The sequence below is a fragment of the Mycobacterium sp. IDUB_1 genome, from assembly GCF_055419625.1.
In genome coordinates, this window is the sequence record NZ_JBVAYA010000002.1 from 57,672 (window position 1) to 114,253 (window position 56,582).

Consider the following 56,582-nt stretch of genomic DNA (forward strand, 5'->3'; position numbering starts at 1 on the left):
TTCCAGACCCGGGGTCAACCGGTTCAATGTGTCCGCAACCGTCGCGAGCTGCTCGAGTGGGCCGTTGCGGGCGGTGAGGGTGTCCACGACGCCGCCTTCGGCGAACAGACGTTCGGCCACCCCGTCCTCGGCGAGCAGTCTGTCCACCAGCCCGTCCTCGGCGAGCAGTTGATCGACCAGTCCGCCGGGCTCGATGGCACGCATCAGCCCGCTGTTGTCCTCGGTCAGCCGCTCCAACGCGCCACCGGGGGCCGTCAGCCTGTCGATGACGCCGCCGGGCTGCAACAGGCGGTCCAGGGCCCCGCCCGGCGCCAGCGCCCGGCCCAGCGGCTGGTCCTCGTCCATCAGGCGTGCGAGCCGGTTGGCCCGCTCCACGGCATCCTGGACGCCGATCATCGCCGCGAAGGAGGTCGGCGGCTGGCGGACACCACTTCCGGGCTCACCGAGCGCCTTGCGCGCGATGCCGAGGCCACCGCTGGCCATCCCGAGCCCGGCATCGGCCACGGCCAGACCCACCCGTGCCGGCGTCAATGCGAGATCGCTGAGGGATCTGCCGAGGTTCATGCGCTCAGTGTAGGAACAGCGCAAGAATGAACTCACAGGAACCACACAGCGAGCGTGCAGCACTTTTCCAATCCAGGGGTTGAAACTGAGGACCATGGCCATGCCAGTGCAGGAAAGCGTCCCCGAAGCTCGGATCCTCGTGGTCGATGACGAGACCAACATCGTCGAGCTGCTGTCAGTGAGCTTGAAGTTCCAGGGCTTCGAGGTGCACACGGCATCCAACGGTCCGGCCGCCCTCGACCTCGCACGCGAGATGCGCCCCGACGCCATCATCCTGGACGTGATGATGCCCGGTATGGACGGGTTCGGGCTGCTGCGCAGGCTGCGCGCCGATGGGATCGAGGCCCCGGCGCTGTTCCTGACCGCACGCGACTCCTTGCAGGACAAGATCGCCGGACTCACCCTCGGCGGCGACGACTACGTGACCAAGCCGTTCAGCCTCGAAGAGGTGGTGGCCCGGTTGCGGGTGATCCTGCGCCGTGCGGGTGGCGGCGTGCAGGAGCCGCGCACCTCACGGCTCAAGTTCGCCGACATCGAGCTCGACGAGGACACCCACGAAGTGTGGAAAGCCGGCGAGCCGGTGTCGCTCTCGCCCACGGAATTCACCCTGCTGCGGTACTTCATCATCAACGCCGGCACCGTGCTGTCGAAGCCGAAGATCCTCGACCACGTCTGGCGCTACGACTTCGGTGGCGACGTCAACGTCGTCGAGTCCTACGTGTCCTATCTCCGCCGCAAGATCGACACCGGGGACAAGCGTCTGCTGCACACCCTGAGGGGTGTGGGGTATGTACTTCGCGAACCCCGGTGACAATGGGGATGTGCCCCACATCAGACGCGGGATTCCGCTTCGGGTAGGACTGGTCGCAGCGACGTTGCTGCTGGTCGGCTGTGGTTTGCTTGCCTCGGGTATCGCGGTGACGACGATCATGCACCACACGCTGATCAACCGCGTCGACGACACGTTGCGCGACGCCTCCCGGGGCTGGGCCCAGGTGCCCAGACAGTCACCCGCCGATCCGGAGGACCAGGGCCCTAACACCGGCAGGCCGCCGTCGGACTACTACGTGCGGGTCATCGAACCCGGCGGCAGCGCCTGGGTCGCAGTCAACGACAGCGATGCCGAACCCGCCTTGCCCGCTGACAACGACGTCGGACCCGATCCGGTCACGGTCGGAAGCAAAGCTGACTCTCCGGTCGAATGGCGCGCGATGACGGTGCCCGGAGCCGACGGTGAGCTCACCACCGTCGCGATCGACCTGTCCGACGTGAAGTCCACGACCCGGGCCCTGGTCGCCGCGCAGATGGGCATCGGCGTCGCGGTGCTGATCGTGCTCGGCATCGCCGGGTACGCCGTCGTGCACCGAAGCCTGCGTCCCCTCGCCGAGGTCGAGCAGACCGCCGCCGCCATCGCCGCGGGCCAGCTGGACCGCCGCGTTCCCGAGCGCGACCCCCGCACCGAGGTCGGGCGGCTCTCCCTGGCGCTCAACGGCATGCTCGCCCAGATCCAACGGGCATTGGCGTCCTCGGAGTCGTCGGCGGACCAGGCCCGCGAATCCGAGGAACGCATGCGCCGGTTCATCACCGACGCCAGCCACGAACTGCGGACCCCGCTGACGACGATCCGTGGCTTCGCCGAGCTGTATCGCCAGGGCGCGGCCCGTGACGTCGAGATGCTGATGGGCCGCATCGAAAGTGAATCGCGGCGGATGGGCCTGCTGGTCGAAGACCTGCTGCTGCTGGCCCGACTCGACGCGCAGAGGCCGTTGGAGCAGCGCCGGGTCGACCTCCTCGCCCTGGCCAGCGACGCCGTGCACGACGCGCAGTCGATCGCGCCGCGCCGGCCGATCCGCATGGAAGTGTTCGACGGCCCGGGGACCCCCGAGGTTCTCGGCGACGAGGCGCGACTGCGTCAGGTGCTGTCCAATCTGGTCGCCAACGCCCTGCAGCACACTCCCGAAACGGCCGCGGTGACCGTGCGGGTCGGCACCGAGGGGGACTCCGCGGTCCTCGAGGTGCGCGACCAGGGCCCGGGGATGAGCGTCGAGGACGCCCAGCGGGTGTTCGAACGCTTCTATCGCGCCGACTCGTCGCGGGCTCGCGCCAGCGGCGGCACGGGCCTCGGGTTGTCGATCGTCGATTCGCTGGTCTATGCCCACGGCGGCACAGTAGGGGTGACCACCGCGCCGGGGCAGGGCTGCGCGTTCCGAGTGAGCCTGCCGCGGATCGCGGAGGCTGCCGAGGTCACCGAGGGCACGGTGCCCGCCTCGGTGGACGTCCCGATCAGCTGAGTTCGGCCAGCGCCGCCTTGATGCGGCGCTGCGCCTCGTCGAGCGACTCCGGCGACGGATCGTTGTCCACGTTCGCGAAGCCGAAGTCCGCGAGGTCACGTGCGGGGAAGACGTGCACGTGCAGATGCGGCACCTCGAGACCGGCGATGATGACGCCGGAGCGCTCGGTGTCGAACGCTGTGCACACCGCCTTGCCGATCAGCTGGCAGACTTCCATCACGCGGGCGAACACGGGCGCGTCGATGTCCTGCCAATTGTCGATCTCCGCGCGCGGTACCACCAGCGTGTGTCCCTGCGTCATCGGCTGAATCGTCAGGAACGCCACCACCTCGTCGTCTTCGTAGACGAATCGGCCCGGCAGCTCGCCGTTGATGATCTTGGTGAAGACGGTCGCCATGGCACCGAGCATTCCATAGCCTGGCCAGATGCTGGGTTTGATGCAGGACCGACCATTGCTGATCTCGTCGCTGATCGACTACGCCGCGGCGTTCCACGGGGACGCGGAGATCGTGTCGCATGTGCCCGAGGGCCCCAAGGGCACTGTGCGCCGCTCCTCGTGGCGCGAAGTCGGCGAGGTGTCCAAGCAGGTGGCCAACGCGCTGACCGAGTGGGGCATCGACGCCGGGGACCGGGTTGCCACGCTCGCCTGGAACAGCGACCGCCATCTCGCGCTGTACTTCGGTGTCTCGGGTTCCGGCGCGGTGATGCACACCGTCAACCCGCGGCTGTTCCGTGAGCAGATCGTCTACATCATCAACCATGCCGAGGATCGAATCCTGTTCTTCGACACCACGTTCGCGTCGCTGGTCGCCGACATCGCACCCGAGCTGACCACCGTGACCGCATACGTAGCGATGACCGACCGGGACCACATGCCCGAGGTGCCCGGATTGCCCGACGGTGCGCTGCTGTGCTGGCAGGACGTCATCGGGCGCCAGTCCACGCATCACCACTGGCCGGAGTTCGACGAGCGTAGCGCGTCGTCGCTGTGCTACACCTCCGGTACCACCGGCAATCCGAAAGGTGTTCTCTACTCCCACCGTTCGACGATGCTGCACACCCTGATGGCCGCGGCGCGCGACGCCAACGACGTGCACAGCGGGTCGGTGATCCTGCTCGTGGTGCCGATGTTCCACGCCAACGCGTGGGGTACCCCCTACACCGCGGCGATGGTGGGTGCCAAGCTGGTGTTGCCCGGCCCCCACCTCGACGGTGAATCGGTGTACCAGTTGATGAAAGCCGAAGGGGTGAACCAATCCCAGGGCGTTCCGACGGTGTGGATGATGCTGTTCTCCTACCTCGACGCCCACCCCGAGATCGACCCGCACGAACTCGGGCTGCGTATCGCGGGCACGGGCGGCGCGGCGTTGCCGCTGTCGATGATCGAGCGGTTCGACAGGGACTTCGGTGCGCAGGCCATGCAGGGCTGGGGCATGACCGAGACCTCCCCGTTGTGCGTCATCGGCCGGCTGCTGCCCAAGCACGAAGGGCTCCCGCAGGCCGAGAAGAACCAGATCCTGTTGAAACAGGGGCGCGGGATCTGCGGTGTCGAGTTGAAGATCGTCGACGACGATGGCAACCGATTGCCCTGGGACGGTACGGCTTTCGGTGAAGTGTGGCTGCGCGGTCCGTGGATCGCCAGCGGCTACTACCGGGGCGAGGGCGGGGAGAAGCTCGATGCCGAGGGGTTCTTCCCGACCGGCGACGTGGCGACCATCGACCCCGACGGCTATCTGCAGCTGGTCGACCGCGCCAAGGACGTGATCAAGTCCGGCGGCGAGTGGGTCAGCTCGATCGACCTGGAGAACGCCGCGCTCGGCCACCCGGCGGTCGCGGAGGCCGCGGTGATCGGGGTTCCGCACCCGAAATGGCAGGAGCGGCCACTGCTGGTGGCCGTGCTGCGCGAGGGCCACAGCGCAACCCGGGAAGACATCCTCGACTACCTTGCCGACGAGGTCGCCAAGTGGTGGCTGCCCGACGATGTGGTGTTCGTCGACGAGCTGCCCCACACCGCGACGGGCAAGATCCTCAAACTCGAGCTGCGAAAGCAGTATCGCGACCACGAGCTGCCCGGCGTCAGCTCCTGACCTGCTCCGAGACTTTCCGGGCGATCTCCGCTATCGCCCACGGCGGCGCGTCGTGGTGGTCGCGGTACGCCACGATCTGCGGCGTGGGCCGGCCGAAGCGACCGACGAAACCGCCTGCGGCGATGAAGATCTGGCCCGTGATGTCGGCGGCCAGGTCGCTCACCAGGTAGGCGTAGGTGGGGGCGGCGTACTCCGGCGGCGCAGCATCCAGTGCTCCGGCCATGCTGATGTCGTCGAGCAGCCCACGCCTGTTGAGCTCGGTGATGTGCGCCTCGTAGTCGGGGCCGCTGGAGAGCCGGGTCTTGGCTCCCGGGCACACCACATTGGCGCGCACCCCGTGTTCGGCGAGCTCGGCGGCGATGGCCAGCGTCAGGCCGTTCACCGCCCCCTTGCCGGCCGGATAGCCGGTGCCCCCGTAGTCGCCGAGGAACGCGAACGATCCCGTGGTGACGATCGCCCCGGAGCGCTGCGCGACCATCAGCGGTGCGGCGGCCCGGCACGTGTGGAAGACCGTGCCGAGGTGGGCGTCCATCAGATCCCGGAACTGCGAGGCGGTCACGGACAGGATCGACGATCCGGCCGGCTCCGCCGTGCCGGCGCAGTTGACCAGGATGTCGATGCGGCCGAATTCCCGTACGCACTCGCCGATCAACGCGTTCGCGGTCGCGGGATCCGCGGGCGAGCCTGCGAAACCGACGGCGCCGGGAATGCTGCGTGCGGCCTCGTCGACGGCATCAGGATCCCGGCCGTTGACGACAACACCGGCGCCGAGTTCGGACAGAAGCGCAGCGACGGCTCGCCCGATCCCGCGCGTGCCGCCGACGACGACGGCAGCGCGGCCGGACAACTCAGCGCTGATGCGTGGTTCCCGCTTCGGTGAATGTCATCGCGTCCATGTTCCAGTAGCCGCGCAGGTTGGTGATCAGACCGGCGTCGTCGACCCGGTAGGTGAACGCGCCTCGGACCGTCGCGACGAACCCGTTGGGAAACGTGGTCTCCAGCACCAGGATGTACGCGATCTCGCGGGGACTGCTGGACGGGAACGTCTCCTCGCAGGTGACGCGGAGCCGGTTGGGCCCGATGTTCGCGTCGAAGAACGCGGCCACCGCCTCCTTGCCGCGCACCCCGGTGCCGTCGGGGTTGGTGACGGCCTCCCCGATCGGGTCCTCGATCACGATGTCGTCGGACATCAGGGCCAGCCACCCGTCGCGGTCACCGCTTTGCACGCAGCGCCACGACGCCTGCGACGCGGCGACCACCGGTGCCAGCGCTGTCTCGGTCATGGTGGCCTACCGGTCGGCGTCGGTGTAGCGGATCACGCCGCGGATGTTCCTGCCCTCGAGCATGTCCCGATAGCCGTCGTTGATCTGCTCGAGCTTGTACTGGCGGGTCACCATGTCGTCGAGGTTCAGCCGCCCGGCCTTGTACATCGACAGCAGCTGCGGGATGTCGAAGTGCGGGTTACCGCCGCCGAAGATGGTGCCCTGCAGGTTCTTCTGCAGCAGGGTGAGCATGGACAGGTTCAGCGTGACGTCGGAGCTGGCCATGTTGGCGACCGCGGTGACGACGCAGGTGCCGCCCTTGGCGGTGATGTTGAGGTAGTTGTCGATCTCTTCGCCCTTGAGCTCACCGGTGGTGATGATCGTCTTCGACGCCATCCGGCCCTGCGTGGTCTCGGCGACGCCCATCATCGCGGCGCCGATGTCCGGGTAGGCGTGCGTGGCGCCGAACTTGAGCGCCTGGTCGCGCTTCCACTCGACGGGGTCGATCGCGAAGATGTTGCGGGCGCCCGCGTTCAGCGCGCCCTGCAGGGCGCCCATGCCGACACCGCCGATACCGGCGATCACGACGTCGTCGCCGGGGCGCACGTTCGCGCTGCGCACGGCAGAGCCGTACCCGGTGGTGACACCGCAGCCCACGAGGCAGGCCACCTCGAACGGGATCGACGGGTCGATCTTCACCACCGAGCTCTTGTGGACAACCATGTACGGGCTGAACGTGCCCAGCAGCGTCATCGGGATGACGGGCGTGCCGTCCTTGACCGCATGGATGCGGTGGGTGTTGTCCGAGACCGCGGTGCCCTGCAGCAGCATCGCCCCCAGGTCGCAGAGGTTGCGCATGCCCGCCTGACAGGAGGGGCAGGAGCCGCAGGAGGGGATGAAGGACAGCACCACGTGGTCGCCCGGCTCGAGGCCCTCGACGCCCGGCCCGACCTCGGTGACGATGCCGGCGCCCTCGTGTCCGCCGAGCACCGGGAAGCCCGCCATCGGGATGTCACCGGTGACCAGGTGATGGTCCGAGTGGCACATGCCCGAGGCTTCCATCTGGATCTTGACCTCGTCCTTGACGGGGTCGCCGATCTCGATCTCCTCGATCGACCAGGGCTGGTTGAACTCCCAGATCAGAGCGCCTTTGGTCTTCATATCTCCTGCTTTCGACGAGTGCTCGTGCAATCCAGACTAGAGGCTCTAGTTAGCCACATCACACCGCCCCCAAGCAACTGCTTGGTGGTGTGCTCACCAGATCGGGACAGGTGCCTCGCCGATCGGGTAATACCCGGGGAGTTTCTCTCCGGCGAGGGAGCGCTCGATGCGTTTCTGCATCGTGGGCGTGAGGTCGCCGGACTCGATCAGCTTCATGAAGGCCTTCTGCACGTGCCCGAAGTCGAAGAAGTCCCGCTGCCACTCGATCAGCAGCTGATCGTTGAGCCGGAACCAGCTGCCGCCGATGCCGTAGATCTCGTCACTCGAGCCATCGCTCTTGTGGGCGATCTGCTTCCAGAACCCGACGATCTCGTTCTGCTTGTCGTCGATGAGCACCTTCTGGTACTCGTACACCCAGTTCTCCAGGCCTTCCATCTCCAGACCCAGTGCCACGTCCCGGATTTCGTCCTTGTTGACGCACATGACGTCTTCCTTGGGGCCGATGTTCCAGCCGTATGTGGCGTCGGTGGTGTAGAACTCGGCCAGCGGCTTCCAGTCGCCGGCGGCCTCGGCGGCGCGGTTGGCGTCCAGCCAGCGCTGCACCCAGTCTTCCAGTTGTTCGCGGGACGCCATCGTCACTCCTCTAGGTCGGTAATGGAAAGGGCTCGGGTAGGGCACATCTCGACGGCCAGCTCCACGGCATCGCGCAGCTCGTCGGGGGGGTGGGCATCGAGGACCTCGACCACGCCGCGTTTGGGGACCCGGAACACATCCGGTGCCTCCAGCTCGCACATCGCGTGCCCCTGGCACAGGTCTTCGTCGAGTTCTATCCGGTAGCAACCCACGGGTTCAGGCCTTCTCGACTCGCCTGCGATAGCGCACCGTCGCCGGGCGGGCCAATTGCACCACCATTTTCGAATGGTCGTTGCGGTAACTCTCGGGTGGCTGCGCCATCTCGAACTCGTACTCGCGCAACAGGACCGAGAAGATCGCCTTGATCTGCATCTGGGCGAAGGCGGCGCCGACACAGCGATGCTTGCCGGCCCCGAACGGGATCCACGTCCACCGATTGATCAGGTCTTCCTGGCGCGGCTTGTCGTACCGGTCGGGATCGAAGTCGTCGGGGTTCGGGAAGTCCTCGGCGATGCGGTTCGAGATGGCGGGGGAGGCGGCGACCATCTGTCCCTTGTGGATCGGATGGCCGGCCACCTCGAACTCGTCCTGAGCCACCCGCATCAGGATGATCAGCGGAGGATGCAGCCGCAGTGTCTCCTTGAGCGCGTTGTCGATCTTCGGAATCTGGCGCAGCGCATGGAAACTCACCTCCTGGCCATCGGCGTAGAGGTCGTCGAGCTCCTGCTGCACCTGCGCGTAGTACTCGGGGTGACGCAGCAGCTCGATCAGGGTCCAACTCGAGGTGCCCGAGCTGGTGTGGTGGCCGGCGAACATCAGCGAGATGAACATGCCGGTCACCTCGTTGGCCGAGAACCGGGGATTGCCTTCCTCGTCCTTGATCGAGACCAGCACGTCGAGCAGGTCGCGGTCGCTCTTGTCGGTCGGTGGGTTGGCGATGCGTCCGGTCATGACCTCCTGCACCAGATCGACCAGGCTGGCCCGCGCCTCGTCGCGGATGCGGAAACTCTCGATCGGCAGATACGGGTCGACGTAGCAGAGCGGATCGGTGCCGCGCTCCAGAAGGTGGTAGTAGTTCGCGAACCGCGAGTCGAGCTGGTTGCGGAACTTGAGACCGATCAGGCACGCCGTCGAGGTGTAGATGGTCAGCTCAGCGAAGAAGTCGAGCAGGTCGATCTCGCCGTCGTCGCCCCAGTTCTCGATCATCCGGCGGACTTCGTTCTCGATCGTCGCGGCGTGGCCCTTCATCTGCTCGCCACGTAACGCGGTGTTGTGCAACATCTCCGCCCGCCGTTCCGGGTCGGCGTCGAACACGACGCCCTCACCGAAGATCGGGGTCATGAACGGGTAGGCCTCGGCCTGGTTCAGCTCGCTGTCGCTGGACCGGAAGAAGAACTCGTTGGCCTCGGCGCCGGAGAGCATGACGACCTGCTTGCCGGCGAGCTGGAACCAGCCGACGTCACCGCACTCGTCGCGCAGCCGCTGCATCAGGCCGATCGGATCGGTACGGAACTCCTCGAGGTGGCCGTGCTCCTCTTCGCCCCCCGAGACGCGGGGGACCGCCGTGGTCGTGGTCATGCGAGGTTCTCCTCGTTGAGCGTGAGCCGCTGGCGGTCCTTCGCCTGGGCCAGCGGCGCTTCCGGCTGCAGCTCCATGTTCGCGATGAAACCGCCGCGCGGTGTCTCGGCGACGAACGTGATGGCGCGTGCGAGATCAGCGGCGCGCAGGAAGTAGTCGTGGCGGGCCTGCCCCCACTTGGCCCAGTCCTCCAGTGCCGGCCCGATCAGCTCGGCCGGCAGGCTCCAGCCCATCGACGTCTTCGTCGGTCCCGGATGCACGATGGACGCGCGCACCCCGGTGCCCTCGAGCTCCATCTGGTAGTTCGTCACCATCGCGACCAACGCTGCCTTGGCCGCGCCGTAGGCTCCCATGTGCGGCCGTTGCCGCAGCGCGACATCGGATCCCACGAAGATGAGATCACCGCGTTGGCGCTCCAGCATGCCCGGCAGCACCGCGGCGGCCACCCGGTTGGCGCCGATCAGGTGAATCTGCACCTGCGACTCGAACTGCTCGGTGCTGATCGAGTCGAGCTTGCCGAAGTAGGTGTCACCCGCACCGGCCACCAACACCTCGATGTCGCCGAGCTCGGACGTCGTCTGCTCGACACAGGCCTTCACCGAATCGGGATCGGTGACATCGAGATGGACCGCGATCGCTTCACCACCGTCGGCGCGGATCTGGCCGACGATCTCCTCGAGCTTTTCCACCCGGCGGGCACCGAGCGCCACGGGGAAGCCGCGCGAGGCCAGGTCGACGGCCGTGGCGGCGCCGATACCGGAGGACGCGCCGGCGACGAGCGCCGGTCTGCGGGCGGGCAGAGGTTCGAAACGGGGCATCAGCGCACTTTCACGTCGATGGGCAGGTGGGCGAACCCGCGAACGTTGCTCGAGTGGACGCGGACGGCGTTGTCCTCGTCCACCTCGAAGCCGCGGATTCTGGCGAACAGCTCGGTCAAGGCGACACGGGCCTCCATGCGTGCCAGGTGGGCACCCAGGCAGAAGTGCGCACCGCTGCCGAAACTCATGAGCTTGGAACCGATTTCGCGGCCGATGACGAAATCGTCGGGCCTGTCGAACACGCGCTCGTCGCGGTGTGCCGAGCCGGGCAGGAGCAGCACGATGTCACCGTCGGGAATCACGGTGTCGTGGAGCGTGAGCTCGCCGTCGACGGTGCGGGCCAGGATCTGGCTGGAGGTGTCGAACCGCAGTGTCTCTTCGACCCACAGGGCCACCCTGCTCAGGTCGGCGTAGACGGGCTCCAACTGATCGGGATTGCGATGCCCCCAGAACGCCGCATTGGCAAGCAGTTTGGTGGTGGTCTCGTTGCCGGCGATGACCATCAGGAACATGAACCCGAGGATCTCGTCGTCGGTGAGGCGATCCCCGTCGATCTCGGCTTCCAGGAGTGCCGAGGTCAGATCGTTGGTGAGTTCCCGGCGCCGCTGGGCGACCATGTCCTGGTAGTAGACGATCAGATTCAGCGATGCCTCGATCGCCGCCGGCGGCACATCCGTCACGCCCTCGTCGCGGTGCATGACCCCGTCGGCCCACGCCCGCACCTGCGCGCGGTCGGCCTCGGGGACACCCATCAATTCGGAGATCACGTCCATCGGCAGCTTGCCGGCGAACTCGTCGACGTAGTCGACCGTCTCACCAGCGGCGGCCTTTTCGAGCATCGTGTCCAGGTGGCGCACCGCGATCTCGGTGACGCGGGGTTCGAGTTCACGAATCCGGCGCGGCGTGAAGCCTTTCGAGACCAGCGTGCGCAGCCGCAGATGGGCGGGATCGTCCATGGCGAGGAACGACATGGTCTTCGACGCATGCGGACCGCGTGACGCCGGATCCAACGAGACGCCGAACTTGTTGGACAGCGATGTGCTGTTGCGGAATCCGGTCAGCACGTCCTGGTGGCGTGACAGCGCCCAGAACCCCAGCTCGTCGTTGCGGTAGAGCGGCGCCTCGTCGCGCAGGCGACGGTAGTAGGGGTACGGGTCCTCGTGGAACGCGTAGTCGTAGGGGTCGAGCAGGATCTCGCTGGTCGTCATGACTCGTCTCCGACGATGAGGCCCACCACGTAACTCAGGCGATCGGCAATCTGGTGATAGGTGAAGGCGCCGCTGCCGGCGTTGACCAGCGCGCCGAAGAACGTCATCTCCAGTGCGGCCAGCGTGCGGGGGTCTGCATCGGGGCCGACGGCGGAGCGGATGCGGCGGTGGATCTCGGCGCCGATACGGTCCCGGACCGCGCGGACCGCGGGATCGCCGCCCGACAGCAGGGCGGTGGTGCAGGCGGCCGCCACCTCGGGCTCGTCGGCGACGGTCAACGCCATGGCGCGCAACGTCTTCTCGACCCGGACCGCGGTCCGGTCGTTGACGTCGGTGAAGGACTCCACCTGGCGGACCAGGTCGAGATAGATCTCCGCGATCAGATGGTTCTTCGACGAGAAGTACGTGTACGCCGTGGCCGGGGCCACCTTCGCGCGTGCAGCTACTGCCCGCACGGTCAGCTCCGCGTACGAGGACTCCCGCAGCATGACCAGCCCGGCGTCGAGCACCTTGCGGAAGGTCTCCTCCTGTCGCCGGTTGCGGCGGGGAGTCCGGTCCGCGGTCGTAATTGCGGTGACGGCATCGCTGGACACATGTCCAACGTATCGGAATCCTGTCCGCACAGGCAAGTGATCGATGAAATTACCTGATAGAAGCCAGAATCGACGCGGACAGCCAGCGCGTCCTTGCCTGCTGCCGAGCGCAACGCTATGGTGCGTCGGAGGGCTTTGTCAGACAGCTGTCCAGAAAGCAGACAGGGAGTGCGGATGGGTATCTCGGCCGACCGTGAGAGCAGGCTGCTGATCGATGGTGCACTCGTCGCCGGCGGTGCCGGCGTCTTCCCGACGGTCAATCCCGCCACCGAAGAGGTTCTCGGCGTGGCCGCCGACGCCACGGCCGATGACATGGGAGCCGCGATCGCTGCTGCCCGGCGTGCGTTCGACGAGACCGGCTGGTCGACAGACACCGACCTGCGTGTGCGGTGCCTGCGTCAATTGCAGCAGGCCATGCGCGAGCACATCGACGAGTTGCGCGAGCTGACGATCACCGAAGTCGGTGCCCCCCGCATGCTCACCGCCGCGGCCCAGCTCGAGGGTCCCGTGGAGGACCTCAGCTTCTGCGCCGACACCGCCGAGTCCTACTCCTGGACAACGGATCTCGGTATCGCGGCACCCATGGGCATCAAGACCAGGCGCACCGTCGCGCGCGAGGCCGTCGGCGTCGTCGGCGCGGTCACGCCGTGGAACTTCCCGCACCAGATCAACCTGGCCAAGGTCGGCCCGGCGCTGGCCGCGGGAAACACGTTGGTGCTCAAGCCCGCTCCCGACACCCCCTGGGCCGCCGCGATCCTCGGTGAACTGATCACCGAGCACACCGACTTCCCGGCGGGAGTCATCAACATCGTCACCTCCAGCGACCACGGCGTCGGCGCGCTGCTGTCCCGTGACCCCCGCGTGGACATGGTGTCGTTCACCGGCTCCACCGCGACCGGGCGCGCGGTGATGTCCGACAGCGCCGCGACGCTGAAGAAGGTGTTCCTTGAGCTCGGCGGCAAGTCGGCATTCCTGGTCCTCGACGACGCCGACCTGGCCGGCGCGTGCTCGATGGCGGCGTTCACCGCGTCCATGCACGCCGGCCAGGGCTGCGCGATCACCACCCGGCTCGTGGTCCCGCGCGACCGGTACGACGAGGCGGTCGAGGCCGCGGCGGCCACCATGGGTGGACTCAAGCCCGGCGACCCGAACAAGTCCAGCACCATCTGTGGTCCGGTGATCTCCGAACGCCAACGCGACCGGGTGCAGGGCTATCTGGACGCGGCGATCGCCGAGGGCGGCCGATTCGCCTGCGGCGGTGGACGTCCCGCGGACCGCGACGTCGGCTACTTCATCGAGCCGACGGTGATCGCCGGATTGGACAACACTGCGACGGTGGCGCGCGAGGAGATCTTCGGCCCGGTGCTCACCGTCATCGCTCACGACGGTGACGACGACGCCGTGCGCATCGCCAACGACTCGCCCTACGGGCTCTCCGGCACGGTCTTCTCCGGAGACGAGGACCGTGCCGCCGCCATCGCCGCGCGGATGCGCGTGGGCACCGTCAACGTCAACGGCGGGGTCTGGTACTCGGCCGACATGCCGTTCGGCGGCTACAAGCAGTCCGGTATCGGCCGGGAGATGGGGCTCGCCGGTTTCGAGGAGTACCTCGAGACCAAGGCGATCGCCACCGCGGTCTGAGCAGCGAATCGAAGAGAAAGCGGAGGGCATGCGCATGGGTCTTTACGGAGATCAGTTCCAGGACAAGGTCGCGATCGTCACGGGTGCCGGCGGCGGCATCGGCCAGGCATATGCCGAGGCGCTGGCCCGCGAAGGAGCGGCGGTCGTGGTCGCAGACATCAACACCGAGGGCGCACAGAAGGTCGCCGACGGCATCGCCGGAGAGGGTGGCAACGCGCTGGCGGTGCGCGTCGACGTATCCGATCCGGAATCGGCGAAAGAGATGGCGGCACAGACGCTGTCGCACTTCGGCGGCATCGACTACCTGGTCAACAACGCCGCGATCTTCGGCGGCATGAAGCTGGACTTCCTGGTCACCGTCGACCCGGAGTACTACCGCAAGTTCATGAGCGTGAACCTCGACGGCGCGCTGTGGTGCACCCGAGCGGTGTACCGCAAGATGGCCAAGCGCGGCGGTGGTGCGATCGTCAACCAGTCATCGACTGCCGCATGGCTGTACGCGAACTTCTACGGGCTGGCGAAGGTGGGCGTCAACGGTCTGACCCAACAGCTGTCCCGCGAGCTGGGTGGGCAGAACATCCGCATCAACGCGATCGCGCCCGGCCCGATCGACACCGAGGCCAACCGCACCACCACGCCGCAGGAGATGGTCGCCGACATCGTCAAGAACATCCCGCTGTCGAGGATGGGCCAGCCCGACGACCTCGTCGGCATGTGTCTGTTCTTGCTGTCGGATCAGGCGAAGTGGATCACCGGACAGATCTTCAACGTCGACGGCGGACAGATCATCCGCTCATGACCGAACCTTCGCTGGGCTACATCGGCCTGGGCAATCAGGGTGCGCCCATGGCTCAGCGGCTGGTCGGCTGGCCCGGCGGGCTCACCGTGTACGACGTGCGGGCCGAGGCGATGGCACCCTTCGCCGAGAGGGGCGCCACCACCGCCGACGACATCGCGGGTGTGGCGCAGGCCGACGTCATCAGCGTCACGGTCCTGACCGACGCGCAGGTCCGTCACGTCGTCGCTGAGCTCGCCGATCACGCGCGCCCCGGGACCGTCATCGCGATCCACTCGACGATCGAACCCGACACCGCTCCCGAGCTGGCGGAGAAACTGCGCGACAGGCAGATTCGTATCGTCGACGCACCGGTCAGCGGCGGTGCCGCGGCTGCGGCCAGCGGCGAACTGGCGGTGATGGTGGGCGCCGACGACACCTCCTACGAGATCGTCAAGCCCGTCTTCAAGCGGTGGGCGTCGATGGTGGTCCGCGCAGGTGAACCCGGCGCGGGCACGCGGATGAAGGTGGCCCGCAACATGCTGACGTTCGTCGGGTTCGCGGCCGCATTCGAAGCGCAGAGGCTCGCCGAGGCGGCCGGAATCGATCTGCAGAAGCTGGGCCGGGTGGTCCGGCACAGTGACGCGCAGAGCGGGGGCCCGGGCGCGATCATGGTCCGCGACGATCTCGGCCCGCTGCCCGCCGACCACTGGCTCCACGACATGTTCGTCCACACCCGCGGGCTCGCCGACAAGGACCTGCGGCTGGCGCTCAAGATGGGCGATGCTGTCGGCGTGGACCTCCCGATGGCACAGATCGCCCTGCGTGACATGGCGGCCGGTTTGGGCCTGCCGCAACCGAATCCGACAGCACAGGAGTGACCGACATGGATGAGCTGCGCCGCAGGGGCCTGGACAAGATGAACGAGGTCTACGGCTGGGAGATGCCCGACATGCCGGGCGACTACTTCGCCCTGACCGCGGACCACCTGTTCGGCACGATCTGGACGCGGCCGGGTCTGTCGATGCGCGACAAGCGCATCATGACGCTGACGGTGGTGACCGCGCTCGGGATCACCGATCTCGCCGAGATCCAGGCCAACGCGGCGTTGGCCAACGAGGAGCTCACTGAAGACGAGCTCAAGGAGATGGCGATCTTCTTGACGCACTATCTGGGTTTTCCGCTCGGCTCCAAGTTCGACGGCGTGGTGACCAAGGTCGCCAAGCAGCGCCGCAAGGCCGCCCAGGCAGGTCAGGCCGACGACAAGAAGGCGAACATGGAGGCAGCGGTACAGATGCATTCCGGGAGCACTCCGCATGAGTAGTAGGTTCGCCGACCTGTCCCGCGAGCAGCTCGCCGTCCTGGTGCCCGAGTTGCTGCTCATCGGGCAGATGATCGACCGCTCCGGAATGGCCTGGTGTATCAGCAATTTCGGACGCGAGGCGATGCTCGAGATCGCCATCGAGGAGTGGATGGGCGCGAGCCCGATCTACACCCGCCGGATGCAGAAGGCGCTGCACTACGAGGGCACCGACGTCGTCACCATCTTCAAGGGTCTGCAGCTCGACATCGGTGCGCCGCCACAGTTCATGGACTTCCGCTACACGGTGCACGATCGCTGGCACGGTGAGTTCCACCTCGACCACTGCGGGGCGCTGCTCGACGTGGAGCCGATGGGGGAGGACTACGTGCGCGGCATGTGCCACGACATCGAGGACCCCACGTTCGACGCGACCGCGGTGGCCACGAACCGCAGGGCGCAGATCCGTCCTATCCACCGGCCGCCACGGACCCCCGCCGATCGTCACCCGCACTGCGCGTGGACGGTGAACATCGACGACTCCCACCCCGAGGTCGCCGACCATCCGGTGCTCGAGGTCATCGCGCGCACCCGGGCGGCGCGCACCGAACTCGACCCCATCGACCCCGCCGACGAGGGAAGCGGGGATTACGCCGGAGACCTGTTGTCGGACTTCGACTTCCGCGCGTTCTCCCACTCGGCGCTGGTGCGCATCGCCGACGAGGTGTGTCTACAGATGCACCTGCTCAACCTGTCGTTCGTGATCGCGGTGGGCGCCCGGGCCGGCGCCGATCAGGCGCTGGCCACCGAGATCTGTACCAAGCAGCTCACCGGGGTCGCGGGTCTGGCGGCCGAGCGCGTCCACCGTGCGCTGGCCCTGCCCGACGGCATCGACGGCGCGGTCGCGATGCTGCGGCTGCACCCGCTGCTGAATCCCGCCGCCTACGTGGAGGCCGACTTCGGTCCGGACACGGTGCACGTGCAGCGGTCAGCGGCGCATGAGGACGGCGCCTGGGTGGCACTGGTGCATCCCGACGAGCGTCGCCCCCTGCAGGCCGCGGTCGCCGCCGTCGATCCGCACCTCGACGTGGAGGTGTCGGGCACCCGCACGGATTGGACCGCGCAGGTGGTCCGCCGCGACACCCCCGCCCGCGAGCTGGGCGAGGTGGCGGTCGTCAAGATCAGTGGGGGAGCTTCTTTCGAGTTCCAGCCGAGGCGGTCGCTGCCGCTGACTGTGGTGTAGCGCGCAGCGCTCCGCCCACCCACCGCCGCATGTAGGCGCGCAGCGCCGCGTCGCGACGAGGGGGACGGCCCGGGTCGATCACGAAGGACTGGATCACCCTCAGCAGGTGTTCGGCGAGCTCGTCGAGATCGTCATCGCCGTAACCGCGTGCCGCCCAGTCGACGTCGAGCCGGCCGATCATGTGGCGGCCGAACTGCAGCGCTACGTCGGAGGTCACCGACTCGGCGTGCGTCGTGCCGCCCGGCACCAGTAGCAGCCCGATGTACTTCTCGTCGGGCAACCACTCCAGGGCGGTGGCGACGGCCTCGGTGACGGCGTCGGCCGGATCGGTGATGCCGGCGACATGCACCGCCAGCCGCTGCAGGAATCCGTCGACGGTGCGGACTGCTGCCGCGACCAGCAGCGCCTCGGTGCTGGGGAAGTACCGATACACCGTCTGCCGGGTCACCCCGACCGAGCGGGCGACGTCGGAGATGGAGAAGTCGGCGCCGTGATCCTCGATGGCCTTGCCCGCCGCGGCCAGGATCCGACCCATGGCCTCCTCGTCGGAGGCCGGTTTGGCTCCTGACCAACCGTGGGTGCGCACGAACGCACCTTAACCACCGTCAGCGATACGCGACCCGCATCTCCTTGACCCCGTTGATCCACCCTGACCGCAGGCGTTGCGGTTCGGCCAGTTTGGTGATGTCGGGAATCTGCTCGGCGACCTGGTCGAAGATCAGCTTGATCTCCATGCGGGCCAGGTTGGCGCCGATGCAGTAGTGGGCGCCGTTGCCGCCGAAGGCCAGGTGCGGATTGGGGTCGCGGAGGATGTCGAAGTCGAAGGGCCGGTCGAAGACCTCCTCGTCGAAATTCGCGGAGCTGTAGAACAGTCCGACCCGTTGCCCCTCGCGGATCAGCGTGCCGCCGAGCTCGACATCGGAGGTCGCCGTGCGCTGGAAGCAGTGCACGGGGGTGGCCCAGCGGATGATCTCGTCGACCGCGGTCTGCGGGCGGTCCCGCACGAAGAGGTCCCACTGGTCCGGGTTCTCCAGGAACGCGTTCATCCCGTGCGTCATCGCATTGCGGGTGGTCTCGTTGCCCGCCACCGCAAGCAGGATGACGAAGAACGCGAACTCGACGTCCGACATCGCTTCACCGTCGAGGTCGGCCTGCACCAGCCGGGTGACGATGTCGTCGGCGGGGCAGCGACGGCGCTCCTCGGCCATCGCGTACGCGTAACCCATCAGTTCGGCGTTGGCGGCAACGTGGTCGGCCTGGAAATCCGGATCGTCGGTGTTCATGATCGCGTTGGTCCAGTCGAACAGCTTCTCGCGGTCGGCTTCCGGTACGCCGATGAGGTCGGCTATCGCCTGCAGCGGCAGCGACATCGCGATGTCACCGACGAAGTCGCCGCTGCCCTTCTCGGCGGCCGCCGCGACGATCTCGCGGGCGGCCCCGGCCAGCTTCTCCTCCAGCGACGCGATGGCCCGCGGGGTGAACAGCCGCGACACGATCTTGCGCAACCGGGTGTGCTCGGGTGCGTCGTGGTTGATCAGCAGCGCCTTGGTCAGCTCCAGCTGATCACCGGTCACCCCGTCGGGCAGCCGCATGACCGCGCCCTTGCGGTTGGTCGACCACAGGTCGCCGTCGCGTGAGATCGCCTTGATGTCGGCGTGCCGCGTGATCACCCAGTAGCCGCCGTCGTCGAACACCGACTCCTGCTGGGCGTTCCACCACACCGGCGCGGTCGCGCGCAGCTCGGCGAACTCGCGCACCGGCAGGCCGCGGACCAGCACGTCCGGGTCGGTGAAGTCGTATCCGGTCGGTAGGAACGGGCAGCTCGTCATGGCAGACCTCCGGGTGTGACGTACGGCACTTTCACCCGACCATACACCTATGCGGCCATCTGTATGATCAGCCGTGTGTCGGCGGCTGGGCCGGGCGATTAGGGTGTTGACCTGTGCACGTCCTGGTGATCGGTTCCGGAGCCCGTGAACACGCGCTGCTGCTTGCACTGCGCCGAGACCCCGGGGTGGAGGCGCTGTCGGTCGCGCCCGGCAATGCCGGCACCGCCGCGGTCGCCGATCAGTACGACGTCGACGTGACCTCGGCCGACGAGGTCGTCGCGCTCGCCCGCCGGGTGGGAGCGGACCTGGTGGTCATCGGTCCGGAGGTGCCGCTCGTCCTCGGTGTGGCCGACGCCGTACGCGCCGCCGGTATCGCCTGCTTCGGCCCCACCCGGGACGCGGCGCGCATCGAGGGCTCCAAGGCGTTCGCCAAAGATGTGATGACCGCGGCCGGGGTGCGCACCGCGACCAGTGAGATCGTCGACAACCCCGGCCATCTCGACGCCGCGCTGGACCGCTTCGGTCCGCCCGCAGGCGAACACGCCTGGGTGGTCAAGGACGACGGGCTCGCGGCAGGCAAGGGCGTTGTCGTCACCGGCGATCGCGACACGGCCCGCGCGCACGCGGCCAGCCTGCTCGAGGCGGGCCACCCGGTGCTGCTCGAATCGTTCCTCGACGGCCCCGAGGTGTCATTGTTCTGCCTCGTCGACGGCGACACCGTGGTGCCGCTGCTGCCTGCGCAGGACTCGAAGCGGGTCGGCGACGGGGACACCGGGCCCAACACGGGAGGGATGGGTGCCTACACCCCGCTGCCGTGGCTGCCCGCCGACATGACCAGGCGCATCGTCGACGAGGTCGTCACACCCGTTGCCGCGGAACTGGTTCGGCGCGGCAGTGCGTTCTCCGGACTGCTGTACGCCGGTCTGGCGATCACGTCGCAGGGCCCGGCCGTCGTCGAATTCAACTGTCGCTTCGGCGATCCCGAGACCCAGGCCGTGCTCGCCCTGCTCGACTCCCCGCTGTCAGCGCTGCTGATGGCGGTGGCCACGGGCCAGCTGGCCGATACGCCGGAGCCGCGCTGGCGTGACGGCGCCGCGGTCACCGTCGTCATCGCGGCCGAGAACTACCCCGGCAGGCCCCGGGTCGGTGACGTCATCACCGGCGCCGACGCGGACGGCGTGCTGCACGCCGGCACCGCGCGCCGCGACGACGGTGCGGTGGTGTCGTCCGGCGGACGCGTGCTCTCCGTGGTGGGCACCGGTACCGACCTGGCGGCCGCGCGCGCGTCGGCCTACGCGATCATCGACTCGATCCGCTTGCCGGGCAGCCACTTCCGCACCGACATCGGGCTTGCTGCAGCCCAGGGGGAGATCGCCCTCTAGGCCGTCAGCAGCGGTGCCATCCAGGTCAGCTCGGAGCTGAGCTGCGACGACCAGAACTCGGCGTTGTGGCCACCGGGGGAGAATCCGCCGGCGGGCGGGTTGGGCAACTGGCTGATGAACTGCCGGGTCGCCGATGCGAACGGATCGTCGTTGCCGATGTCGATGCGCAACGGGATGCCGGTGAGCCCTGGCAGCCCCCATACGCTGTTGGCCTCGTAGTCGGCCGCACCGTCGAACGCGCCCGGGGCCGCTGCCCCGGCAGATGTCCACAGCGCCGGGCTGACCGCACAGATCGCCGCGGTGCGCGGTGCGCCGAGGCGCGCGCCCAGCAGCAGGGCGCCGTAGCCGCCCATCGACCACCCGAGGAAACCGACCCGGGAGGTGTCGAGGCCCTGCCCGGCGAGCAGCGGCAGGAATTCGTCGAGCACCATCGCACCCGGATCGTCCCCGGAGGCGCGGCGATGCCAGTAGCCGTTGCCGCCGTCGACGGCGGCCAACGCGAACGGCGGCACACCCGCGGCCACCGCGTCGGCGAGGAACTGTTCGGCGCCCATCGACATGACCGTCGCGGCACTGCTGTCCTTGCCGTGAAGCAGGATCACCGCGCGCAGCGGAGCGGTCTGGCCGGGCGGACGGACGATGATCCAGTTCGTCGGCGCGCCGCCCCGGGCGGCGGAGGCGAACGTACCGGAGGCATAGGTCGGAGCCGCGGCGGGCGGCGCGGCTGACACCACGGCCCGGGTCAACGCGGACACTGCGGTCGCTCCTGCTGCGGTCACGAGTCCGGCTCGGCACCCGAGCCCGAGCATCGCCCGCCGGCTGATCGTCGGCATGCGCGACATCATGCCATCGGTGCCTGAGTGAATTGCCGAAAGCCCGATGCCGTACCCCCGTGACTGGCACGATGCTAGGCGTGACGGCAGCAGTCACTCCCAAGGGAGAACGTCGGCGGTATGCGCTGGTCAGCGCCGCTGCCGACCTGCTGTGCGAGGGCGGCTTCGACGCGGTGCGGCATCGTGCGGTCGCGCGTCGGGCCGGGCTGCCGCTGGCCTCGACGACGTACTACTTTTCTTCGCTGGATGACCTGATCGCCCACGCTGTCGAATACGTCGGCGTGCTGGAGACCCAGGACCTCGAGAACAGGGTGGCGGACCTCTCGCGACGCCGGCGAGGCCCGGAATCGACGGCCGACATCCTCGTCGATCTCCTCGTCGGTGACAGCCGGGAACAGGTGAGCGAGCAGCTGATCTCACGCTACGAGCGGCTGATCGCCTGCGCGCGCCAGCCCAACCTGCGCGACATCCAGCGCAGGATCCTCAAACACCGCACCGATGCGGTGGTCGCGGTCGTCGAACGGTGCGGACGCTCGGTGCACCCGGAGTTGCTGACAGCGCTGGTGTGCGCCGTCGACGGGGCGGTGGTGGCCGCGCTCGTCGCGGACGGCGAGGGACCACGCGCCACGGCCCGCGCCACGTTGATCGACGTGATCGACGTGCTGGCTCCCTACGCGTAGCCTCTGCGCCGCGGGGCGCCGTGACCGAAGATGGGTGGATCGAGCGAGAGACAGGGGAGGCGCATGGCGGAGGCGATGACCGGTCAGGAGACTCAACAGCCTGAGTTGAAGCGGGTGATGGGGCCGGGCCTGCTGCTGCTGTTCGTGGTCGGGGACATCCTCGGCACCGGCGTGTACGCACTCGTCGGAGACGTCGCCGCCGAAGTCGGTGGTGCAGCATGGCTTCCGTTCCTCGTCGCGTTCGGCGTCGCGACGATCACCGCGTTCAGCTACCTCGAGTTGGTGACGAAGTATCCGCAAGCTGCCGGCGCGGCGCTCTATGCGCACAAGGCCTTCGGCATCCACTTCGTGACCTTCCTGGTCGCCTTCGTCGTCATGTGTTCCGGAATCACCTCGGCCTCAACGGCTTCCAGGGCATTCGCCGCGAACTTCTTCACCGGGATCGACGTCGATCCCTCCAAACTCGGCGTGGCCCTGCTGGCTCTGGGCTTCATGGCCGCCTTGGCCGCCATCAACTTTCGCGGGGTGGGGGAGAGCGTCAAGCTCAACGTCGTCCTGACGATCGTCGAGATCACCGGCCTGGTGGTCGTGATCCTCGTCGGCCTGTGGGCGTTCACCAACAGTGCCGACGTCGACTTCTCCCGCATCGTCGCGTTCGAGACCGCCGAGGACAAGAACACGTTCCTGGCGGTGACCGCCGCGACGTCGCTGGCCTTCTTCGCGATGGTCGGTTTCGAGGACTCGGTCAACATGGCCGAGGAGACCAAGGACCCGGTGAAGACGTTCCCGAAGATCCTGCTGTCGGGGCTGTCGATCGCCGGGGTCGTCTACATCCTCGTGTCGATCGTCGCAGTGGCGCTGGTGCCGATCGGCGAGCTGGAGGCCAGTGACACCCCGCTGGTCGAGGTCGTCAAGGCCGGTGCACCCGGGTTGCCGATCGACTCGATCCTGCCGTTCATGACGATGTTCGCGGTCTCGAACACCGCACTGATCAACATGCTGATGGCGAGCCGGCTGATCTACGGCATGGCCCGTCAGCATGTGCTGCCTCCGGTGCTGGGAACCGTGCATCCCACGCGCCGTTCGCCGTGGGTGGCGATCCTGTTCACCACGGTGATCGCGTTCGGCCTGATCCTCTACGTGAGCGCCTTCGCCAGCAGCAACGCGATCTCGGTGCTCGGCGGGACCACGAGCCTGCTCCTGCTCGCGGTGTTCGCGGTGGTCAACGTGGCGGTGCTGGTGCTGCGGCGTGACGTGCGCGAGGCGGGCGGGCATTTCAAGACCCCGACGATCCTGCCGGTCATCGGCTTCCTCGTCTCGCTGTATCTGGTGACGCCGCTGTCCGGCCGCCCCGTCCAGCAGTACGTCGTGGCCGGCGCGCTCGTCGCGCTCGGTGTGGTGCTGTTCTTCGTCACCCAGCTGATCAACCGCCAGCTCGGCATTCGCGATGCCCGCATCGGCGATCCGACGCATCTGGGAGCCGGGCCGGACGACTGAGTCAGACCGCCGCGGGGTGGGGCCTGCGGGCGGCGGCGCGGTCGAGCAGATGTTGATCGGCGGGCGCCAGCGCTAGATGTGCCGAGAGGTACACGTCGACGACGGCGCCGAACCGGCGCATCACCGCGCCGGGGGTGATGCCGAACCGGCTGCGGCAGCCCGCATCGGACAGTGGCCGGTCGGCGGGTTGATCCATCACGAAGGTGAGGATCTCGCGGTCGTACCAATCCAGGTGCATCTGTTTCACCTCAACACTCGACGTAGTTCACGGGCACGTTGACGGCCAGGCCTCCGGTGGAGGTCTCTTTGTACTTGGCGTGCATGTCGGCCCCGGTGGTGCGCATCGTCTCGATGACCTGATCGAGCGTCACGTGATGCGAGCCGTCACCGCGCAGCGCCATCCTGGCGGCGTTGATGGCCTTGCCCGCCGAGATCGCATTGCGCTCGATGCACGGGATCTGCACCAGGCCCCCGATGGGATCGCACGTGAGGCCCAGGCTGTGCTCCATCGCGATCTCCGCGGCGTTCTCCACCTGTTCCGTTGTGCCGCCGAGGATCTCGGCCAGCCCGGCGGCTGCCATCGATGCTGCCGAGCCGACCTCGCCCTGGCAGCCGACCTCGGCTCCGGAGATCGAGGCGCGCTCCTTGTACAGCGAGCCGATGGCCCCTGCTGCCAGCAGGAAGCGCACAGCGGTGCCGTCGGGATCCTGCCTGCCGCGCTCGGTGTAGTGCACCGCGTAGTGCAGCACGGCGGGCACGATGCCGGCGGCGCCATTGGTGGGTGCGGTGACGATCCGCCCTCCGGACGCGTTCTCTTCGTTGACGGCCAGAGCCACGAGATTGACCCAGTCCTGGGCGAATTCGGGTAACCGGTCGGGGTCTTCGGCGGTGAGACGGTCGTACCAGTCTTTGGCGCGTCGGCGGACGCGCAGAGTCCCGGGCAGATAGCCGGCACGGCTGACGCCGCGCTTCTCGCACTCGACCATGACGTCGCGGATGTGCAGCAACCTGCGCCGGATCTCGTCCTGTGGACGCGTATCGGTCTCCACGGCCAGCATGAGATCGCTGATGCTGCACTCGTGCCGCCGGCAGAGTTCGAGGAGTTGCTTTGCCGACCCGAACGCCAGCGACCGGGGGTCGGCGGTCCGGGGTGCCGCGTCGAGGGTCTCGGCCTCGGTGACGACGAAGCCGCCGCCGACGGAGAAGTAGGTCTGGCGATGCAGCTCCCGGCCCTGCGCGTCGAGCGCGGTGAGCGTCATTCCGTTGGGATGGAACGGAAGGATCGTCAGCGGGCGCAGCGTGAGGTCCTGCTCGGTCAGCCGGATGGGGCGAGATCCGCCCAGCGAGATCATGCCGGTCGCGCGCATCTCCTCGACGCGACGTTCCATCTCCTCGGAACGAATCTCGTCCGGCCGATGGCCTTCGAGACCGAGGAGGACCGCGGTGAACGTGCCGTGCCCGGCGCCGGTGGCCGCGAGCGACCCGTACAGATCGCCTCGTACGTCGGCGACCGTGTCGATGGCCCCCATGGTCTGCAGATCCTCGACGAAGAGGGCGGCGGCCCGCATCGGGCCGACCGTGTGCGAACTCGAGGGTCCGATGCCGACGGAAAAGAGGTCGAACACGCTGATCGTCATGCTCGCTCTCCGTCCGTCTGATCGCATACTGATATATGAGTTCCGGCGTCAACCGTAGGTCAGCCTGGTCAGCGCGTCAAGGGCGCGCTCAAGGTGGGCTTTTGCCCTTGACCCGAAGCGTTCGGTGGCATACCTTGCTGTGAAGCTGAGGTGTTAGATAATTCCTCTGAAATGTCAGAAAGCTGGTGCGCGATGACGCAGCTCATCGATCCCCTCCTGCAGCCCTTCACGCTGAAGAACACGACGCTGCGTAATCGTGTCGTGAGCACGTCGCATGAGCCGTCCTACACCGAAGACGGCATGCCGAAGCGCCGCTACCGCCTATACCACGAGGAGAAGGCCAAGGGCGGGATCGGTCTGACGATGATGGGCGGATCCGCTGTCGTGGCGCCCGACAGCCCGGCCGCCTTCGGCAACCTGCATCTCTACAAGGACGAGATCGTGCCATGGCTGAGCGAGCTGGCCTACGGCGTGCACGAGAACGGCGCCGCCGTCATGTGCCAGATCACCCACCTCGGCCGCCGTACCAGCAATTACGACGGTGACTGGCTCCCCGTCATCGCTCCCTCGGCGATCCGCGAACCCGCGCACCGCGCCTTCCCGAAGGTCGCCGAGGAATGGGACCTCGACCGCATCGTCAAGGCCTACGCCGACGCGACGGCTCGGTGCCGCGAAGCCGGTCTCGACGGCATCGAGATCGAGGCGTACACACACCTTTTCGACTCCTTCTGGTCCCCCCTGACCAACCGACGCGACGACGAGTACGGGATGGGCAGCATCGAGAACCGGCTGCGGTTCCCGCTCAAGGTGATTCGCGCCGTACGGGAGGCCGCCGGTCCCGACTTCGCGGTCGGCATCCGGATGTCGCTCGACGAGGACATCGACGGCGGACTGCAGTACTCCGAGGGAGTCGAGATCGCCAAGCTCCTGGTGGCCGAGGGCATCGACTTCATCAGCGTGATCAAGGGATACATGGCCAGCGATGAGGCGTTGTCCCGGGTCATTCCGCCGATGGGCACCCCGGTCGCTCCGCACCTCGAGTTCGCCGGCCAGGTGAAGGCGGCCCTGCAGATCCCGGTCATGCACGCCGCCCGCATCAACGATGTCGCGACGGCCCGGCACGCGATCCGCGACGGCTTGATCGACCTCGTCGGCATGACCCGCGCCCACATCGCCGATCCGCACATCGTCGCGAAAATTCGTGCCGGAGAGGAAGATCGCATCCGGCCCTGTGTCGGAGCGAGCTACTGCCTCGACGAGATCTACCAGGCGCGCGACGCGAAATGCGTGCACAACGCCTCCACCGGGCGCGAGGACCGGATGCCGCACCACGTCCCCGCGGCCACGGGCGCCCCGCGCAGGGCGGTCGTCATTGGCGGCGGCCCGGCCGGTCTGGAGGCGGCCCGGGTACTCGGCGAGCGGGGACACAAGGTCGTCGTGTTCGAGGCGGCCGACGCTCCGGGTGGACAGATCCGGCTCGCCGCCTCGGCGCCCCGCCGACGTGACCTGATCAGCATCGTCGACTGGCGGCTCGCCGAGTGCAAGCTGCTCGACGTCGACATCCGCACCAACGCCTACGCCGAGGCCGACGACGTGCTGGCCGAGGAACCCGACATCGTGGTGGTGGCCACCGGTGGCCTGCCCAACACCGAATTCCTCAGTGAGGGATCGTCTCTGGTGACCGATGCCTGGGACGTCCTGTGCGGGGCCGTACGCCCCCGTGGCAGCGTGCTGTTCTACGACGACAACGGCGGTCACCCCGGGATGGATGCCGCCGAGATGGTCGCGCGCAGCGGCGTCGAGGTCGAATTCGTCACGCCGGAGCGCACATTGGCACCCGATGTGGGCGGGGTGAACTACCCCGGTTACTTCAAGGCGTTCGCCGAGCACGACGTGCGGGTGACGCTCAACGAGCGTGTCACCGGGTTGCGGCGCAAGGGCGGCCGCCTCGAAGTGGACCTCTACAACGAATACGCGCACGCCACGCGGCAGCGCGTCGTGGATCAGGTCGTCGTCGAGCACGGAACCCTGCCGCAGGACGACCTGTATTTCGAACTGATCCCCGGTTCCACGAACGCCGGCGAAGTCGACCAGCAGGCACTGCTCGATCTGCGCCCGCAGCACGTCATCCGCAACCCGCAGGGCCGCTATCAGCTGTTCCGGATCGGCGACGCAGTGGCCAGCCGCAACATCCACGCCGCGGTGTACGACGCCTTCCGGCTCTGCATCGCTCTGTAAACCCCCAGCCGATCATTTGTGAGGAGTTCCCCTATGCCGCAGCAGGTCCGAGGAGTCATCGCCCGCGCCAAAGGCGCCCCCGTCGAGGTCGTCGACATCACGATCCCGGACCCCGGACCCGGCGAGGTCGTCGTGCGGGTGCAGGCCTGCGGGGTCTGCCACACCGACCTGACCTACCGCGAAGGCGGCATCAACGACGAGTTCCCGTTCCTGCTCGGCCATGAAGCTGCCGGAGTGGTGGAGCAGATCGGTGCCGGCGTGAGCTCAGTCGCCGTCGGCGACTTCGTCGTCCTCAACTGGCGGGCCGTGTGCGGCCAGTGCCGCGCGTGCAAGCGCGGCCGTCCGCAGTACTGCTTCGACACCTTCAACGCCACCCAGAAGATGACGCTGACCGACGGCACCGAGCTGACCCCCGCCTTGGGTATCGGCGCGTTCGCCGAGAAGACACTCGTGCATGCCGGACAGTGCACGAAGGTCGACGCCGACGCCGATCCCGCCGTCGTCGGGCTGCTCGGGTGCGGCGTCATGGCCGGCCTCGGTGCCGCAGTCAACACGGGCAACGTCTCACGCGGCGACTCGGTCGCCGTCATCGGCTGCGGCGGAGTGGGCGACGCGGCGATCATGGGGGCGCGGCTGGCCGGTGCCCGCACGATCATCGCGATCGACCGCGACGCCCGCAAGCTCGAGTGGGCGCGCGAACTCGGCGCCACGCACGCCGTCGACGCGACTGCGGTCGACATAGTGACCGCGGTGCAGGAGCTGACCGGTGGCTTCGGCGCCGACGTCGTCATCGACGCCGTCGGGCGTCCCGAGACGTGGCGTCAGGCGTTCTACGCTCGCGACCTCGCCGGCACCGTCGTGCTGGTCGGGGTACCCACACCGGACATGACTCTCGAGATGCCGCTCGTCGACTTCTTCTCCCGCGGTGGATCGTTGAAGTCGTCGTGGTACGGCGACTGCCTGCCCGAGCGTGATTTCCCCACGCTGGTCGACCTCTACCAGCAGGGCCGGCTGCCGCTGGAACGCTTCGTCTCCGAGCGGATCAAACTGGACGAGGTCGAAGACGCGTTCCACACCATGCACAAGGGAGAGGTGCTGCGCTCGGTGGTGGTCCTGTGAGCGGCGGACTGCGTATCGACCGCGTCGTCACCTCCGGAACGTTCAGCCTCGACGGAGGCACCTGGGAAGTCGACAACAACGTGTGGGTGGTCGGTGACGACGACGAGGTCGTCGTCGTCGACGCCGCACACACCGCACCGCAGATCATCGACGCGGTCGACGGCCGCCACGTCGTCGCCGTCGTCGTCACCCACGGCCACGACGACCACGTGACCGTCGCGCCCACCCTGGGCGCCGAGCTCGACGCCCCGGTCCTGCTGCACCCCGGCGACGACGTGCTGTGGACGATGTCGCACCCCGAGGCGACCTACGCCTCGATCTCCGGCGACCAACGGATTCGGTTGGCGGGCAGCGACATCCAGGTCATCCACACCCCCGGCCACTCTCCCGGCTCCGTGTGCCTGTACCTCCCGGAAGCCGGTGCTCTCTTCTCCGGGGACACCCTGTTCCAGGGCGGCCCGGGCGCCACCGGCCGGTCCTACAGTGACTTCGCAACCATCATCGACTCCATCCGTGACTCGCTGCTGACGCTGCCCGAGGACACCCGTGTGCACACCGGTCACGGCGACCACACCACGATCGGTGCGGAGGCGCCGCACCTTGCCGAGTGGATCGCGCGCGGTCACTGAGTACGGTCAAAGACATGGCCGACGGCATCGACGAAGACATCGACGAGAAAGACGTCGTCGTGACCGGTGAGAAGACCTACGCCGCGGGAGTTCCCGCCGTCCTGGTCTCATTGCGGCGCGGTATCGAGCAGATGGGCGCCGTCCGGACCGTACGCACCCTGGTCGCGCTGAACCAGCGGAACGGCTTCGACTGCCCTGGATGCGCGTGGCCGGAGACGCCCGGACACCGCAAGCACGCCGAGTTCTGCGAGAACGGCGCCAAAGCGGTCGCCGAGGAAGCCACCAAACGCCGGGTCGGCCCGGACTTCTTCGCCGCACACTCCGTCGCAGAGCTGTCCGAGCACACCGACTACTGGCTGGGCCAGCAGGGCCGCCTCACGCACCCGATGGTGCTGCGGCCCGGCGCCACGCACTACGAACCGATCGACTGGGACGCCGCGTTCACCCTGATCGCCGACGAACTGCGCGCGCTCGATTCACCCGACCAGGCGGCGTTCTACACGTCGGGCCGCACCTCGAACGAGGCGGCGTTCGTCTACCAGCTGATGATCCGCAGCTTCGGCACCAACAACATGCCGGACTGCTCGAACATGTGCCACGAATCGTCGGGCACCGCGCTGCAGGAGAGCATCGGAATCGGCAAGGGGTCGGTGTCCGTGCCCGACCTCGAGAACGCCGACCTGATCCTGATCGCCGGTCAGAATCCCGGCACCAACCACCCGCGCATGCTCTCGGTGCTGGAGAAGGCAAAAGCCAACGGCGCGAGGGTGATTGCGATCAATCCGCTCCCGGAAGCCGGACTTCTGCGGTTCAAAGACCCGCAGAAAGTGCACGGGGTGATGGGCGACGGCGTCGTGATCGCCGACGACTTCCTGCAGATCCGCATCGGCGGCGACCAGGCGCTGTTCCAGGGATTGGCGCGACTCCTGCTGGAGGCCGAGGACCGCGCTCCGGGCACGGTGCTCGATGCCGCGTTCATCGCTGACCACTGCGCCGGCTTCAAGGCGTGGGCCGAACACGTGCGCGAGGTCGATCTGGACACCGTGCTCGAAGCGACCGGGCTGACCCGCGCTCAGCTCGACGCGACCGCCGCGGCGCTGATCGAGTCGAAGAAGACCATCATCTGCTGGGCCATGGGGCTGACCCAGCAGACCCATGGCGTGGCCACGATCTCCGACGCCACGAATCTGCTTCTGATGCAGGGAATGATGGGCAAACCGGGTGCCGGAGTGTGTCCGGTGCGCGGGCACTCGAACGTGCAGGGCGACCGGACGATGGGAATCTGGGAGAGGTCGCCCGAGAGCTTCCTGGATGCGCTGGACACCGAGTTCGGCATCACCAGCCCGCGGCGGCACGGGTACGACTCTGTCGACACGATTCGTGCGATGCGTGACGGCCGCGTGTCGGTGTTCATGGCGATGGGCGGCAACTTCGTGGCCGCCACCCCCGACACCGAGGTCACCGAGGCCGCCATGCGCCGCTGCTCTCTGACCGTGCAGGTGTCGACGAAACTGAATCGCTCACACCTTGTCGGCGGGCGCACCGCGCTGATCCTGCCGTCGCTGGGCAGGACAGACAAGGACCTGTCCGGCGGACGCAATCAGGTTGTGACGGTTGAGGATTCGATGTCGGTGGTGCATCTGTCCCGCGGCGGCCTCACCCCGGCCAGTGAGCACCTGCGCAGCGAGGTGGCGATCGTGTGCGGACTGGCCACGGCGCTGTTGGGCGGTGACCACCGTGTGCCGTGGGCGGAGTTCGCCGCCGACTACGACAGGATTCGGAGCGCCATCGCGCGTGTCGTGCCCGGGTTCGACGATTTCAACAGGAAGGTGCGAGAGCCCGACGGGTTCGTGCTGCCTCACCCGCCGCGCGACGAACGCCGGTTCGCGACAGACACCGGCAAGGCCAACTTCGTGGTCAACGATCTGCATTGGCTTCCAGTGCCGACGGGCCGGTTGATTCTTCAGACGATGCGCAGCCACGATCAGTACAACACCACGATCTACGGCCTCGACGACCGGTACCGAGGCGTCAAAGGGGGTCGGCGCGTGGTCTTCTGCCATCCCGACGACATCGCCGAGGCCGGCTTCGCCGCGGGTGACAGAGTGGACCTGGTGTCCGAATGGCTGTTGCCCGACGGCGGTGTCGAGGAGCGGCGCGCCGACGACTTCCGGTTGGTGCCGTACCCGACGCCTCGGGGTAACGCGGCGGCCTACTATCCCGAGACCAACCCGTTGGTTCCGTTGGATCATGTGGCGAGAAGATCGAACACCCCTGTGTCCAAGGCGATCACGGTGAGATTGCAGCGCCGGACCTGACCGGTCAGAACATCGCGCGGATGCCGTCTTCGAACTCGCGCACGTGCGCTTCGGCGAGCTTGCGGGCGCGCGTGGCGTTGCGGTCCAGGATCGCGGTGAGCACCTCGGTCTGACCGTGCACGTGGTGATCGAGGTCGGGCAGCCGCTCCTTGGCCAGGTTCCACATGCGCAGCGACAGGTCGAGGCTCTGGGTGAGAGTGTCGAGCAGATACGGGTTGTGGGCCATCCGGTGGATCGCGCGGTGGGTGAGCACGTCGAGCTCGAGTAGCTTCTCGTGATCGGTGCAGGCGTTGATGTCGTCGAGCAGCGACTGCAGTTCCTGGCGCTCCTCGTAGCGGGCCTCGGTGGCGGCACGTTCTGCAGCCAGCCCTTCGAGGCGTTCGCGGATGTCGCAGATCGCCTCGAGATCCGCGAGATCCAGGTCGGCCGCGTAGCTGCCGCTGCGCGGATAGATGACGACCAGCTTGCGGTAGGCGAGCCGTTTGATCGCCTCGCGGACGGGGGTCCGGCCGACGCCGAGCTCGGCCGCCAGCTGTTCTTCTTCGATCGGGGCGCCCGGGGCGATCTGCAGCGAGACGATCTTGTCGCGGATGGCGTCGTAGGCCCGGTCGGACAGGAGGGGACTCGGCATGCGGACTCCTCGTACACGACGCGCGTCGTCTGAGATTTCAGATCTCGCCGAGAATACCTCACATCGTCTCGCCGAAATCGACGCAATGGCGTGGTCTACTCGCACTTTCCCGCCCAAACGTCGGTTTGGGCGGAGAACTACGCGGTGAACTCTTCGGCGGCGTCGATCAACCAGTCCGCCAGATAGCGCGCGAACGACGACCGCACGATGATGCGATAGTCCGTGGCGTCGTCGCTCATCGGCATCAGCACCACCCCGGCGTGCCCGAGCATCGTCTGCGCGGCGCTGCCCGGCCCGAACACCCGGGGGTGCAGATCGAGCGAGCACCCCTTGGCCAACAGCGCCCGGGCGTGGGCGCCGCGCAGCCGCACCGAGGTGCGCTGAGCCGAAACGTCCACCGCCGCACCACCGTGGCTGCTCACGGCGTCGCGCAGCGCGGCCTCCAGGTCCTCGCCGCCGCGGGTGGCCGAGACGGCCAGCCACTCCTGCGGACCCAGCCAGATCACCGACCCATCGGGTCCGTCGACGACGGTCGACGGTGCCGTCGGCAGCGCGTCGACACCCAGGACGTGCGCGGCGGCGGTGCCCCCGGGGCCGACCGGATCGACCCACAGGTCCACCATCGTGAAGAACGGTTCCTCGGTCACCGCCGCCGAGGCAGGCAGCGCGGCCAGCCGCGACTCGTGGGAGCGCAGCGGACTGCGGCGGGTCAGGGTGTCAGCCATCGCGGCGAGCTCCTTCAGGATCGACGAGAACCGAACCGGTCACTTCGACGGGCACCAGCGTGCCGTCGACCGGGACGTGCAGGGTTTCTCCGATGCGGTCGCGACCGCCCTTGACCAGAGCCAGGGCGAACGGGCGCCCGAGTTCGGCGCTGCGATAGCTCGACGTGACGTGACCGAGCATCGGCACCGGCGGCGCGGGCAGCTGGCCGTCCTCGGCGAACTCGATGATCTGCGCACCCTCCGGCAGGACCGTGTCCGCATCGGTGGGTAGCAGCCCGACGAACTGCTTGCGCAGTGGGTCCAGGTTCTCCCGGCGGGTGAAAGACCGCTTCCCGATGAAGTCCGGCTTCTTCTTCGACACCGCCCACGCCATGCCCAGATCCTGTGGGGTGATCGTCCCGTCGGTGTCCTGCCCGATGATCGGGTAGCCCTTCTCGGCGCGCAGCACGTGCATCGTCTCGGTACCGTACGGCGTGATGCCGTACCGCTCGCCGGCCTCGATCAGCTTCTCCCACAACGCCGTTGCGTACCAGCCCATGACGTTGACCTCGTAGGCCAGCTCACCGGAGAAGCTGACTCGGGCGACGCGCACGTGCACACCGTCGATGGCGGTGTCGCGCCACGCCATGAACGGGAAGGCGTCGTTACTGACATCGAGGTCGCCGAACACCGCGCCGACCACGTCGCGGGACTTCGGGCCGACGACCGGGAACGTGTGCCACTGCTCGGTCACCGACGTCAGCCGGACCCGCAGATTCGGCCACTCGGTCTGCAACCACTCCTCCATCCAGTCGAGGATGCGTGCCGCCCCGCCTGTGGTGGTGAACGCCATGTACCGGTCCTCGGCAAGACGCATCACGGTGCCGTCGTCGATGACCATGCCGTCGACGCCGCACATCACGCCGTAGCGGACCATGCCGACTTTGAGCGTGCTCATCATGTTCGTGTAGAGCAGGTCGAGGAACTCACCGGCGTCGGGGCCCTGCACGTCGATCTTGCCCAGCGTGGAACCGTCGAGAATGCCGACTCCGGTTCGCACAGCGGCACATTCGCGCAGCACCGCGGTATCCATGCTCTCGCCGGGATGCGGGTAGTAGCGGGGCCGCTTCCACATGCCGACGTCCTCGAAGACGGCGCCGGCGGCGACATGCCAGTCGTGTACCGCCGTCACCCGCTCCGGGTCGTAAAGGCTGCCGCGGTCCCGGCCGGCCAGCGCGGCGAACGCGACCGGCGTGTACGGCGGCCGGAACGTCGTCACACCGAGCGTCTCCACCGGCGTCCCCAGCAATGCCGACACGATGCCCGATGCCACCACACCCGAGGTCTTGCCCTGGTCGTGTGCGGTGCCGATGGTCGTGTAGCGCTTGATGTGTTCCATCGAGCGCATCCCCGCGCCGACGGCACGGACCAGATCGGCGACGGTGGCATCGCGCTGCACGTCGACGAACTGCCGCGTCGCCGACGACGGATCGGGCACGTACCACAGCACCGCGGCAGGTGCCTGCGGCTCGCTGGGGTCCGCTTCTGCGGCAAAGGGCTCCGCTGAAGTGGTCAGGCCCAGTGCGGTGACGGCGGCCGCCGCGGCCTCTCGTCCGCTGCGTACACACCCGGGAAGGTCGAACACGCCGTCGGCCGCGCCGGCGACACTGATCCCGTCGAGACGCTCACCGGGGACGAAAGCACCGAGCGTGTCGTCGTAGCGCAGCGTGCCGCGGGCCTGGCTGAACAGGTGCACCGCGGGATTCCAGCCACCGCTGACCAACAGCACGTCACACGGAATGAGCGTGGCGTCGGTGTCGTCGTCGGGCCGGCCGACGACGGCGTGGGTGACGCGAGAATCACCCCGGGTGCCGGTGACCACAGAACCGGGGTGAAGCGAAATACCCCGCGCCGCACAGGCATCGCGCAGCGGAGCGCTCACCTCGTCGCGCGCGTCCACGATCGCGACGATGCTCACTCCGGCGTCGTGCAGGTCGAACGCCGACCGGTAGGCGCTGTCGTTGGTGGTGAACACGACCGGCTGCTCACCGACCTTCACCCCGAACCGGTGCAGGAACGTCCGCGCGGAGGCGGCCAGCATGATGCCTGGGCGGTCGTTGTCGGTGAACACGACCGGACGCTCGTGCGCGCCCGCCGCGACGAGGACGTGGCGCGCGCGGACCCGCCACACCCGCTGCCTGCTGATCCCGGCCGGCGCCTCGGCGCCGAGGTGGTCGGTACGCCGTTGCAGCGCCAGCACGAACCCGTCGTCGTAGTGCCCGAACGCGGTGGTGCGCTGCAAGTGCAGCACATCGGGATAGGCGGCGAGTTCGGCGACGGCCTCGGCGACCCAGTCCAGTGCCGGCGTACCGGCGATCTCGTCGGCAGAACCGAGCAGGGAGCCACCGGCTTCGCTCTGCTCGTCGATCAGCACGACCCGCGCCCCGGCTCGGGCTGCGGTCAGTGCGGCCGCGAGCCCGGCCGGCCCGGCGCCGACGACGAGGAGGTCGGTGTGCACATGGGTGCTGTCGTACTTTGCGGTGTCGGGGATCTCGGCGAGCCGGCCCTGGCCCGGAAGTCCGCGCGCGACAAGGCCATCGAACAATTCGACGGTGGTCGCCAGCAGCATGGGCTCGGGGAATGGGTGCTCGACCTGGACGAGGCCGCCGGTGTCCTCGGCCCACGCGGCCGTGAAGCCTCGTGGGCGACCGAGTTTGATGCTCGTGGCCACCTGGTGCACACCGTGGGCGAGCAGGGCCGAGGCGAGTGTGTCACCGGTGTGTCCGGTGTACTCCCGGTCGTTGAAGGTGAACGTGAGGGCGGTGTCGCGGTCGATGCGACCGCCCGCGGCGGTGCGGAATGAATCACATGATGAAGTCATCGAATCGTCGGCTTCGGCTCGTCCAGGCGGTAGGTCCGCTGGAATCGGTAGGTGGCGGTGTCACGCACGGCGTTGAACCAGCGGCGGCACCCGTGGCTGTGGCACCACCTTTCGGCGAACAGTCCCTTGGGGTTGTCGCGGAAGAACACGAAGTGCGCCCACTGTTCGTCGGTCAGCGCCTGGGGGTCTTCGGGGTAGGCGATGTGTGCTTGCCCCCCGTAATGGAACTCGGTTTCCTCGCGGGGCCCGCACGACGGGCATTCGATGAGTTGCATGGGGTCGCTTACCTTTCGTCAGTGTGCGACGCCCGCGGCGCCGTGTTCGTCGACCAGCGCGCCGGTGACGAACCGGTCGAGGCTGAACGGTGCGATGAAGTCGTGCGGTTCGCCGGTGGCGAGGGTGTCGGCCAAGCACCACCCGATTCCGGGGGTGGCTTTGAAACCGCCTGTGCCCCAACCGGCATTGAGGTAGAGGTTCTCGAAGGGCGTGCGCCCGACGATGGGGGAGGCATCCGGGCAGACATCCACGATGCCCGCCCAGGTGCGCAGCAGATGGGCCCGGGCGAACACCGGGAACAGTTCGACGGCGGCGGCCATCTGGCGCTCGATCACGTGGAAGGCGCCGCGCTGACCGTACCCGTTGTAGGAGTCGATGCCTGCGCCCATCACGAGTTCGCCCTTGTGCGCCTGGGAGACGTAGACGTGCACCGCATTCGACATCACGATCGTCGGGTGCACCGGCTCCAGCAGCTCGGAGACCAGAGCCTGCAGCGGGTGGCTCTGCAGCGGTGTGCGGATGCCGAGCATGTCGGTCAGCGTCGAGGTGTGTCCGGCCGCGCACAGGGCGACCCGGCCCGCCCCGATGGTGCCCTGGGTGGTGCGCACTGCGGTCACCCGGTCACCGTCGGTCTCGAAACCGATGACCTCGCAGTTCTGGATGATGTCGATTCCGGCCTGATCGGCGCGCCGGGCGAAACCCCAGGCGACGTAGTCGTGTTTGGCGATCCCGGCCCGGGGCTGGTAGGTCGCGCCGAGCACCGGATAGCGAATCTCGCTGGACACGTTGACGATCGGGCAGAGCTTCTTGACCTCGTCAGGGTCCACCCACTGGGCATCGATGCCGTTGAGCTTGTTGGCCTCGACGCGGCGCACGCTGTCGCGCACGTCCTGCAGGCTGTGGGCGAGGTTGAGAACACCGCGCTGGCTGAACAGGATCGGATAGTCCAGGTCCTCTTCGAGGGTCTCCCAGAGCTTGAGTGCGTGCTCATAGATCTGGGCGCTCTCGTCCCACAGATAGTTGGAGCGGATCAGCGTGGTGTTGCGGGCCATGTTGCCACCGGCCAGCCAGCCGCGCTCGAGCACGGCGACGTTGGTGATGCCGTGGTTCTTGGCCAGGTAGTGTGCCGTCGCGAGGCCGTGTCCACCTCCGCCGACGATGACGACGTCGTAGGTCTTCTTCGGTTCGGGTGTCCGCCAGAGGAATTCGGGATGGTCGGGTAGGTGCGCGCCAGGAGGGGTGGAAAGTGATGTCGTCGCGTGTGATGTCGTCGCGTGTGATGTCACAGTGCGGTCTCCGTCAGCTCGGGGTACAGCGGGAAGCGGCGCGCCAGCACGTCGACACGGGCGCGCAGTGCGTCGAGATCGGCGTCGTCGGCCTCGGGGCGCAGCGCCGCGGCGATGACGTCGGCGACCTCGGTGAAGCCGTCGAGATCGAATCCGCGGGTGGCCAGCGCCGCGGTCCCGATTCGCACACCGGAACTGATCATCGGCGGCCGCGGATCAAAGGGAACGGCGTTGCGATTCACGGTGATTCCGACTCGGTGCAGCCGGTCCTCGGCCTGCTTTCCGTCCAGCTCGGAATCGCGCAGATCCACCAGCACCAGGTGGACGTCGGTGCCGCCGGACACCACGTTGATGCCGGCCGCGCGCGAATCCTTCTGCAGCAGGCGATCGGCGAGGATCGCGGCGCCCGCCAGCGTCCGTTCCTGGCGCTCACGGAACTCCGGCTGCGCGGCGAGCAGGAATGACACGGCTTTGGCGGCGATGACGTGCTCGAGGGGGCCGCCCTGCTGGCCGGGGAAGACAGCGGAATTGATCTTCTTGGCCAACGCCTCGTCGTTGGTCATGATGACACCGCCGCGGGGGCCGCCGAGTGTCTTGTGCGTGGTCGAGGTGACCACGTGGGCGTGCGGTACGGGGGACGGGTGCAGGCCGGCCGCCACCAGGCCGGCGAAGTGGGCCATGTCGACCATCAGGTAGGCGCCGACGTCGTCGGCGATGCGCCGGAACTCGGCGAAGTCGAGGTGCCGCGGATAGGCCGACCAGCCGGCGAGGATCAGCTTCGGCCGGCGCTCGTGGGCCAGCCGCTCCACCTCGGCCATGTCGATCCGATGGTCATGTTCGGCCACCTGATAGGCCGCGACATCGTAGAGCTTGCCGGAGAAGTTCAGCTTCATGCCGTGGGTGAGATGGCCGCCGTGGGCCAGGGTCAGCCCGAGGATGGTGTCGCCGGGAGTGAGCAGCGCGGCCATCACGGCTGCGTTGGCCTGCGCGCCGGAATGCGGTTGGACGTTGGCGTAGGACGCGCCGAACAGGCTCGTGAGCCGGTCGATCGCGAGCTGCTCGATGACGTCGACGTGCTCGCACCCGCCGTAGTACCGCCGACCGGGATAGCCTTCGGCGTACTTGTTCGTCAACACCGAACCCTGGGCAGCCATGACGGCGAGCGGGGCGAAGTTCTCGCTGGCGATCATCTCCAGCGTGTTCTGCTGGCGTGCCAGTTCCGCCGAAATCGCCTCGTGCACTTCATGATCGATGGTGGCCAGGGTTTCGCCCAGAATCGGATTGGCGCCGTGGGCCGAGGCCGGGGTAGCGGTGTCGACGGTCATGGTGGCCCTTCTGGCTTGATTGATACGTGACTAATATATCAACTGTCGGATAGATTAGGATCAGTTCGCGTCCACGTCAACAGCGCGCAGAGGAGCGGTCATGACTTCATCGGTGGTGACAGCCGGCGACGCCGACGCCGGTGTCGAGAGCACGGCCGACCGTGTCTACGAAGCGGTGCGGGAACGACTGGTGATGCTCGACATCAGGCCAGGCGAACCCATCAACGACGACCGGCTCGGCGCCGAACTCGGAGTCGGTCGCACCCCCGTGCGCGACGCGCTCAAACGGCTCGAGCGGGACCGGTTGGTGGTCGCGTACCCGCGGCGCGGGACGTTCGCGACCGCGGTCGACATGAAGGACCTGGCCGACATCTCGGAGATCCGAAACCATTTGGAGCCGTTGGCCGCCGCGCGCGCCGCGCGAGTGGCCACGCCGGAGTCGCGTCGCACACTGGCCGGTCTCGCCGACAGTATCCAGCAGATCGGCGACTCCGACGATCCGCGGGAGGTGCTGCGCCACGATGTGCGCGTGCACCGGGAGATCTATCGCGCGGCGCAGAATCCTCATCTCGAGGCGGTGCTGGTGAGCCTCGACGCCCACGCCACCCGGATCTGGTGTCTGTTCCTCGACCGGCTCCCGGACGTCGTCACCCACGTCCGCGAACACATCGCTCTGTTGGACGCGATCGTCGCCGGTGACAGTGAGACTGCGTCTGCGCTGACGCTGTCGCACGTCACCGGTTTCGAGCAGGCCATCCGCGCGTTGCTGTGACGGTGTTGCGGTAACGTCGGCGAAACACTGATATATCATCGGCGCACCAGCGAAAGGATTGTGTCGGTGACGGTTGTCGGAGTGGAGTCGCTCGGCGAGGTCGATCTCGCCGCGTTGTCGCTGGCCGATCAGGCCTACCTGATCATCCAGGACAAACTGATCATGCTGGACATCCGGCCCAACGAGGCGATCGTGGAGAGCGAGCTGGCCGCGAGCCTGGGGCTGGGCCGCACGCCGGTGCGGGAAGCCCTCAAGCGCCTCGAAGCCGACCGGCTCGTCATCTCCTTCCCGCGCCGCGGCACGTTCGCCACAGGTGTGGATGTCGCTGACCTGCGCCACATTTCGCAGATCCGGGTCAACCTCGAACCGGTCGCCGCCCGCACCGCCGCCGAGAACGCATCGGCCTCGATGCGCACGCACCTGCTCGAACTCGCCGACCAGACCGAGGCCCTCGAGATCGCCACCATCGATCGCCGCGAACTCATGCGTTGGGATCTGCGCGTGCACCGCGCCATCTACACCGCCGCGGGCAACCCACATCTGGAAGACGTCCTGATCCGCTACGACAACCTGGCCACCCGGATCTTCTGCCTGTTCCTCGACCGGCTCACGGTCGTCGCCCACCACGTCGGCGAACACACCGCCCTGCTGCGGACCATCGCCGGGGGCGATGGCGATGCGGCAGCCGCCATCGCGCTGGCTCACGTCACCGGGTTCGAAGAAGCGGTCCGTGCCGTCGTGTGACTATCGGGTCGTCTGACCGTCAGCGGAACACCACGGTGCGGTGACCGTGGAGCAGCACCCGGTTCTCGCAATGCCAGCGCACGGCCCGGGAGAGTGCGAGCGCCTCGGCATCCTGCCCGACTGTCGCGAGCCGAGCGGGGTTGTAGGAGTGGTCGATCCGGATGACTTCCTGCTCGATGATCGGGCCCTCGTCCAGATCCGGGGTCACGTAGTGGGCCGTCGCGCCGACCATCTTCACCCCGCGGTCGTAGGCCTGGTGATAGGGCTTGGCGCCCTTGAAACCGGGCAGGAACGAGTGGTGGATGTTGATGGCGCGGCCCCGTAGCGCGGTGCACGTCTCGTCGGAGAGCACCTGCATGTAGCGCGCCAGCACCACGACCTCGGCGTCCATGTCCTCGACCACGTGCATGAGTTCGGCTTCGGCCTCGGGTTTGGTGCTCGGCGTCACCGGGATGTGCACGAACGGCAGGCCGGCGGCCTCGGCCATCGGTCGCAGCACCTCGTGATTGGACACGACCGCGATCAACTCGCCACCGAGAGTCCCTGCACGCCAACGGAAGATGAGGTCGTTGAGGCAGTGCCCGAGCTTCGACACCATCACCAGCACCCGTGGCGGTCGCGTGCCGTCGATCCGGAATGTCATGTCGAAACCTGCTGCTACCGAGGAGAACTGGTTGACCAGAGTGGCCGCGTCCACTCCGTCGTCGGGGCAGCAGAACGTGGTGCGCAGGAAGAACGACTGGCTCACGTCGTCGTCGAACTGCTGGTGTTCGGCGATGTCGTAGCGGCGGGAGAACAGGAACGAGCTCACGGCGTGCACGATGCCGGGCCGCTGCGGGCAGCTCAGCGTCAACGTGAATGTCTGTGTCATGAGCGAGTCTTCGCCATCTCGGGATCGACGAGCGGTTCGGCCACGACGGTGGCCGCCACCCGACGGTCGAAGTACGCGATCTCCACAGGAGTTCCGACGGTCACCGATGCGGGCAGCCAGGCATAGGCGATCGGGGTGCCGACCGTGTGCCCGAACGCCGCGCTGGTGATGTAGCCGGCCGGCTCACCATCGAGCAGCACCGGTTCGGAACCGAGGACGACCGACTGGCCGTCGTCGACGGTCAGGCAGACCAGCCGACGCTCGACGGTGTCGTCGGAGGCGCCCGCGAGTGCCTCGTATCCGAGGTAGCCGTCCTTCTGCGGGCGGACGGCGAAACCGAGACCGGCCTCGTAGGGGTTGTGTTCGGTGGTCATGTCGGTACCCCAGGAGCGGTACCCCTTCTCCATGCGCAGGCTGTTGAACGCGGCCCGGCCCGCCGCGATCACCCCGTGGCGCTGGCCCTGCGCCCACAGCGCATCCCACAGTCGCAGACCGTGTTCGGCGGTCGTGTAGAGCTCCCACCCGAGTTCACCGACGTAGGACAGCCGCATCGCGGTCACCGGCACACCGGCGATGCGAACCTGCTTGCACCGGAAGTACTTGAAGCCCTCGTTGGAGAAATCGTCGTGGCTCAGTGCCGACACCAGATCGCGGGCGAGAGGCCCCCAGACGCCGATGCAGCAGGTGCCGCCGGTGATGTCCCGCACGACCACGCTGTCGTCGGCCTGACGGCGGACGTAGTCGAGGTCGAGGTTGCCGTTGACGCCGATCTGGAAGGTGTCGGCCGCCAGGCGGGCGACCGTGACGTCGCTGCGCACACCGCCGGCGGCGTCGAGCATCAGTGTGTAGGTGACCGATCCGACCGACTTGTCCATCTTGCCTGTGGTGAGCCGCTCCAGCAGCGCCAGGGCGCCGGGTCCGGTGACCTCCAGGCGCTTCAACGGCGTCATGTCGTAGAGGGCGACGGCCGTCCGGGTGCGCCATGCTTCCGCGGCGGCGATCGGCGAATGGAACATGCCTGCCCACCGATCACGCTGCGGCGGTTGCCATTGCGCGGGCAGCTCGGCGACGAGGTCGGCATTGGACTCGAACCAGTGCGGCCGTTCCCAGCCGGCCGCCTCCAGGAACACCGCCCCGAGTTCCTTCTGGCGCGTGTGAAACGGACTGACACGCAGATCGCGGGGGGATTCCTTGGGCTGCAACGGATGCAGGATGTCGTAGACCTCGACGAAGTTCTGCTGGGAGGTCTCGCTGACGTAATCGGGGTCGAGCTGCACCTCTTCGAAGCGATGCACGTCGCAGCCGTTCAGCGCGACCTCGGACCGGCCGTCGACCAGCAGTTGCGCGACGGCGCGCGCGACACCGGCCGAGTGCGTCACCCAGACCGCCTCGGCGATCCAGAATCCGGCGACGTCCGGCGATTCACCGACCAACGGAGCGCCGTCGGGGGTGAACGAGAAGATCCCGTTGAAGCCCGAATCGATGGTCGCAGTCTGCAGACAGGGCAGCAGGAGCTTGCTCTGCTCCCAAGCCGGCGCGAAATCCTGCTCGGTGAACGCCAGCATCGACGGCATTGCGTCCGAGGTGATCTCACCGTCGGGAAGCTCGCGCAGATCCACCGGCATCGGCCGGTGAGCATACGATCCGATGCCGAGGCGGTCGACGTGCTCGCGGAAGTACAGGTCCTGGTCCTGATGGCGCAGGATCGGGAAGCCGGCCTCGGAGGCCTCGGTGTTGCGCCCGGCCAGCTCGGGGATCTGGTGGGTCTTCACGTACTGGTGTGCCAGGGGAAGCAGGGGCACTTCCATACCGACGAGCGCGCCCAGTTCGGGTCCCCAGAATCCGCCGCAGGACACCACGATGTCGGCGGGCACCGTCCCTGTCGTCGTCGCGACGCCGGTGACCTTGCCTCCGCTGTGTTCGATCCCGACCACCTTCGTCGAGCCACGGAATTCGGCACCGCGACTCTGCGCGCGCCGGGCGAGGGCGACGACGACCCGCGACGCCTTGGCCAGTCCGTCGGTCTCGACGTACAGCCCGCCGAGGACGCGTGCGGGATCGAGCAACGGATGGAGCTTGGCGCACTCCTGCGGGTCGATGACCCGCGCGCCCACTCCCCACGCAGTGGCCCAGCCGTGGCGGCGATGCAGCTCGGCGAGCCGATCCTCGGTGGTCGCTACCTCGAGGCCGCCGACCTGGTTGAAGCACCACGCGCCGTCGACGTCGAGCGCGAGGAACTTCTCCACCGTGTACGACGCGAACGTCGTCATGGTCTTCGAGGAGTTGGTCTGGAACACCAGGCCCGGCGCGTGCGACGACGATCCGCCGGTCAGCGGGAGCGGCCCCTGATCCAGGACCGTCACGCGGTCCCAGCCGCGGGCGGTCAGCTCATCGGCCAGGTTGGTGCCGACGATGCCGGCACCGATGATCACGACGCGAGGGGATCCCATGTGCGTGGCCACTCCTTGATGATTGATCAACAACTGATATACCAACCTAAAGTGCCGGACATCGGTGGTCAACCTGTGCGGGGAGCCGGGCAAGTATTCGAACGCGCCGTAGAAATTGCCCATCAAAATCTTGACTGCTGTCAGGTTTTCTCCGTAGGTTGTCCGGAGAGCGTGAGCGACGCCACAATCCCCTCAGGAGCGACATGCACAGCACACCGCGCACCGCGATCATCGGAGCCGGCATCAGCGGCCTCACCACCGCCAAGAACCTGCAGGACGCCGGCGTCGACTTCGACTGCTTCGAAGCGTCCGACCGGGTCGGCGGCAACTGGGCATTCCGCAACCCGAACGGGCACTCGAGCGCGTACCGCTCGCTGCACATCGACACATCACGGGATCTGCTGTGCTTCAAGGATTTCCCGATGGACCCGAGCCTGCCGGACTATCCGCACCACTCCCAGATCAAGGACTACCTCGACGACTACACCGACGCCTTCGGTCTGCGGCAACGGATCAGCTTCGACACCGCGGTCCAGCACGCACACCGCTACCCGGGCGGCGGGTGGCGCATCGACACCAGCGATGGCCGCAGCCGCGACTACGACGCGTTGGTGGTCGCCAACGGTCACCACTGGGACCCGAGATTCCCCGACTTCCCCGGCCACTTCGACGGCGAGACCATCCACTCGCACGCCTACATCGACCCGACCGAGCCCCTGGACCTCAAGGGCAAGCGCATCATCGTCGTCGGAATCGGGAACTCCGCGGCCGACGTCGTCTCCGAACTGTCCCAGAAGGCATGGCAGAACACGGTCTACCTGTCCACCCGCTCGGGCGCCTGGGTGGTGCCGAAGTACGTCTTCGGCGTGACCGCGGACAAGATCGCCAGGACATTGCCGGTCATTCCGCTGTCGTGGCAGCGCCGCCTGATGCGGCCGGTTCCCCGGTTGCTCTTCGGCAACCCCGAGCATTACGGACTGCCCACGCCCAATCATCACTTCCTGGAGGCACATCCGACGCAGTCGGCCGAACTGCTGATGCGACTGGGCGCGGGCGACGCCGTCGCCAAGCCGAACATCGAACGCCTCGACGGCGACACGGTGCACTTCGTCGACGGATCGTCGGTGCAGGCCGACGTCATCATCTACGCCACGGGCTACAACATCACGTTCCCGTTCTTCGATCCCGACTTCCTCAGCGCCCCGAACAACAAGCTGCCCCTGTACAAGCGGATACTCAAGCCCGAGCTCGACGACCTGATCTTCGTGGGCTTCGCCCAGGCGCTGCCCACGTTGTTCCCGTTCGTCGAATGCCAGGCCCGCATGGCCGCGGCCTACCTCGGCGGAACCTATCGACCGCCGTCGATCCGCGAGATGCACGCGACCATCGCTGCCGACGAGCGCAAGTACATCGGCCATTTCGCGGATCGGCCGCGGCACACGCAGCAGGTGGACTACTTCGACTACGAGCGCGACATGCGCAAGCGGGAACTCCCGGCAGGCGCCCGCCGGGCGGCGCGGCAGGGCCCCGTGAGGCTCACCGGCCGCATCCCGCAGGCGTCGACGCATGGCCGTTGATCGCATGGCCGTTGATCGCACGGCCGTTGATTCGGAGGCGCGGCCGTCGGGACGCAGCACACAGCGTCCGCAGCCGCGCGGGGAAGAACGCAGATCCAGGCTGCTGGCCGCCCTCGCGCACCGACTCGACAGGCAGTCACTGGCCGAGGTCTCGGTGGCCGACGTCGCCGGCGAAGCCGGGCTGGCGAGGTCGGCGTTCTACTTCTACTTCAGCAGCAAGAACGAGGCCGTGACGCATCTGCTGGCCGGCATCTTCGATGCTCAGATCAGCGATGCCGCTGAAGTTCTGGGTGGAAGCGGCGACCCCCGCGAGAACCTCTCGCGAGTTCTGTTGCACACCGTCGAGTCCTGGGTCGCACAGCGCAACAGTTTTCAGGCGATGCTCGACGCCCGGGACGCCAATGCCGACACGCGAGCCATCTGGGAATCGTGGCTGACCCGCTACGAGGACTTCGTGGCGGCCTACATCGACGAGCACCGCGGGCACGAAGCGGGGTGTTCCTCGCGAGATCTCGCGCATTCACTGCTCTCGCTCAACGAACGCGTTCTGGAGCGATTCCTGCGCGGCTACGGTCTCGACACTGCCGACGACGTGCATCGCTCGCTCACCCACGTCTGGACCGCTGCGATCTTCGGCAGCGCGCCATGAGGGCACCGTCCCCGCCCCGGTAGTGTCGCTGCGATGAGCAGCGGGAGCTCCGACTCGGGCGGAGGTGTGCAGTCCGTCGACCGCGCAGTGTCCGTGCTCGAGATCCTGGCCCGCCTCGGCGAGGTCGGCGTCACCGAACTCGCCAACGAGATCGGCGTGCACAAATCCACGGTGTCGCGGCTGCTGTCGGCGCTGGAAGACCACGAGCTGGTCGAGCAGGCGCACGATCGGGGCAAGTACCGTCTCGGCTTCGGCCTGCTGCGCCTGTCCAACGCGGTGTCCGGCCAGCTCGACATCACCCAGCAGGGCCGGGAGATCTGTGAGCGACTGGCCGTCGAGCTGGGGGAGACCGTCAACATCGCGGTGCTGCGGTCGCACTACGCCGTCAACGTCGATCAGGCCCGCGGTCCGCGGTCGGTCGGCAGCCACAACTGGGTCGGCGAGCTGACCCCACTGCACGCCACCTCCAGCGGCAAGATCCTGCTGGCCCACATGTCTGCAGAAGCGCGCCGCGATGTCCTCTCCGAGGCCCGCCTGACCCGATACACCGACCGCACGGTCACGTCCCTCGACGAGCTCGAACGCCAACTGGCGGTGATCGCGGCCGACGGCTACGTGGTGTCCACCGAGGAGCTGGAACACGGGCTGACCGCCGTGGCGGCACCGATCCGGGATCACGCCGGCATCGTCATCGCCGCGCTGAGCGTTTCGGGCCCGGTGTATCGACTCGACGACGCCCGCGCCCGCGAGGTGGTTCCGGCAGTCGTCGCCGCGGCGGCCTCGGTTTCCGAACGCATGGGCTATCGGGGCTGACGCCCGCAGCGTTTCCAGCACGTTTCCCTCGGTAAATTTCGCTCGACCGGGTGGTGTATCACTGCGCCGCGTTCTAATATATCACGAGTGTGGCTTTCGTCACACGCGTTCAGGACTGGTCGGGAGTGACAAAGGTGACTGCACAACATGAACATCAGCTCGACGCTGACGAGCTGAAAGCCAAGCTGCACCACACGTTTCCGGGGCCCGGTGCGCCGATACCTCCCGGTCACGAGGACGAGGTCCCACTGTGTCAGCGGCCGCCGGTCACCGACAAGGTGGTCTTCGGCGTCACGGCACTGATCGTCGTCGCCATCCTCGCCTGGGGTCTGCTGGCCCCCGCGCCGTTCAGCGCGACGATGTCGGCGATCCTGAGCTGGGTGGTCAGCAACATGGGCTGGGTGTTCATCGTTTCCGCCAGCTGTTTCGTGTTGTTCGCCGCCTGGCTGGCGCTGAGCCGCTACGGCCGGATTCCGCTCGGCAAAGACGGTGAGAAGCCCGAGTTCAACACCGTGAGCTGGGTCGCGATGATGTTCAGTGCAGGCATGGGGATCGGGCTGATCTTCTGGGGCGTGACCGAACCGCTGACCCACTTCGTCAACCCGCCGCCCGGGCTGGCCGACTCCAAGGCCGGCACCGCGCTCGCCACGGCCCTGTTCCACTGGGGCTTCCACCCGTGGTCGATGTACGCGGTGGTCGGCCTGTCCATTGCCTACGGCAGCTATCGCATGGGTCGTCGCCAGCTGATCAGCGCGTCATTCATCCCGATTTTCGGCCGCAAACGCATCGAAGGGCCGGTCGGCAAGACCATCGACATCCTCGCGATCTTCGCGACCATGTTCGGTACCGCGGCGTCGCTCGGCCTCGGTGCACTCCAAATCGGTTCGGGCATCGAGGTTCTCGGCTGGGTTGGCAAGGCGGGCACGCTGCTGCTCGTGGCCGTGGTGGCGCTGCTCACCCTCGCCTTCGTCGCGTCCGCGGTCTCCGGAGTGTCGCGCGGCATCCAATGGCTGTCCAACATCAACATGGTGCTGGCGCTCATCCTGGCCGTCTTCGTCTTCGTCGTCGGCCCCACAGTGCTGATCCTCAATCTGCTGCCGACGGCGCTGGGTGACTATCTCGCCAATCTCGCGGCCATGTCGGCCCGCTCCGCCGAAGCCGGCGGCGACACCGAGAAGTGGCTCTCCTCGTGGACCATCTTCTACTGGGCGTGGTGGATCAGCTGGACGCCGTTCGTCGGCATGTTCCTCGCGCGGATCAGCCGGGGCCGCACCATCCGGCAGTTCGTCGTCGGCGTGATCCTGATCCCGACCACCGTCAGCCTGCTGTGGTTCGTCATTTTCGGCGGAGCGGGAATCGGGTTGCAGCGCGACGGTGAGGACATCTTCGGCAGCGGCGAGCCCGAGTCCACACTGTTCGGGTTGCTGAGCCACATGCCCCTGGCCGGTCTGTCCTCCCTCCTGGTGATGGCGCTGGTCGCGATCTTCTTCGTCTCGGGTGCCGACGCCGCGTCGATGGTGATGGGCACGCTCTCGCAGAGCGGCTCGGTGTATCCCTCGCGGTGGGTGGTCGCATTCTGGGGCCTGAGCACCGGTGCGGTCGCCGTGCTGATGCTGTGGGCCGGCGGCAACGACGCGCTCAACGGCCTGCAGACGATGACGATCATCGTGGCCGCGCCGTTCGTGCTCGTGATGATCGGCATGTGCGTGTCGTTGTTCCTCGACGTCACGCGAGATCCGATGATGGCCGATCTGGAGAAAACGGCCGTCCCCGACGAGACGCGGGTTCCCGACCCGACCCCCTAGAACGAGTGTCGACGGGACTGGTCGCCGCATGGCCCGCATGATGCGGCGACCAGTGCTTTCATCGTCGGAAGAGGGTCAGGAAACTCACAGTGAGAGATGCCCCCGTTCGGCTTGACAAGGTCTGTGACGGCCCACACACTGTTGCGTATTACGAATTGCGTTCCTTAATACGCGTCATCTAACCGAAACAGGAAGGCAACACATGCTCGACGTCTGCCCGCTTTCCGACCTGCCGCCGGGCGAGTCGGTCCGCGTCGTCGCGGACCCGCCGATTGCCGTCTTCCGCACCGAAAGTGGCGAGGTCTTCGCCATCGACGACACGTGCTCGCATCAGGATGCCTCACTGGCCGACGGATGGCTCGAAGGCTGTGAGGTCGAATGCCCGCTGCACGCGTCGCGCTTCAACCTGCGTACCGGGGCCGTCGACGCGCCTCCCGCCAAACTGCCCGTGCGCACCCACACCGTCGTCATCGACGACGGCATGATCCGCGTCGAGCTCAGCACCGAGAAGCCCAACCTCCCGCCCGACATCCGCGCGCGTCTCGGCCAGGGGCAATGATGCAGCACATCGCCGTCATCGGAGCATCGCTGGCCGGCCTGTCGGCCGTCAGAGCCCTGCGCGCACAAGGGTTCACGGGCCGTATCACCGTCATCGGCGACGAGGCCCGGCGGCCGTACGACCGCCCGCCGCTGTCGAAGGATTTCCTCGCCGGCGTCGTGACCGAGGAGGACCTGAGCCTCGAAGACACCGACGACCTGGCCGCCGAGTGGTTGCTCGGCTCGGCCGCGACCGCACTCGACACCACCTCGAACACCGTCGAACTCGCCGACGGACGCCGCGTGCACGCCGACGGGTTCGTGATCGCCACTGGATCGCGCGCCCGGCGCTGGCCCGGCTGCGAGGCGATGGCCGGAATCCATGTCATCCGCACCATCGACGACGCGATCGCGCTGCGCTCGGAACTGCGACCAGGCGGTCAGATGGTCGTGATCGGCGCGGGCTTCATCGGAGCCGAGGTCGCCTCCACCGCAAGAAAACTCGGTATGAACGTGACCGTCGTCGAGGCCGCGCCGACACCGTTGCAGGTGCAACTCGGCGCGCGCCTGGGCGCGGTCGTCGCGCAGGCGCACGCCGCCCACGGCACGACACTGATCTGCGGCGTCGGGGTGGCGGGCCTGACCGGGCAGAAACGCGCGCCGCGCGACTCCGACTGTGTGGACCGGGTCACCGGAGTGGACCTGGCCGACGGTCGCCACCTGCCGGCCGACGTCGTTGTCGTCGGCATCGGCGGAATCCCGAACATCGAATGGCTCCAGGGCAGCGGCCTGGACCTCGGCAACGGCGTCATCTGCGGCCCCAGCGGCCAGACGAACATCCCCAACGTCGTCGCAGTCGGTGACTGCGCGGCCTGGCACGACGCGTCGACCGGCGTCGCGCGTCGCGTCGAGCACTGGACGGGCGCACTCGAGCGGCCCGCGATCGCCGTCGCCGCGCTCCTGTCAGGCGGGCTCGACTGCGGCACCGCCGTCAAGGCGCCGTACTTCTGGTCTGATCAGTACGGCTCGCGGATCCAGTTCGCGGGCAACGCACTTCCCGACGACGAGGTCACCATCGAAGTGGGCAGCTGCGAAAGCGGCAGTTTCCTCGCCACCTACCGGCGTGCCGGGCAGCTGGTCGCCGTGCTCGGCGTGGACCAGCCCAAGCTGTTCACCCGTTGGCGCCGCCAACTCGCGGCACCTCCGGTTGCCGTCTGATACTTGCAGTCCCGCCTCATTCTCAGGAGTCCCATGACCACGTTCGAAGCGGCGCCTCAACTACCCGAGAGCCTCATCTCCACGCTGGCCGGCCACTACTACACCGACCCCGAGGTCTTCGCGCTCGAGCAGCAGAAGATCTTCGAGGCCATGTGGTTCTGTGTGGTGCGCTCCTCGGATCTGGACAAGCCCGGTGCCTTCAAGACGGTCCAGGTGGGCCGTGAGAGCGTCCTGGTCACCAGATCACGCACGGGAGCGGTCAACGCGTTTTTCAACGTCTGCCGTCACCGCGGGGCTCAACTGTGCACCGAGCACGGCGGCGAGGTGCGACGGGCATTCCAATGTCCTTATCACGCATGGACATACGATCTGGACGGCAAGCTTATCGCCGCCCCGAACCTGACCAAGATGCCCGACATCGACAGGGTCGAGTACGGGCTGCGAAAGATCGCCGTGCGCGAATGGCTGGGATACGTGTGGGTGTGTCTGGCCGACGAGCCGCCGTCCTTCGAGGACACGGTGATGCAGGAGATCGTCGATCGCCTGGGCGACCTGGAGTCGATCGACGGCTACGGCATCGCCGAGCTGAGCGTGGGCCGCCGCATCGTCTACGACGTCAAGGCCAACTGGAAGTTGATCGTCGAGAACTTCATGGAGTGCTACCACTGTGCCACCATCCACCCCGAACTGACCGAGGTGTTGCCCGAGTTCGCCGATGGTTACGCAGCCCAGTACTACGTCGGACACGGCGCCGAATTCGGCGAGGATGTCCAGGGTTTCACGATCGACGGCTCCGAAGGTCTGGATCACATCCCCGGCGTCACACCAGAGCAGGACCGCCGCTACTACGCGATCACGGTGCGCCCGCAGGTGTTCGTGAACCTGGTGCCCGACCATGTGATCGTGCACCGGATGTTCCCGGTGGCCGCCGACCGCACCGTGGTCGAGTGCGACTGGCTGTACCTGCCTGACGTCGTCGAATCCGGTCGTGACGTCAGCCATTCGGTGGAACTGTTCCACCGGGTCAACAGCCAGGACTTCGAAGCGGCCGAACGGTGCCAGCCGGCGATGAATTCGCGGGTGTACCGCGCCGGCGGCGTGCTGGTGCCCAGCGAGCACCACATCGGAGCCTTCCACGACTGGCTGCGCGGCATGCTCGCGGTGTGAGCGCCTCAGGTCAGACGTTCGGACCTGTTCTCCAGCAACTGGATTCGATGTGAATTGCCGGGCAGGTCGATGTAGCGCCTGCCGTACGCCGCCAGCAGTGCGTCATCGAGACGCCGCACCGCACCCGGCGGGAAGCGATAGTCCATCGCGGCGTTGACCGCGTCGGTGTCGACCCTGGCCAGCGCAGCGTCGACCTCGTCGATCGAGTCGATGCCGAGATCGAGGAGCAGGCCGGCCATCCAGCCGTAGTGGTCGGTGCGTGACCAGCCGGCGTCGGGGAAGCGGTTGGCGAGATACGTGGCCAGCACCGGCGTCGGAATGCCCGCCTCACCGGCGCTCTGCGGCCGTTCGGCCGGCGTGGTCGACCGCAGCCGCTCCCGGATCGCCGAGAACTCGCGGTCGGCGAGCTCCAGCAGGCCCGCGGCGAGGGTGAACCGCCGATCCAGGTCGGGGGCGTCCTCCTCGGGGATCGAGCCCTTGTAGCGGACGTCGTGCTCGAACTCCGCCCACGCGTGCTGCAGGATCGTGCGCACCTGCACCGATGCCGGCTGCTGCTCACCCTCGGTGGCCAGCAGCAGATGCCGGCTGGCATACCCCCACCGGCCCTCGCTGGCGGTTTCCACCCCCATGTCGCGATCGTCGAGCAGCTGCATCTCCTGGCCGAGCAGACGCGCGACCGCGGCGACGTCGTCGCGCAGATACGTGATCACCCGCAGGCCGATCTGATCGGTGATCTCCGAGAGCGGATCGGCGTACAGCCGGCGCCCGTCCACGTGCCGGTCGGCCTTGGCGGCGAACGACGCCACCGACTTGGTGCGCGCCGTCACGCTCAGATAGTCGATGCCCGCGTCGTCGAGGAGCGCCGTCACCATCGTCAGGTACCGCGTGGTGGAAGCCACCAGCTGCGGGCGCCGCTGCGTGTAGGTCGCGATCGCCTCGTGCACAACCCCGGGTGTCGGCTCGGGCGGGGCGGGTGTCAGGTCCGACGGCAACGTCGGCGTCACGATGCATCCGGTCTCGGCGTCGCCGTAGAAGGTCAACCCCTCGGGACGGCGGGCGGCGTAGAGCGCCACGTAGGCGCAGACGACGGCGTCGACGGGATCTTCCACGCGACGCAATTCGCTTTTGCGTTCGGCACTTTCGGCGTTCACCCGCAACCGCGCCCAGTCGGGGGAGTCCGCCACTCGCAGCGAGGGCTCCGCGGTCGCCAGCCCCTCGACGAGATCCATCAACCGCAGCAGCTCGGCCTGCAGCTGCGCCACCGAACGGCCGGGCTTCGCCTTGTATTTCAGCGTGCGGCCCAGCCGGAACAACGCCACCGTGGCCGCGTGCGGATACACCTCGAGCGCGCGGCGCGGCGCGTGGCCGCGCGGATCGATGTCCAGATCGAGGGCCTCGGCGAGCCGCCCCGCCCTCGTCCCGTCCGCGAACTCCGGCTTGCCCATGTTCGACGGATGCGCGCCGGCCTGGAACTTCGCGAAGTCGGCATTGAGCGCCCGCTCGGCCGGCCGCTGGCCGGTCGGATTGCGCACCACGATCGGAGCGTCGATGCCCACCACGCACTCGCCCCCCACATACGGCGCGACCATCGAGCGGATGCTCGCGTCGTCGGTGGCCGCCGACGCCGCCACCAGCCTGCCGGCGTCGTCGACGATGGCGACACCGGTGGGTTTGCGCTGGCCCCACGCCAGGTCCAGACCGACGAAATACATGGCCCCTACTGTGCCCGATAGGCTGTTGGGCCGTGAGCAACCGCGCGTCGATTCCCGATGTCCTGGCCCATCGCTACGCCAGCGAGGAGATGGTCGCGATCTGGTCGCCGGAAGCCAAGATCGTCGCCGAGCGTCGGCTGTGGCTGGCCGTGCTGCGGGCGCAGGCCGAACTCGGCGTCGAGGTCCCTGCCGGTGTGGTCGACGACTACGAGCGCGTCCTGGAGAACGTCGACCTCGACTCCATCGCGGCGCGGGAACGGGTCACACGCCACGACGTCAAGGCCCGCATCGAGGAGTTCAACGCACTCGCCGGCCACGAGCACGTGCACAAAGGCATGACCAGCCGCGACCTCACCGAGAACGTCGAACAGATGCAGATCCGGCGGTCGCTGGAACTCGTCCATGCGCGCGGCATCGCCGTCGCCGCCCGGCTCGCCGAGCGGGCCGCGCTCTACCGCGACCTCGTGATGGCCGGCCGCAGCCACAACGTCGCAGCCCAGGCCACCACGCTGGGCAAGCGGTTCGCCTCCGCCGCCGAGGAGACGCTGGTCGCACTGCGCCGCATCTCCGAACTCATCGCCCGCTATCCGTTGCGCGGCATCAAGGGGCCGATGGGCACCGCCCAGGACATGCTCGACCTGTTCGACGGCGACACCGCCCGACTGGCCGACCTCGAGACGCGGGTCGCACAGTTCCTCGGCTTCACCGACATCCTGACCAGCGTCGGCCAGGTGTACCCGCGCTCCCTCGACCACGACGTGGTGTCCGCACTCGTGCAACTCGGCGCCGGCCCGTCGTCGTTCGCGCACACCATCCGCCTGATGGCCGGCCACGAACTGGTCACCGAAGGCTTCGCGCCCGGCCAGGTGGGCTCGTCGGCGATGCCGCACAAGATGAACACCCGCAGCTGCGAGCGGGTCAACGGGCTGCAGGTGATCCTGCGCGGATATGCCTCCATGGCCGCGGAATTGGCCGGCGCGCAGTGGAACGAGGGTGACGTGTTCTGCTCGGTGGTACGCCGTGTCGCGCTGCCCGATGCGTTCTTCGCCATCGACGGGCAGACCGAGACGTTCCTCACCGTGCTCGACGAATTCGGTGCGTACCCGGCGGTGATCCAGCGCGAGCTCGACCGCTACCTGCCGTTCCTGGCGACGACGCGCATCCTGATCGCCGCGGTGCGCGCCGGCGTGGGCCGCGAGACCGCGCACGAGGTGATCAAGGAGCACGCCGTCGCGGTGGCGCTGGCGATGCGCGAGCGCGGCGCGGAACCCGACCTGCTGGACCGGCTGGCCGCCGACCCGCGGCTGCCCCTGGACCGCTCTGCCCTCGACGGCGCGCTGGCCGACAAGGCGGCCTTCACCGGCGCGGCCGCCGATCAGGTGGACCGGGTCATCGCCGCCGTCGACGATCTCGTCGCGCGCTATCCGGGCGCGGCCGACTACACCTCGGGCGCCATTCTGTGACGGCACCCGCGGACGCTTCGACTTCTGGGTGGCGCGGGATCGACCTCACCGATCTCGACAACTTCGCCGCGGGCTTTCCCCACCAGCTGTTCACGCGCCACCGCGAGCACGCCCCCGTGTACTGGCACCCGCCGACCGAGAACACCCCCGACGGCGAGGGTTTCTGGTCGGTGGCCACCCATGCGGAAACCCTTGCCGTGCTGCGCGATCCGGACACCTACTCGTCGGTGACCGGTGGTGACCGGCCCTTCGGCGGCACCCTCCTGCAGGACCTGCCGATCGCCGGTCAGCTGCTCAACATGATGGACGACCCGCGCCACGCCTCGGTGCGCCGTCTCGTCAGTTCCGGCTTGACGCCGCGGATGATCCGACGCGTCGAGGACGACCTGCGGGTGCGGGCTCGCCGGCTGCTGGACGCCGTCCGGCCGGGCGAGCCGGTGGACGTGGTCACCGAGATCGCGGCCGAGATCCCGATGCAGATGATCTGCATCCTGCTGGGCGTGCCGGAGACCGAACGGCATTGGTTGTTCGAAGCCATCGAACCGAGCTTCGACTTCGGCGACGCCCGCAGCGCCACCATCTCACGGCTCTCCGTCGAGGAGGCCGGCTCCCGGATGTTCGCCTACGGTCAGGAGCTGATCGCCGCGAAAAGGGCCGCGCCCAGCGATGACATGCTGTCGGTGGTGGTCAACTCCACCGACCCCGAGCTGTCCGACCTGGAAAGCTATCTGTTCTTCAGCCTGCTCTTCAGCGCCGGGGCAGAGACCACCCGCAACGCGATCGCCGGCGGGCTGCTCGCGCTCATCGAGAACCCGGCCGCGTACGCCGCCGTGCGTGCCGAGCCGGCCGCACTGCCGACGGCGATCGAGGAGATGGTCCGGTGGACTTCTCCCTCGCCGTCGAAGCGCCGCACCACGACCCGACCGACGACACTGGGTGATCACCACATCGACGCCGGGCAGAAGGTTCTGGTGTGGGAAGGGTCGGCCAACCGCGACGCGGCGGTGTTCGCCGACCCTGACCGGTTCGACGTGGCCCGAAAACCCAACCCTCACCTGGGTTTCGGGCAGGGCGTGCACTACTGCCTGGGCGCCAACCTGGCCCGGCTGGAGCTGCGGGTGATCTTCTCCGAACTGCTGAGCCGGTTCTCGGCCATGCGGCTGGCCGCGCCGGCGGAGTGGACGAGAAGCAATCGGCACACAGGTCTGCGGCACCTGATGGTAGTGATGGAGTAGTGACTCCGGACATGAGAGCGTCCGACGCCGATCGCACTGCGGTGATGCAGATCCTCGAGCAGGCGGTGGGCCACGGCATGCTGACACTCGACGAATACAGCGAGCGCGCCGATGTCGCGCTGGCCGCGCGCACCCGCGGTGAACTGGACACGGTGATCGCGGACCTGCCTCACGTGCGCCGTCAACCGGTGCCGGCTTCAGCACCCGAGGAGGTGCGCAGTCGGATGTCGAGCATCACCCGTAAAGGCCAGTGGACCGTGCCGCCGCATCTTCGGGTGATCACCCGGATGTGTTCGACGACGCTCGATTTCACCTCCGCCGTGGTGCCGGGTCCGGTGGTGCGCATCGACGTCGACGACTACTGCAGCTCCACCGACATGATCCTGCCCGACGGCGCCACCGCGGACCTCAACGGCCTGAACAACGTCGGTTCGTCGTTGTCGGTGAAGGTGCCGACCGCCCCGACGGCGACCGGTTTGCATCTCGTCGTGACGGGCAAGGTGCGGTTCGGCTCCCTCACCGTGCGGCATCCGTTCGGTGCGACGCTGCGCCGGTTCCTGCGTTAATCCGGGGCTCGAAAGCTCGTGGCCCGGATGCCCGTCGCCCGCAACTCGAGGGCCGCCAGCCCGCGGATCGCCGCCCGATCCTGGCTGCGCCACGCACCGACCGGGTCGGCGGTGACGGCGGCGAGCTTGGGCAGCGGACGGTTGGCCAGCGCCCGCAGCGCGAGCAGCTCCTCGCCGGCGAGCGTCGACGCCAGTGTCACCGCGGTCCACTGACGACGGAAGAACCGCACCCGCAGAAACAGCCACGGCATCATCAGCGCCAGGATCGGGGGAGCGGCCACCGCCAGCGCCAACAGCCAGGCCAGCCACCCCGCGGTCACACCGAGCGACTGGCCTGCCCCGGCGATCTCCCTGGCGGCGTCACCGGCCGCGCTGAGCGGTTTGGCGAGCGAGTCGCCGATGAGCGGCACGTCGCCGGCGCTGTTGCCGGCCGAGTCGAGATTGCCCGCCACACCGTTGGCGCCGCTCTGCACCTGGTAGCCGAACTCGGCGATCACCGCCACGGCCGAGTGCACCGCCAGGCCGACGAACACCCAGACGGTGGTCCAGGCGACGATGACGACGTCGCTGAACAACTGCCGCAG

53 protein-coding genes (2 of these 53 cut by a window edge) are annotated in these 56,582 nt (G+C 67.8%); 27 read left to right on the plus strand and 26 right to left on the minus strand.

Going from position 1 to position 56,582, the window contains the following annotated elements; translation table 11 throughout:
• Positions 1-564 carry the 5' portion of an MlaD family protein gene (locus ACZYYX_RS13030; RefSeq protein ID WP_463814942.1) on the minus strand. It extends 171 nt beyond the left edge of the window, so only the first 564 of its 735 coding nucleotides appear in the window; the start codon lies at positions 562-564; the stop codon falls past the left edge of the window.
• 94 nt (positions 565-658) lie between these two features.
• On the opposite strand from ACZYYX_RS13030, the gene ACZYYX_RS13035 reads away from it, so the two are divergent.
• Both ACZYYX_RS13035 and ACZYYX_RS13040 read left to right on the plus strand, forming a co-directional pair.
• Entirely contained in the window at positions 659-1,375 is a 717-nt protein-coding gene (locus ACZYYX_RS13035) for a response regulator transcription factor (RefSeq protein ID WP_463814943.1), read from the plus strand.
• Entirely contained in the window at positions 1,353-2,855 is a 1,503-nt protein-coding gene (locus ACZYYX_RS13040) for a sensor histidine kinase (protein ID WP_463814944.1), read from the plus strand. Before ACZYYX_RS13035 ends, ACZYYX_RS13040 begins: the two co-directional genes overlap by 23 nt.
• On the opposite strand, the gene ACZYYX_RS13045 is transcribed toward ACZYYX_RS13040, so the two are convergent.
• Positions 2,848-3,252: an HIT family protein gene (locus ACZYYX_RS13045; protein WP_463814945.1), complete on the minus strand. Its 405-nt coding sequence runs from the start codon at positions 3,250-3,252 to the stop codon at positions 2,848-2,850. The genes ACZYYX_RS13040 and ACZYYX_RS13045 overlap by 8 nt on opposite strands.
• A gap of 28 nt (positions 3,253-3,280) precedes the next feature.
• Here ACZYYX_RS13045 and ACZYYX_RS13050 point away from each other — a divergent pair, with 28 nt between their 5' ends.
• Positions 3,281-4,942, plus strand: a complete 1,662-nt coding sequence (locus ACZYYX_RS13050; RefSeq protein ID WP_463814946.1) for a long-chain-fatty-acid--CoA ligase — start codon at positions 3,281-3,283, stop codon at positions 4,940-4,942.
• Here ACZYYX_RS13050 and ACZYYX_RS13055 read toward each other — a convergent pair.
• From ACZYYX_RS13055 to ACZYYX_RS13095, 9 genes are all read right to left on the minus strand, one after another.
• Complete coding sequence (locus ACZYYX_RS13055; RefSeq protein WP_463814947.1) at positions 4,932-5,789, minus strand: SDR family NAD(P)-dependent oxidoreductase; 858 nt, start codon at positions 5,787-5,789, stop codon at positions 4,932-4,934. The genes ACZYYX_RS13050 and ACZYYX_RS13055 overlap by 11 nt on opposite strands.
• A 1-nt stretch (position 5,790) precedes the next feature.
• Positions 5,791-6,225, minus strand: coding sequence for a nuclear transport factor 2 family protein (locus tag ACZYYX_RS13060; RefSeq protein ID WP_463814948.1), 435 nt, complete (start codon positions 6,223-6,225; stop codon positions 5,791-5,793).
• Positions 6,226-6,231: 6 nt separating this feature from the next.
• Entirely contained in the window at positions 6,232-7,365 is a 1,134-nt protein-coding gene (locus ACZYYX_RS13065) for an NDMA-dependent alcohol dehydrogenase (RefSeq protein ID WP_221351469.1), read from the minus strand.
• A gap of 93 nt (positions 7,366-7,458) precedes the next feature.
• The gene (locus ACZYYX_RS13070) at positions 7,459-7,998 is read right to left on the minus strand and encodes a nuclear transport factor 2-like protein (protein WP_463814949.1); all 540 of its coding nucleotides are present in this window, start codon (positions 7,996-7,998) and stop codon (positions 7,459-7,461) included.
• Positions 7,999-8,000: 2 nt separating this feature from the next.
• Positions 8,001-8,210, minus strand: coding sequence for a ferredoxin (locus ACZYYX_RS13075; RefSeq protein WP_463814950.1), 210 nt, complete (start codon positions 8,208-8,210; stop codon positions 8,001-8,003).
• Positions 8,211-8,214: 4 nt separating this feature from the next.
• A complete protein-coding gene (locus ACZYYX_RS13080) occupies positions 8,215-9,576 on the minus strand; it encodes a cytochrome P450 (RefSeq protein WP_463814951.1) in 1,362 nt (453 codons plus the stop codon).
• Complete coding sequence (locus tag ACZYYX_RS13085) at positions 9,573-10,394, minus strand: SDR family oxidoreductase (RefSeq protein ID WP_463814952.1); 822 nt, start codon at positions 10,392-10,394, stop codon at positions 9,573-9,575. The genes ACZYYX_RS13080 and ACZYYX_RS13085 overlap by 4 nt, the downstream gene beginning before the upstream one ends.
• Complete coding sequence (locus ACZYYX_RS13090; RefSeq protein WP_463814953.1) at positions 10,394-11,602, minus strand: cytochrome P450; 1,209 nt, start codon at positions 11,600-11,602, stop codon at positions 10,394-10,396. Before ACZYYX_RS13090 ends, ACZYYX_RS13085 begins: the two co-directional genes overlap by 1 nt.
• The gene (locus ACZYYX_RS13095; RefSeq protein WP_463814954.1) at positions 11,599-12,195 is read right to left on the minus strand and encodes a TetR family transcriptional regulator; all 597 of its coding nucleotides are present in this window, start codon (positions 12,193-12,195) and stop codon (positions 11,599-11,601) included. Before ACZYYX_RS13095 ends, ACZYYX_RS13090 begins: the two co-directional genes overlap by 4 nt.
• Positions 12,196-12,369: 174 nt before the next feature.
• Here ACZYYX_RS13095 and ACZYYX_RS13100 point away from each other — a divergent pair, with 174 nt between their 5' ends.
• Genes ACZYYX_RS13100 through ACZYYX_RS13120 form a run of 5 tightly spaced genes read left to right on the plus strand, consistent with a single transcriptional unit; the run spans position 12,370 to position 17,154 of the window.
• Entirely contained in the window at positions 12,370-13,836 is a 1,467-nt protein-coding gene (locus tag ACZYYX_RS13100; RefSeq protein WP_463814955.1) for an aldehyde dehydrogenase, read from the plus strand.
• A 34-nt stretch (positions 13,837-13,870) separates the two neighbouring features.
• Positions 13,871-14,635, plus strand: a complete 765-nt coding sequence (locus ACZYYX_RS13105; RefSeq protein ID WP_463814956.1) for an SDR family oxidoreductase — start codon at positions 13,871-13,873, stop codon at positions 14,633-14,635.
• Positions 14,632-15,492 carry an NAD(P)-dependent oxidoreductase gene (locus tag ACZYYX_RS13110; RefSeq protein ID WP_463814957.1) on the plus strand — a complete coding sequence of 287 codons (861 nt, stop codon included), beginning with the start codon at positions 14,632-14,634 and terminating at the stop codon, positions 15,490-15,492. The genes ACZYYX_RS13105 and ACZYYX_RS13110 overlap by 4 nt, the downstream gene beginning before the upstream one ends.
• 5 nt (positions 15,493-15,497) lie before the next feature.
• On the plus strand, positions 15,498-15,935 hold the full coding sequence (locus tag ACZYYX_RS13115) for a carboxymuconolactone decarboxylase family protein (protein WP_463814958.1): 438 nt from the start codon (positions 15,498-15,500) through the stop codon (positions 15,933-15,935).
• A complete protein-coding gene (locus tag ACZYYX_RS13120) occupies positions 15,928-17,154 on the plus strand; it encodes a hypothetical protein (protein WP_463814960.1) in 1,227 nt (408 codons plus the stop codon). The genes ACZYYX_RS13115 and ACZYYX_RS13120 overlap by 8 nt, the downstream gene beginning before the upstream one ends.
• Here the strand turns inward: ACZYYX_RS13120 and ACZYYX_RS13125 are convergent.
• Positions 17,093-17,740 (minus strand): TetR/AcrR family transcriptional regulator, encoded by a 648-nt coding sequence (locus ACZYYX_RS13125; protein ID WP_463814961.1) that lies wholly within the window; start codon positions 17,738-17,740, stop codon positions 17,093-17,095. The two genes, ACZYYX_RS13120 and ACZYYX_RS13125, sit on opposite strands and share 62 nt — an antisense overlap.
• 19 nt (positions 17,741-17,759) lie before the next feature.
• Positions 17,760-18,983, minus strand: coding sequence for a cytochrome P450 (locus ACZYYX_RS13130; protein ID WP_463814962.1), 1,224 nt, complete (start codon positions 18,981-18,983; stop codon positions 17,760-17,762).
• 113 nt (positions 18,984-19,096) lie between these two features.
• On the opposite strand from ACZYYX_RS13130, the gene purD reads away from it, so the two are divergent.
• Complete coding sequence (purD, locus tag ACZYYX_RS13135) at positions 19,097-20,365, plus strand: phosphoribosylamine--glycine ligase (protein WP_463814963.1); 1,269 nt, start codon at positions 19,097-19,099, stop codon at positions 20,363-20,365.
• Here the strand turns inward: purD and ACZYYX_RS13140 are convergent.
• Positions 20,362-21,210 carry an alpha/beta hydrolase gene (locus ACZYYX_RS13140; protein ID WP_463814964.1) on the minus strand — a complete coding sequence of 283 codons (849 nt, stop codon included), beginning with the start codon at positions 21,208-21,210 and terminating at the stop codon, positions 20,362-20,364. The two genes, purD and ACZYYX_RS13140, sit on opposite strands and share 4 nt — an antisense overlap.
• Before the next feature lie 59 nt (positions 21,211-21,269).
• On the opposite strand from ACZYYX_RS13140, the gene ACZYYX_RS13145 reads away from it, so the two are divergent.
• Entirely contained in the window at positions 21,270-21,878 is a 609-nt protein-coding gene (locus tag ACZYYX_RS13145) for a TetR/AcrR family transcriptional regulator (RefSeq protein ID WP_463815784.1), read from the plus strand.
• 63 nt (positions 21,879-21,941) lie between these two features.
• Positions 21,942-23,375 (plus strand): APC family permease, encoded by a 1,434-nt coding sequence (locus ACZYYX_RS13150; RefSeq protein WP_463814965.1) that lies wholly within the window; start codon positions 21,942-21,944, stop codon positions 23,373-23,375.
• A gap of 1 nt (position 23,376) precedes the next feature.
• Here the strand turns inward: ACZYYX_RS13150 and ACZYYX_RS13155 are convergent, their stop codons facing one another.
• Together ACZYYX_RS13155 and ACZYYX_RS13160 are read right to left on the minus strand one after the other, a co-directional pair.
• Positions 23,377-23,622, minus strand: coding sequence for a hypothetical protein (locus ACZYYX_RS13155; protein ID WP_463814966.1), 246 nt, complete (start codon positions 23,620-23,622; stop codon positions 23,377-23,379).
• Position 23,623: 1 nt separating this feature from the next.
• The gene (locus tag ACZYYX_RS13160) at positions 23,624-25,012 is read right to left on the minus strand and encodes an L-serine ammonia-lyase (RefSeq protein WP_463814967.1); all 1,389 of its coding nucleotides are present in this window, start codon (positions 25,010-25,012) and stop codon (positions 23,624-23,626) included.
• Positions 25,013-25,204: 192 nt separating this feature from the next.
• Here ACZYYX_RS13160 and ACZYYX_RS13165 point away from each other — a divergent pair, with 192 nt between their 5' ends.
• Genes ACZYYX_RS13165 through ACZYYX_RS13180 form a run of 4 tightly spaced genes read left to right on the plus strand, consistent with a single transcriptional unit; the run spans position 25,205 to position 31,316 of the window.
• Positions 25,205-27,250, plus strand: a complete 2,046-nt coding sequence (locus ACZYYX_RS13165) for an oxidoreductase (RefSeq protein ID WP_463814968.1) — start codon at positions 25,205-25,207, stop codon at positions 27,248-27,250.
• A 33-nt stretch (positions 27,251-27,283) separates the two neighbouring features.
• On the plus strand, positions 27,284-28,369 hold the full coding sequence (locus ACZYYX_RS13170; protein ID WP_463814969.1) for an S-(hydroxymethyl)mycothiol dehydrogenase: 1,086 nt from the start codon (positions 27,284-27,286) through the stop codon (positions 28,367-28,369).
• The gene (locus ACZYYX_RS13175; protein ID WP_463814970.1) at positions 28,366-28,998 is read left to right on the plus strand and encodes an MBL fold metallo-hydrolase; all 633 of its coding nucleotides are present in this window, start codon (positions 28,366-28,368) and stop codon (positions 28,996-28,998) included. Before ACZYYX_RS13170 ends, ACZYYX_RS13175 begins: the two co-directional genes overlap by 4 nt.
• 14 nt (positions 28,999-29,012) lie before the next feature.
• The gene (locus ACZYYX_RS13180; protein ID WP_463814971.1) at positions 29,013-31,316 is read left to right on the plus strand and encodes an FdhF/YdeP family oxidoreductase; all 2,304 of its coding nucleotides are present in this window, start codon (positions 29,013-29,015) and stop codon (positions 31,314-31,316) included.
• A gap of 4 nt (positions 31,317-31,320) precedes the next feature.
• Here ACZYYX_RS13180 and ACZYYX_RS13185 read toward each other — a convergent pair whose 3' ends face one another.
• From ACZYYX_RS13185 to glyA, 6 genes are all read right to left on the minus strand, one after another.
• Positions 31,321-31,947, minus strand: coding sequence for a GntR family transcriptional regulator (locus ACZYYX_RS13185; protein ID WP_463814972.1), 627 nt, complete (start codon positions 31,945-31,947; stop codon positions 31,321-31,323).
• Between the two features lie 137 nt (positions 31,948-32,084).
• Positions 32,085-32,672, minus strand: a complete 588-nt coding sequence (locus tag ACZYYX_RS13190) for a sarcosine oxidase subunit gamma (protein WP_463814973.1) — start codon at positions 32,670-32,672, stop codon at positions 32,085-32,087.
• Positions 32,665-35,532, minus strand: a complete 2,868-nt coding sequence (locus tag ACZYYX_RS13195; protein ID WP_463814974.1) for a 2Fe-2S iron-sulfur cluster-binding protein — start codon at positions 35,530-35,532, stop codon at positions 32,665-32,667. Before ACZYYX_RS13195 ends, ACZYYX_RS13190 begins: the two co-directional genes overlap by 8 nt.
• Positions 35,529-35,807 (minus strand): sarcosine oxidase subunit delta, encoded by a 279-nt coding sequence (locus ACZYYX_RS13200; protein WP_463814975.1) that lies wholly within the window; start codon positions 35,805-35,807, stop codon positions 35,529-35,531. Before ACZYYX_RS13200 ends, ACZYYX_RS13195 begins: the two co-directional genes overlap by 4 nt.
• Positions 35,808-35,825: 18 nt before the next feature.
• The gene (locus tag ACZYYX_RS13205; protein ID WP_463814976.1) at positions 35,826-37,094 is read right to left on the minus strand and encodes a sarcosine oxidase subunit beta family protein; all 1,269 of its coding nucleotides are present in this window, start codon (positions 37,092-37,094) and stop codon (positions 35,826-35,828) included.
• Positions 37,091-38,419 (minus strand): serine hydroxymethyltransferase, encoded by a 1,329-nt coding sequence (gene glyA / locus ACZYYX_RS13210; protein WP_463814977.1) that lies wholly within the window; start codon positions 38,417-38,419, stop codon positions 37,091-37,093. Before glyA ends, ACZYYX_RS13205 begins: the two co-directional genes overlap by 4 nt.
• 100 nt (positions 38,420-38,519) lie before the next feature.
• Here glyA and ACZYYX_RS13215 point away from each other — a divergent pair, with 100 nt between their 5' ends.
• Both ACZYYX_RS13215 and ACZYYX_RS13220 read left to right on the plus strand, forming a co-directional pair.
• Entirely contained in the window at positions 38,520-39,191 is a 672-nt protein-coding gene (locus ACZYYX_RS13215) for a GntR family transcriptional regulator (RefSeq protein ID WP_463814978.1), read from the plus strand.
• A gap of 66 nt (positions 39,192-39,257) precedes the next feature.
• Positions 39,258-39,935, plus strand: a complete 678-nt coding sequence (locus ACZYYX_RS13220) for a GntR family transcriptional regulator (RefSeq protein ID WP_463814979.1) — start codon at positions 39,258-39,260, stop codon at positions 39,933-39,935.
• Positions 39,936-39,954: 19 nt separating this feature from the next.
• On the opposite strand, the gene purU is transcribed toward ACZYYX_RS13220, so the two are convergent.
• Positions 39,955-40,806: a formyltetrahydrofolate deformylase gene (gene purU, locus ACZYYX_RS13225; RefSeq protein ID WP_463814980.1), complete on the minus strand. Its 852-nt coding sequence runs from the start codon at positions 40,804-40,806 to the stop codon at positions 39,955-39,957.
• Positions 40,803-43,256 carry a GcvT family protein gene (locus ACZYYX_RS13230; RefSeq protein WP_463814982.1) on the minus strand — a complete coding sequence of 818 codons (2,454 nt, stop codon included), beginning with the start codon at positions 43,254-43,256 and terminating at the stop codon, positions 40,803-40,805. Before ACZYYX_RS13230 ends, purU begins: the two co-directional genes overlap by 4 nt.
• A 203-nt stretch (positions 43,257-43,459) precedes the next feature.
• Between ACZYYX_RS13230 and ACZYYX_RS13235 the strand changes: the two genes are divergently transcribed.
• The 7 genes from ACZYYX_RS13235 to ACZYYX_RS13265 all read left to right on the plus strand — a co-directional run bounded on the left by ACZYYX_RS13235 (position 43,460) and on the right by ACZYYX_RS13265 (position 51,022).
• Positions 43,460-44,833: a flavin-containing monooxygenase gene (locus ACZYYX_RS13235; protein ID WP_463814983.1), complete on the plus strand. Its 1,374-nt coding sequence runs from the start codon at positions 43,460-43,462 to the stop codon at positions 44,831-44,833.
• A 4-nt stretch (positions 44,834-44,837) separates the two neighbouring features.
• A complete protein-coding gene (locus tag ACZYYX_RS13240; protein WP_463814984.1) occupies positions 44,838-45,482 on the plus strand; it encodes a TetR/AcrR family transcriptional regulator in 645 nt (214 codons plus the stop codon).
• A 33-nt stretch (positions 45,483-45,515) separates the two neighbouring features.
• Positions 45,516-46,295, plus strand: coding sequence for an IclR family transcriptional regulator (locus ACZYYX_RS13245; RefSeq protein ID WP_463814985.1), 780 nt, complete (start codon positions 45,516-45,518; stop codon positions 46,293-46,295).
• Positions 46,296-46,513: 218 nt separating this feature from the next.
• Complete coding sequence (locus ACZYYX_RS13250) at positions 46,514-48,100, plus strand: BCCT family transporter (RefSeq protein WP_463815785.1); 1,587 nt, start codon at positions 46,514-46,516, stop codon at positions 48,098-48,100.
• Positions 48,101-48,302: 202 nt separating this feature from the next.
• Positions 48,303-48,659 (plus strand): bifunctional 3-phenylpropionate/cinnamic acid dioxygenase ferredoxin subunit, encoded by a 357-nt coding sequence (locus ACZYYX_RS13255; RefSeq protein WP_463814986.1) that lies wholly within the window; start codon positions 48,303-48,305, stop codon positions 48,657-48,659.
• Complete coding sequence (locus ACZYYX_RS13260; RefSeq protein WP_463814987.1) at positions 48,656-49,855, plus strand: NAD(P)/FAD-dependent oxidoreductase; 1,200 nt, start codon at positions 48,656-48,658, stop codon at positions 49,853-49,855. Before ACZYYX_RS13255 ends, ACZYYX_RS13260 begins: the two co-directional genes overlap by 4 nt.
• 33 nt (positions 49,856-49,888) lie before the next feature.
• Positions 49,889-51,022 carry an aromatic ring-hydroxylating oxygenase subunit alpha gene (locus ACZYYX_RS13265; protein ID WP_463814988.1) on the plus strand — a complete coding sequence of 378 codons (1,134 nt, stop codon included), beginning with the start codon at positions 49,889-49,891 and terminating at the stop codon, positions 51,020-51,022.
• A 5-nt stretch (positions 51,023-51,027) separates the two neighbouring features.
• Here the strand turns inward: ACZYYX_RS13265 and relZ are convergent, their stop codons facing one another.
• Positions 51,028-52,734 (minus strand): bifunctional ribonuclease/(p)ppGpp synthase, encoded by a 1,707-nt coding sequence (relZ, locus tag ACZYYX_RS13270; RefSeq protein ID WP_463814989.1) that lies wholly within the window; start codon positions 52,732-52,734, stop codon positions 51,028-51,030.
• Positions 52,735-52,766: 32 nt separating this feature from the next.
• On the opposite strand from relZ, the gene purB reads away from it, so the two are divergent.
• Genes purB through ACZYYX_RS13285 form a run of 3 tightly spaced genes read left to right on the plus strand, consistent with a single transcriptional unit; the run spans position 52,767 to position 55,998 of the window.
• Positions 52,767-54,197: an adenylosuccinate lyase gene (gene purB / locus ACZYYX_RS13275; protein WP_463814990.1), complete on the plus strand. Its 1,431-nt coding sequence runs from the start codon at positions 52,767-52,769 to the stop codon at positions 54,195-54,197.
• A complete protein-coding gene (locus ACZYYX_RS13280; protein WP_463814991.1) occupies positions 54,194-55,432 on the plus strand; it encodes a cytochrome P450 in 1,239 nt (412 codons plus the stop codon). The genes purB and ACZYYX_RS13280 overlap by 4 nt, the downstream gene beginning before the upstream one ends.
• An 11-nt stretch (positions 55,433-55,443) precedes the next feature.
• Positions 55,444-55,998: a DUF1707 SHOCT-like domain-containing protein gene (locus ACZYYX_RS13285; protein WP_463814992.1), complete on the plus strand. Its 555-nt coding sequence runs from the start codon at positions 55,444-55,446 to the stop codon at positions 55,996-55,998.
• Here the strand turns inward: ACZYYX_RS13285 and ACZYYX_RS13290 are convergent.
• Positions 55,995-56,582: the 3' portion of a hypothetical protein gene (locus ACZYYX_RS13290; protein WP_463814993.1), read on the minus strand. It continues 45 nt past the right edge of the window; the window shows 588 of its 633 coding nt (coding positions 46-633); its start codon lies beyond the right edge, outside the window — the gene reads right to left on this strand; its stop codon occupies positions 55,995-55,997. The two genes, ACZYYX_RS13285 and ACZYYX_RS13290, sit on opposite strands and share 4 nt — an antisense overlap.

Bases quoted from the DNA above. Each gene is read 5' to 3' on its own strand.
- ACZYYX_RS13060 (WP_463814948.1), bottom strand. From the start codon at position 6,225: ATGACCGAGACAGCGCTGGCACCGGTGGTCGCCGCGTCGCAGGCGTCG.
- ACZYYX_RS13040 (WP_463814944.1), top strand. From the start codon at position 1,353: ATGTACTTCGCGAACCCCGGTGACAATGGGGATGTGCCCCACATCAGA.
- ACZYYX_RS13035 (WP_463814943.1), top strand. From the start codon at position 659: ATGGCCATGCCAGTGCAGGAAAGCGTCCCCGAAGCTCGGATCCTCGTG.
- ACZYYX_RS13120 (WP_463814960.1), top strand. From the start codon at position 15,928: ATGAGTAGTAGGTTCGCCGACCTGTCCCGCGAGCAGCTCGCCGTCCTG.
- ACZYYX_RS13100 (WP_463814955.1), top strand. From the start codon at position 12,370: ATGGGTATCTCGGCCGACCGTGAGAGCAGGCTGCTGATCGATGGTGCA.
- ACZYYX_RS13265 (WP_463814988.1), top strand. From the start codon at position 49,889: ATGACCACGTTCGAAGCGGCGCCTCAACTACCCGAGAGCCTCATCTCC.
- ACZYYX_RS13255 (WP_463814986.1), top strand. From the start codon at position 48,303: ATGCTCGACGTCTGCCCGCTTTCCGACCTGCCGCCGGGCGAGTCGGTC.
- ACZYYX_RS13235 (WP_463814983.1), top strand. From the start codon at position 43,460: ATGCACAGCACACCGCGCACCGCGATCATCGGAGCCGGCATCAGCGGC.
- ACZYYX_RS13200 (WP_463814975.1), bottom strand. From the start codon at position 35,807: ATGCAACTCATCGAATGCCCGTCGTGCGGGCCCCGCGAGGAAACCGAG.
- ACZYYX_RS13285 (WP_463814992.1), top strand. From the start codon at position 55,444: ATGAGAGCGTCCGACGCCGATCGCACTGCGGTGATGCAGATCCTCGAG.
- ACZYYX_RS13110 (WP_463814957.1), top strand. From the start codon at position 14,632: ATGACCGAACCTTCGCTGGGCTACATCGGCCTGGGCAATCAGGGTGCG.
- ACZYYX_RS13180 (WP_463814971.1), top strand. From the start codon at position 29,013: ATGGCCGACGGCATCGACGAAGACATCGACGAGAAAGACGTCGTCGTG.
- ACZYYX_RS13145 (WP_463815784.1), top strand. From the start codon at position 21,270: ATGCTAGGCGTGACGGCAGCAGTCACTCCCAAGGGAGAACGTCGGCGG.
- glyA (WP_463814977.1), bottom strand. From the start codon at position 38,419: ATGACCGTCGACACCGCTACCCCGGCCTCGGCCCACGGCGCCAATCCG.
- ACZYYX_RS13150 (WP_463814965.1), top strand. From the start codon at position 21,942: ATGGCGGAGGCGATGACCGGTCAGGAGACTCAACAGCCTGAGTTGAAG.
- ACZYYX_RS13085 (WP_463814952.1), bottom strand. From the start codon at position 10,394: ATGCCCCGTTTCGAACCTCTGCCCGCCCGCAGACCGGCGCTCGTCGCC.
- ACZYYX_RS13185 (WP_463814972.1), bottom strand. From the start codon at position 31,947: ATGCCGAGTCCCCTCCTGTCCGACCGGGCCTACGACGCCATCCGCGAC.
- ACZYYX_RS13045 (WP_463814945.1), bottom strand. From the start codon at position 3,252: ATGGCGACCGTCTTCACCAAGATCATCAACGGCGAGCTGCCGGGCCGA.
- ACZYYX_RS13190 (WP_463814973.1), bottom strand. From the start codon at position 32,672: ATGGCTGACACCCTGACCCGCCGCAGTCCGCTGCGCTCCCACGAGTCG.
- purU (WP_463814980.1), bottom strand. From the start codon at position 40,806: ATGACACAGACATTCACGTTGACGCTGAGCTGCCCGCAGCGGCCCGGC.
- ACZYYX_RS13105 (WP_463814956.1), top strand. From the start codon at position 13,871: ATGGGTCTTTACGGAGATCAGTTCCAGGACAAGGTCGCGATCGTCACG.
- ACZYYX_RS13080 (WP_463814951.1), bottom strand. From the start codon at position 9,576: ATGACCACGACCACGGCGGTCCCCCGCGTCTCGGGGGGCGAAGAGGAG.
- ACZYYX_RS13065 (WP_221351469.1), bottom strand. From the start codon at position 7,365: ATGAAGACCAAAGGCGCTCTGATCTGGGAGTTCAACCAGCCCTGGTCG.
- ACZYYX_RS13170 (WP_463814969.1), top strand. From the start codon at position 27,284: ATGCCGCAGCAGGTCCGAGGAGTCATCGCCCGCGCCAAAGGCGCCCCC.
- ACZYYX_RS13115 (WP_463814958.1), top strand. From the start codon at position 15,498: ATGGATGAGCTGCGCCGCAGGGGCCTGGACAAGATGAACGAGGTCTAC.
- ACZYYX_RS13230 (WP_463814982.1), bottom strand. From the start codon at position 43,256: ATGGGATCCCCTCGCGTCGTGATCATCGGTGCCGGCATCGTCGGCACC.
- ACZYYX_RS13050 (WP_463814946.1), top strand. From the start codon at position 3,281: ATGCTGGGTTTGATGCAGGACCGACCATTGCTGATCTCGTCGCTGATC.
- ACZYYX_RS13260 (WP_463814987.1), top strand. From the start codon at position 48,656: ATGATGCAGCACATCGCCGTCATCGGAGCATCGCTGGCCGGCCTGTCG.
- ACZYYX_RS13195 (WP_463814974.1), bottom strand. From the start codon at position 35,532: ATGACTTCATCATGTGATTCATTCCGCACCGCCGCGGGCGGTCGCATC.
- ACZYYX_RS13165 (WP_463814968.1), top strand. From the start codon at position 25,205: ATGACGCAGCTCATCGATCCCCTCCTGCAGCCCTTCACGCTGAAGAAC.
- ACZYYX_RS13160 (WP_463814967.1), bottom strand. From the start codon at position 25,012: ATGACGATCAGCGTGTTCGACCTCTTTTCCGTCGGCATCGGACCCTCG.
- ACZYYX_RS13130 (WP_463814962.1), bottom strand. From the start codon at position 18,983: ATGACGAGCTGCCCGTTCCTACCGACCGGATACGACTTCACCGACCCG.
- ACZYYX_RS13245 (WP_463814985.1), top strand. From the start codon at position 45,516: ATGAGCAGCGGGAGCTCCGACTCGGGCGGAGGTGTGCAGTCCGTCGAC.
- ACZYYX_RS13140 (WP_463814964.1), bottom strand. From the start codon at position 21,210: ATGATGTCGCGCATGCCGACGATCAGCCGGCGGGCGATGCTCGGGCTC.
- ACZYYX_RS13090 (WP_463814953.1), bottom strand. From the start codon at position 11,602: ATGACGACCAGCGAGATCCTGCTCGACCCCTACGACTACGCGTTCCAC.
- ACZYYX_RS13215 (WP_463814978.1), top strand. From the start codon at position 38,520: ATGACTTCATCGGTGGTGACAGCCGGCGACGCCGACGCCGGTGTCGAG.
- ACZYYX_RS13240 (WP_463814984.1), top strand. From the start codon at position 44,838: ATGGCCGTTGATCGCACGGCCGTTGATTCGGAGGCGCGGCCGTCGGGA.
- relZ (WP_463814989.1), bottom strand. From the start codon at position 52,734: ATGTATTTCGTCGGTCTGGACCTGGCGTGGGGCCAGCGCAAACCCACC.
- ACZYYX_RS13070 (WP_463814949.1), bottom strand. From the start codon at position 7,998: ATGGCGTCCCGCGAACAACTGGAAGACTGGGTGCAGCGCTGGCTGGAC.